55 protein-coding genes and 1 tRNA gene (1 of these 56 running past the window's edge) are annotated in these 56,042 nt (G+C 69.5%); 40 read left to right on the top strand and 16 right to left on the bottom strand.

Going from position 1 to position 56,042, the window contains the following annotated elements; translation table 11 throughout:
* Window positions 1-590: the 3' portion of an NAD(P)H-dependent glycerol-3-phosphate dehydrogenase gene (locus WG923_RS22790; RefSeq protein ID WP_340353303.1), read on the top strand. Its footprint begins 415 nt before the window's first position; the window shows 590 of its 1,005 coding nt (coding positions 416-1,005); the start codon falls outside the window, past its left edge; it ends in the stop codon at window positions 588-590.
* A 102-nt stretch (window positions 591-692) separates the two neighbouring features.
* A complete protein-coding gene (locus WG923_RS22785; RefSeq protein ID WP_340353302.1) occupies window positions 693-1,355 on the top strand; it encodes a hypothetical protein in 663 nt (220 codons plus the stop codon).
* A 183-nt stretch (window positions 1,356-1,538) separates the two neighbouring features.
* On the opposite strand, the gene WG923_RS22780 is transcribed toward WG923_RS22785, so the two are convergent.
* Both WG923_RS22780 and WG923_RS22775 read right to left on the bottom strand, forming a co-directional pair.
* On the bottom strand, window positions 1,539-1,871 hold the full coding sequence (locus WG923_RS22780) for a thioredoxin family protein (RefSeq protein WP_340353301.1): 333 nt from the start codon (window positions 1,869-1,871) through the stop codon (window positions 1,539-1,541).
* 124 nt (window positions 1,872-1,995) lie between these two features.
* Window positions 1,996-2,394: a PaaI family thioesterase gene (locus WG923_RS22775; RefSeq protein ID WP_340353300.1), complete on the bottom strand. Its 399-nt coding sequence runs from the start codon at window positions 2,392-2,394 to the stop codon at window positions 1,996-1,998.
* Between the two features lie 70 nt (window positions 2,395-2,464).
* Here WG923_RS22775 and nadC point away from each other — a divergent pair, with 70 nt between their 5' ends.
* Together nadC and nadA are read left to right on the top strand one after the other, a co-directional pair.
* Entirely contained in the window at window positions 2,465-3,331 is an 867-nt protein-coding gene (nadC, locus tag WG923_RS22770; protein WP_340353299.1) for a carboxylating nicotinate-nucleotide diphosphorylase, read from the top strand.
* A complete protein-coding gene (gene nadA / locus WG923_RS22765) occupies window positions 3,328-4,449 on the top strand; it encodes a quinolinate synthase NadA (protein ID WP_340353298.1) in 1,122 nt (373 codons plus the stop codon). Before nadC ends, nadA begins: the two co-directional genes overlap by 4 nt.
* A 6-nt stretch (window positions 4,450-4,455) precedes the next feature.
* Here the strand turns inward: nadA and WG923_RS22760 are convergent, their stop codons facing one another.
* The 6 genes from WG923_RS22760 to WG923_RS22735 all read right to left on the bottom strand — a co-directional run bounded on the left by WG923_RS22760 (window position 4,456) and on the right by WG923_RS22735 (window position 8,765).
* Complete coding sequence (locus WG923_RS22760) at window positions 4,456-4,749, bottom strand: putative quinol monooxygenase (RefSeq protein WP_340353297.1); 294 nt, start codon at window positions 4,747-4,749, stop codon at window positions 4,456-4,458.
* Window positions 4,750-4,813: 64 nt separating this feature from the next.
* Entirely contained in the window at window positions 4,814-5,236 is a 423-nt protein-coding gene (locus WG923_RS22755) for a hypothetical protein (RefSeq protein ID WP_340353296.1), read from the bottom strand.
* A 1-nt stretch (window position 5,237) separates the two neighbouring features.
* Window positions 5,238-5,957: a hypothetical protein gene (locus tag WG923_RS22750; RefSeq protein ID WP_340353295.1), complete on the bottom strand. Its 720-nt coding sequence runs from the start codon at window positions 5,955-5,957 to the stop codon at window positions 5,238-5,240.
* Window positions 5,958-6,030: 73 nt separating this feature from the next.
* Complete coding sequence (gene nadB / locus WG923_RS22745; RefSeq protein WP_340353294.1) at window positions 6,031-7,629, bottom strand: L-aspartate oxidase; 1,599 nt, start codon at window positions 7,627-7,629, stop codon at window positions 6,031-6,033.
* A gap of 31 nt (window positions 7,630-7,660) precedes the next feature.
* Window positions 7,661-8,524 carry a segregation and condensation protein A gene (locus WG923_RS22740; RefSeq protein WP_340353293.1) on the bottom strand — a complete coding sequence of 288 codons (864 nt, stop codon included), beginning with the start codon at window positions 8,522-8,524 and terminating at the stop codon, window positions 7,661-7,663.
* Window positions 8,525-8,534: 10 nt separating this feature from the next.
* A complete protein-coding gene (locus tag WG923_RS22735; protein WP_340353292.1) occupies window positions 8,535-8,765 on the bottom strand; it encodes a DUF3460 family protein in 231 nt (76 codons plus the stop codon).
* A 136-nt stretch (window positions 8,766-8,901) separates the two neighbouring features.
* On the opposite strand from WG923_RS22735, the gene WG923_RS22730 reads away from it, so the two are divergent.
* The 7 genes from WG923_RS22730 (at window position 8,902) to WG923_RS22700 (ending at window position 17,073) form a co-directional block, all read left to right on the top strand.
* A complete protein-coding gene (locus tag WG923_RS22730; protein WP_340353291.1) occupies window positions 8,902-9,651 on the top strand; it encodes a YoaK family protein in 750 nt (249 codons plus the stop codon).
* Between the two features lie 181 nt (window positions 9,652-9,832).
* Complete coding sequence (hyfB, locus tag WG923_RS22725; RefSeq protein ID WP_340353290.1) at window positions 9,833-11,872, top strand: hydrogenase 4 subunit B; 2,040 nt, start codon at window positions 9,833-9,835, stop codon at window positions 11,870-11,872.
* Entirely contained in the window at window positions 11,869-12,825 is a 957-nt protein-coding gene (locus WG923_RS22720) for a respiratory chain complex I subunit 1 family protein (RefSeq protein WP_340353289.1), read from the top strand. The genes hyfB and WG923_RS22720 overlap by 4 nt, the downstream gene beginning before the upstream one ends.
* Window positions 12,826-12,904: 79 nt before the next feature.
* Window positions 12,905-13,564 carry a formate hydrogenlyase gene (locus WG923_RS22715; protein ID WP_340353288.1) on the top strand — a complete coding sequence of 220 codons (660 nt, stop codon included), beginning with the start codon at window positions 12,905-12,907 and terminating at the stop codon, window positions 13,562-13,564.
* Window positions 13,565-13,575: 11 nt separating this feature from the next.
* Complete coding sequence (locus tag WG923_RS22710) at window positions 13,576-15,024, top strand: hydrogenase 4 subunit F (RefSeq protein ID WP_340353287.1); 1,449 nt, start codon at window positions 13,576-13,578, stop codon at window positions 15,022-15,024.
* Between the two features lies 1 nt (window position 15,025).
* Window positions 15,026-16,558 (top strand): hydrogenase large subunit, encoded by a 1,533-nt coding sequence (locus WG923_RS22705; protein WP_340353286.1) that lies wholly within the window; start codon window positions 15,026-15,028, stop codon window positions 16,556-16,558.
* Window positions 16,558-17,073 carry an NADH-quinone oxidoreductase subunit B family protein gene (locus WG923_RS22700; RefSeq protein WP_340353285.1) on the top strand — a complete coding sequence of 172 codons (516 nt, stop codon included), beginning with the start codon at window positions 16,558-16,560 and terminating at the stop codon, window positions 17,071-17,073. Before WG923_RS22705 ends, WG923_RS22700 begins: the two co-directional genes overlap by 1 nt.
* 3 nt (window positions 17,074-17,076) lie before the next feature.
* On the opposite strand, the gene WG923_RS22695 is transcribed toward WG923_RS22700, so the two are convergent.
* Both WG923_RS22695 and metG read right to left on the bottom strand, forming a co-directional pair.
* Window positions 17,077-17,292 (bottom strand): hypothetical protein, encoded by a 216-nt coding sequence (locus WG923_RS22695; RefSeq protein WP_340353284.1) that lies wholly within the window; start codon window positions 17,290-17,292, stop codon window positions 17,077-17,079.
* Between the two features lie 84 nt (window positions 17,293-17,376).
* A complete protein-coding gene (metG, locus tag WG923_RS22690) occupies window positions 17,377-19,455 on the bottom strand; it encodes a methionine--tRNA ligase (RefSeq protein ID WP_340353283.1) in 2,079 nt (692 codons plus the stop codon).
* A 79-nt stretch (window positions 19,456-19,534) separates the two neighbouring features.
* Here metG and apbC point away from each other — a divergent pair, with 79 nt between their 5' ends.
* The 15 genes from apbC to WG923_RS22615 all read left to right on the top strand — a co-directional run bounded on the left by apbC (window position 19,535) and on the right by WG923_RS22615 (window position 36,025).
* Window positions 19,535-20,623, top strand: a complete 1,089-nt coding sequence (gene apbC, locus WG923_RS22685; protein ID WP_340353282.1) for an iron-sulfur cluster carrier protein ApbC — start codon at window positions 19,535-19,537, stop codon at window positions 20,621-20,623.
* A 46-nt stretch (window positions 20,624-20,669) separates the two neighbouring features.
* A complete protein-coding gene (locus tag WG923_RS22680) occupies window positions 20,670-21,176 on the top strand; it encodes a DUF3305 domain-containing protein (protein ID WP_340353350.1) in 507 nt (168 codons plus the stop codon).
* A 1-nt stretch (window position 21,177) separates the two neighbouring features.
* A complete protein-coding gene (locus WG923_RS22675; RefSeq protein WP_340353281.1) occupies window positions 21,178-21,831 on the top strand; it encodes a DUF3306 domain-containing protein in 654 nt (217 codons plus the stop codon).
* Entirely contained in the window at window positions 21,758-23,845 is a 2,088-nt protein-coding gene (locus WG923_RS22670; RefSeq protein WP_340353280.1) for a 4Fe-4S binding protein, read from the top strand. The genes WG923_RS22675 and WG923_RS22670 overlap by 74 nt, the downstream gene beginning before the upstream one ends.
* Window positions 23,842-24,462 carry a TorD/DmsD family molecular chaperone gene (locus tag WG923_RS22665; protein ID WP_340353279.1) on the top strand — a complete coding sequence of 207 codons (621 nt, stop codon included), beginning with the start codon at window positions 23,842-23,844 and terminating at the stop codon, window positions 24,460-24,462. Before WG923_RS22670 ends, WG923_RS22665 begins: the two co-directional genes overlap by 4 nt.
* Window positions 24,463-24,691: 229 nt before the next feature.
* A complete protein-coding gene (locus tag WG923_RS22660) occupies window positions 24,692-24,904 on the top strand; it encodes a twin-arginine translocation signal domain-containing protein (protein ID WP_340353278.1) in 213 nt (70 codons plus the stop codon).
* Between the two features lie 16 nt (window positions 24,905-24,920).
* Complete coding sequence (locus tag WG923_RS22655; RefSeq protein ID WP_340353277.1) at window positions 24,921-27,887, top strand: formate dehydrogenase subunit alpha; 2,967 nt, start codon at window positions 24,921-24,923, stop codon at window positions 27,885-27,887.
* A gap of 98 nt (window positions 27,888-27,985) precedes the next feature.
* Complete coding sequence (fdh3B, locus tag WG923_RS22650; RefSeq protein ID WP_340353276.1) at window positions 27,986-28,603, top strand: formate dehydrogenase FDH3 subunit beta; 618 nt, start codon at window positions 27,986-27,988, stop codon at window positions 28,601-28,603.
* Window positions 28,600-28,830 carry a hypothetical protein gene (locus WG923_RS22645; RefSeq protein ID WP_340353275.1) on the top strand — a complete coding sequence of 77 codons (231 nt, stop codon included), beginning with the start codon at window positions 28,600-28,602 and terminating at the stop codon, window positions 28,828-28,830. Before fdh3B ends, WG923_RS22645 begins: the two co-directional genes overlap by 4 nt.
* Window positions 28,814-30,079, top strand: a complete 1,266-nt coding sequence (locus WG923_RS22640; protein WP_340353274.1) for a formate dehydrogenase subunit gamma — start codon at window positions 28,814-28,816, stop codon at window positions 30,077-30,079. The genes WG923_RS22645 and WG923_RS22640 overlap by 17 nt, the downstream gene beginning before the upstream one ends.
* Window positions 30,080-30,093: 14 nt before the next feature.
* The gene (locus tag WG923_RS22635) at window positions 30,094-30,672 is read left to right on the top strand and encodes a hypothetical protein (protein WP_340353273.1); all 579 of its coding nucleotides are present in this window, start codon (window positions 30,094-30,096) and stop codon (window positions 30,670-30,672) included.
* 67 nt (window positions 30,673-30,739) lie between these two features.
* Window positions 30,740-31,600: a formate dehydrogenase accessory sulfurtransferase FdhD gene (locus tag WG923_RS22630; RefSeq protein ID WP_340353272.1), complete on the top strand. Its 861-nt coding sequence runs from the start codon at window positions 30,740-30,742 to the stop codon at window positions 31,598-31,600.
* Between the two features lie 31 nt (window positions 31,601-31,631).
* Window positions 31,632-33,047, top strand: a complete 1,416-nt coding sequence (locus WG923_RS22625) for a C13 family peptidase (RefSeq protein WP_340353271.1) — start codon at window positions 31,632-31,634, stop codon at window positions 33,045-33,047.
* 25 nt (window positions 33,048-33,072) lie between these two features.
* Entirely contained in the window at window positions 33,073-35,598 is a 2,526-nt protein-coding gene (locus WG923_RS22620) for an ABC transporter permease (protein WP_340353270.1), read from the top strand.
* Between the two features lie 22 nt (window positions 35,599-35,620).
* Complete coding sequence (locus tag WG923_RS22615) at window positions 35,621-36,025, top strand: group II truncated hemoglobin (protein ID WP_340353269.1); 405 nt, start codon at window positions 35,621-35,623, stop codon at window positions 36,023-36,025.
* Between the two features lie 132 nt (window positions 36,026-36,157).
* On the opposite strand, the gene WG923_RS22610 is transcribed toward WG923_RS22615, so the two are convergent.
* Together WG923_RS22610 and radC are read right to left on the bottom strand one after the other, a co-directional pair.
* Window positions 36,158-36,796, bottom strand: coding sequence for a Smr/MutS family protein (locus tag WG923_RS22610; RefSeq protein WP_340353268.1), 639 nt, complete (start codon window positions 36,794-36,796; stop codon window positions 36,158-36,160).
* A gap of 82 nt (window positions 36,797-36,878) precedes the next feature.
* Window positions 36,879-37,556 carry a RadC family protein gene (gene radC / locus WG923_RS22605; protein ID WP_340353267.1) on the bottom strand — a complete coding sequence of 226 codons (678 nt, stop codon included), beginning with the start codon at window positions 37,554-37,556 and terminating at the stop codon, window positions 36,879-36,881.
* 56 nt (window positions 37,557-37,612) lie between these two features.
* Between radC and WG923_RS22600 the strand changes: the two genes are divergently transcribed.
* From WG923_RS22600 to WG923_RS22590, 3 genes are read left to right on the top strand one after another with little or no spacing between them, the layout of a single operon-like run.
* Window positions 37,613-38,089: an FKBP-type peptidyl-prolyl cis-trans isomerase gene (locus WG923_RS22600; RefSeq protein ID WP_340353266.1), complete on the top strand. Its 477-nt coding sequence runs from the start codon at window positions 37,613-37,615 to the stop codon at window positions 38,087-38,089.
* Between the two features lies 1 nt (window position 38,090).
* Window positions 38,091-39,026: a 4-hydroxy-3-methylbut-2-enyl diphosphate reductase gene (ispH, locus tag WG923_RS22595; protein ID WP_340353265.1), complete on the top strand. Its 936-nt coding sequence runs from the start codon at window positions 38,091-38,093 to the stop codon at window positions 39,024-39,026.
* A gap of 20 nt (window positions 39,027-39,046) precedes the next feature.
* A complete protein-coding gene (locus tag WG923_RS22590; RefSeq protein ID WP_340353264.1) occupies window positions 39,047-39,988 on the top strand; it encodes a threonine/serine dehydratase in 942 nt (313 codons plus the stop codon).
* 132 nt (window positions 39,989-40,120) lie between these two features.
* On the opposite strand, the gene WG923_RS22585 is transcribed toward WG923_RS22590, so the two are convergent.
* Window positions 40,121-40,534 carry a VOC family protein gene (locus WG923_RS22585; protein ID WP_340353263.1) on the bottom strand — a complete coding sequence of 138 codons (414 nt, stop codon included), beginning with the start codon at window positions 40,532-40,534 and terminating at the stop codon, window positions 40,121-40,123.
* 58 nt (window positions 40,535-40,592) lie between these two features.
* Here WG923_RS22585 and serS point away from each other — a divergent pair, with 58 nt between their 5' ends.
* The 4 genes from serS to WG923_RS22565 all read left to right on the top strand — a co-directional run bounded on the left by serS (window position 40,593) and on the right by WG923_RS22565 (window position 44,356).
* Window positions 40,593-41,903, top strand: coding sequence for a serine--tRNA ligase (gene serS, locus WG923_RS22580; RefSeq protein ID WP_340353262.1), 1,311 nt, complete (start codon window positions 40,593-40,595; stop codon window positions 41,901-41,903).
* 141 nt (window positions 41,904-42,044) lie between these two features.
* The gene (locus WG923_RS22575) at window positions 42,045-42,866 is read left to right on the top strand and encodes a beta/gamma crystallin-related protein (RefSeq protein WP_340353261.1); all 822 of its coding nucleotides are present in this window, start codon (window positions 42,045-42,047) and stop codon (window positions 42,864-42,866) included.
* A gap of 67 nt (window positions 42,867-42,933) precedes the next feature.
* Window positions 42,934-43,024, top strand: a tRNA-Ser gene (locus WG923_RS22570).
* Between the two features lie 240 nt (window positions 43,025-43,264).
* Entirely contained in the window at window positions 43,265-44,356 is a 1,092-nt protein-coding gene (locus WG923_RS22565; protein ID WP_340353260.1) for a saccharopine dehydrogenase family protein, read from the top strand.
* 15 nt (window positions 44,357-44,371) lie between these two features.
* Here WG923_RS22565 and WG923_RS22560 read toward each other — a convergent pair whose 3' ends face one another.
* Window positions 44,372-45,730: a class II 3-deoxy-7-phosphoheptulonate synthase gene (locus tag WG923_RS22560; RefSeq protein ID WP_340353259.1), complete on the bottom strand. Its 1,359-nt coding sequence runs from the start codon at window positions 45,728-45,730 to the stop codon at window positions 44,372-44,374.
* Window positions 45,731-45,775: 45 nt separating this feature from the next.
* On the bottom strand, window positions 45,776-46,675 hold the full coding sequence (locus tag WG923_RS22555) for a LysR family transcriptional regulator (RefSeq protein WP_340353258.1): 900 nt from the start codon (window positions 46,673-46,675) through the stop codon (window positions 45,776-45,778).
* 157 nt (window positions 46,676-46,832) lie between these two features.
* Between WG923_RS22555 and WG923_RS22550 the strand changes: the two genes are divergently transcribed.
* Genes WG923_RS22550 through WG923_RS22530 form a run of 5 tightly spaced genes read left to right on the top strand, consistent with a single transcriptional unit; the run spans window position 46,833 to window position 52,242 of the window.
* Window positions 46,833-48,461: a (2,3-dihydroxybenzoyl)adenylate synthase gene (locus tag WG923_RS22550; RefSeq protein WP_340353257.1), complete on the top strand. Its 1,629-nt coding sequence runs from the start codon at window positions 46,833-46,835 to the stop codon at window positions 48,459-48,461.
* 19 nt (window positions 48,462-48,480) lie between these two features.
* Window positions 48,481-50,451: an oxidoreductase gene (locus WG923_RS22545; protein ID WP_340353256.1), complete on the top strand. Its 1,971-nt coding sequence runs from the start codon at window positions 48,481-48,483 to the stop codon at window positions 50,449-50,451.
* A complete protein-coding gene (locus WG923_RS22540) occupies window positions 50,448-50,876 on the top strand; it encodes a hypothetical protein (protein ID WP_340353255.1) in 429 nt (142 codons plus the stop codon). Before WG923_RS22545 ends, WG923_RS22540 begins: the two co-directional genes overlap by 4 nt.
* The gene (locus tag WG923_RS22535; RefSeq protein ID WP_340353254.1) at window positions 50,873-51,088 is read left to right on the top strand and encodes a hypothetical protein; all 216 of its coding nucleotides are present in this window, start codon (window positions 50,873-50,875) and stop codon (window positions 51,086-51,088) included. The genes WG923_RS22540 and WG923_RS22535 overlap by 4 nt, the downstream gene beginning before the upstream one ends.
* A 5-nt stretch (window positions 51,089-51,093) precedes the next feature.
* Window positions 51,094-52,242 carry an FAD-dependent monooxygenase gene (locus WG923_RS22530; protein ID WP_340353253.1) on the top strand — a complete coding sequence of 383 codons (1,149 nt, stop codon included), beginning with the start codon at window positions 51,094-51,096 and terminating at the stop codon, window positions 52,240-52,242.
* A 9-nt stretch (window positions 52,243-52,251) separates the two neighbouring features.
* On the opposite strand, the gene WG923_RS22525 is transcribed toward WG923_RS22530, so the two are convergent.
* A complete protein-coding gene (locus tag WG923_RS22525) occupies window positions 52,252-53,838 on the bottom strand; it encodes a benzoate-CoA ligase family protein (RefSeq protein ID WP_340353252.1) in 1,587 nt (528 codons plus the stop codon).
* 192 nt (window positions 53,839-54,030) lie between these two features.
* On the opposite strand from WG923_RS22525, the gene WG923_RS22520 reads away from it, so the two are divergent.
* Together WG923_RS22520 and WG923_RS22515 are read left to right on the top strand one after the other, a co-directional pair.
* Entirely contained in the window at window positions 54,031-55,014 is a 984-nt protein-coding gene (locus tag WG923_RS22520) for a helix-turn-helix transcriptional regulator (RefSeq protein ID WP_340353251.1), read from the top strand.
* 95 nt (window positions 55,015-55,109) lie between these two features.
* A partial coding sequence (locus tag WG923_RS22515) for an enoyl-CoA hydratase-related protein (protein WP_340353250.1) occupies window positions 55,110-56,042 on the top strand: 933 nt, incomplete at its 3' end.

The following is a 56,042-nucleotide window of genomic DNA, read 5'->3' as shown; positions in this document are numbered from 1 at the left end:
GCTTCGCGCAGGAGGTGGCCAGGGGCCAGCCGACAGCGCTGGTGGCCGCGAGCGACGCGGCCTGCGTGCGCGAGGCGCTGGTCGCCGCCTTCCACAGCCCCAGCATGCGCGTGTACGTCAACGACGACCTGCCCGGCGTCGAGGTCGGCGGGGCGGTCAAGAACGTGCTGGCCATCGCCACCGGCCTGTGCGACGGCCTGGCGCTGGGCCTGAACGCGCGCGCCGCCCTCATCACGCGCGGCCTGGCGGAAATGACGCGCCTGGGCGTGGCCCTCGGCGCGCGCGCCGAGACCTTCATGGGGCTGTCCGGCCTCGGCGACCTGGTGCTCACGGCCACCGGCGACCTCAGCCGCAACCGCCGCGTGGGCCTGTTGCTGGCGCAGGGGCGCACGCTGCAGCAGGCGGTGGACTCGCTCGGCCACGTCGCCGAAGGCGTGTACAGCGCGCGCACCGTGGTGGAGCGGGCGCGCCGCCTGGGCGTGGAAATGCCCATCGCCGAGGGCGTGGTGGACCTGCTCGATGGCCGCGTGTCGCCAGTCGAGGCGGTGGCGGCGCTGATGGGACGCGATCCTGCTGCCGAGCGCGGTTGAGGCGCCGCGTTTTATTCCGTCGGTTACCTAGGGAGCTTCCCGCAACCGCGGGGCGCGCCGCTGCACCAGACTGCGGGTCCCCACCACCACGGAGTTCCCTCCATGCGCCGTACTGCCCTCGTCCTGGTCCTTGCAGGTTCCGCCGCCGTCGTCGCGGCGTGTGCCGGCATGGGGCCCTTCGGGTCAGCCCATGACAACAAGATGAGTTTCTTCGTCACCAGCGCCAATCCCGGCCGCGGGGCGGATTTCGGCGGCCTCGCCGGCGCCGACCGGTATTGCCAGTCGCTGGCGTCGGCCGCCGGCGCCGGGGGCAAGACCTGGCGTGCCTACCTGAGCACCACGGGCGCGGGCGGCGCGAACGCGCGCGACCGCATCGGCCGCGGCCCCTGGATGAATGCCAAGGGCGAGGTGATCGCCAACAGCGTCGACGAGCTGCACGGCGCCAATCGCCTGACCAAGCAGACCGCGCTGACCGAGCGGGGCGAGATGGTGATGGGCCGCGGCGACGCGGTCAACATGCACGACGTGCTGACCGGCTCGACGCCGGATGGCCGCGCGTCCACCGCCAGCGGCGACACCACCTGCGGCAACTGGACCAAGAGCGGGGAAGGCTCCGCGATCGTGGGCCACCATGACCGCATGGGCCTCAACGAGGAGCCGCCGGCGAAGTCCTGGAACTCCTCGCACGGCAGCCGCGGCTGCGGCCTGGAGGCCCTCAAGGGCACCGGCGGAGACGGCCGGCTGTACTGCTTCGCCGCGAACTGAGGGAGCCTGTACTGCCTCGCCGCGAACTGACGGAGGCTGTACTGCCTCGCCGCGAATTGAGGGAGGCCGTACTGCCTCGCGGTGCGCACCGGTAGGCTGGCGGTGAGCCGCGTCAGCGCGCGAACCCCAGCGCTGGGGTTCGGCCTGCCGGCGCTTCCCACCAGCCTGCACGCTCTGGCTTGATCAGGCCTTCACGTCGTCGGTGATCTTCGCCAGCGCGTCGCGCAGTTCGTCGGCCTTCGACGGGCGCACGACGCGCGCCACCTCCTGGCCGTCCTTCAGGAAGATCAGCGTCGGCCACAGCTTGACGCGGTAGCTGCGTCCCAGCGGCCGGCCGGGGCCGTCTTCCACCTTGAGGTGGCGCACCTGGGGCTGCGCGTCCAGCGCCTGCGCGATCAGCGGCTGCGCATTGCGGCACCAGCCGCACCAGTTGGTGCCGAAATCGAGCACCGTGGCGCCGGGATACGCATCCACCTGGGCGCGGGGCGGCTCCGTGGGGGAATAGGTCGAGTCCATGCGGCCATTGTCGGGCCGACGCGCGCGTCGCGCCGTCAGCGCCTCGCGCCAGCCCCTGTCGGAACGCAGGCGCCGAGATTCCGCGGCAGACGAGCGCAGGCCCGTTTCCCCGCCGCGCAGACTCCTAATCCAGCACCAGCTGCGTCTGCGTGACCACCGAGCAGAGCTTGCCCTGCTCGTTGCGGATGCTGGTCTGCCAGACCATGGTGGTGCGGCCGCGGTGCAGCGCCACGCTCTCGCCCGTCACGGTCGTGTTCACGGCCGCGCCGCCGATGAACTTGGTGCTGGAGTCGGTGGTGGTCGTGCGCTTGCCGTGCGGCAGGTTCAGCAGCGTGCCCACGGCGCCCAGCGTGTCCGCGAAGGCCATGTGGGCGCCACCGTGGAGGATGCCGCCGGCGGTGCACAGCTGCGGCTGCACGCGCAGGGTGGCCACCACGCGTTCCGGTGTCGCCTCGGTGAGCGTCACGCCCATCAGGCCGGGGAAGAGCGGTTCGAGCAGCTGCTGGATCGCGGCGAGGTTCATGCGCTGCGACTGTAGCGGCGCAACGTGCCTCGCGCCAGCGGGGGCATGCCGCGGCGGTTATGCTTTGCGCATGAGTGCCGTGTTCGACTTTTCCCTCTCCGCGCTGGCGGAACTGGCGCGCAGCGACGCCGCGCGCGCGCTCGCCGAAGACGTGGGTGCCGGCGACCTGACCGCGGCCCTGGTGCCCGAAGGCCGGCGCGCCCGCGCCCGCGTGCTGGCGCGCGAAAGCGCCGTGATCTGCGGTGCGCCCTGGGCCGAAGCCGCGCTGCGGCAGGTCGACCCCGCCGCGCAGGTGCGCTGGCTGGTGGGCGAGGGGGAGCGCTGCAGCGCCGACCAGGTGGTGCTCGAGATCGAAGGCTCCGCGCGCGGGCTGCTCACCGCGGAGCGCACCGCGCTGAACTTCCTGCAGCTGCTCAGCGCCGTGGCCACCAAGACGGCGACCTATGTCGAGGCGGTGCGCGGCACGCGCGCGCGCATCGTCGACACGCGCAAGACCCTGCCGGGCCTGCGGCTGGCGCAGAAGTACGCCGTGAAGATGGGCGGCGGCGTCAACCACCGCATCGGCCTGTACGACGCGGTGCTGATCAAGGAAAACCACATCGCCGCCGCCGGGGGCATCGTGCCCGTGCTGCAGGCGGCGCACCGCGTCGCCGCGCACGCGAGCTTCATCGAGATCGAGGTGGAGACGCTGGCGCAGCTGCAGGAGGCGCTGGACGCCGGCGCGAAGATGGTCCTGCTGGACAACATGGACCTGCCCACCCTGCGCGAGGCGGTGCGCATCAACGCCGGCCGCGCCGTGCTGGAGATTTCCGGCGGCGTGACGCTCGCGACCCTGCGCGAACTGGCCGAAACGGGCGTCGACCGCATCTCCATCGGGACCCTGACCAAGGACATCAAGGCCACGGACTTCTCCATGCGGCTGAAAGAAATCCAATGAGCGCTGTCGTCATTCCGATCAAGGAAGTCGAGTACGAGCATCCCCTGCCGGGGAACACCTGCGACACCAAGCACGCCTGGGCGCGCGTGCCGCCGGAGCCCACCCCCGCCGAACGCGCCGCGCTGAAGGACAAGGTCAGGCGCCTGCTCAAGGAGCGCAACGCGGTCATGGTGTCGCACTACTACGTGCACCCGGACCTGCAGGACCTGGCGGAGGAAACCGGCGGCATCGTGAGCGACTCGCTGGAGATGGCGCGCTTCGGCCGCGAGCACCCGGCGCAGACGCTGGTCGTCTCGGGCGTGAAGTTCATGGGCGAGACGTCCAAGATCCTGTCGCCGGAAAAGCGCGTGCTGATGCCCGACCTGGACGCCACCTGCTCGCTGGACCTCGGTTGCCCGATCGACGAATTCGACGCCTTCTGCAACCAGCATCCGGACCGCACCGTGGTCGTCTACGCGAACACCAGTGCCGCGGTGAAGGCGCGCTCGGACTGGCTCGTCACTTCCAGCTGCGCGCTCGACATCGCCCGTGCGCTCAAGGACAAGGGCCACAAGATCCTGTGGGCCCCCGACAAGCACCTGGGCGGCTACATCCAGCGCGAGACCGGCGCCGACATGGTGTTCTGGAACGGTTCGTGCATCGTGCACGACGAGTTCAAGGCCTTCGAGCTGGAGGACCTGAAGAAGCAGTACCCGAACGCCAAGGTGCTGGTGCACCCGGAGTCGCCGGCCGACGTGGTGGCGCTGGCCGATGCGGTGGGCTCCACCTCCGCCATCCTGAAGGCGGCGCGCGAGCTGGATGCGCGCGAGTTCATCGTGGCCACCGACAACGGCATGATGCACAAGCTGCGCACGCTCAACCCCGGCAAGGTGTTCATCGAGGCGCCGACGGCGGGCAACAGCGCCACGTGCAAGAGCTGCGCGCACTGCCCCTGGATGGCCATGAACGGGCTGGTGGGCCTGGCCCACGTGCTGGAGACCGGCACCAACGAAGTCTTCGTGGACCCGGCGATCATCGACCGCGCCCGCGTGCCGATCGACCGCATGCTGGCGTTCACGGCGGCACTGAAGGCGGGGCAGCCGGCCGGCGCGCTGGTGCCCAACATCGGCGCGGCCTAGGGGGGCCTAGCTGCAGCTGGTGGTTTCCATCGGCACCGTCTCGATGCGCCGCTCGATCGACGCGATCAGCGGCTTGCCGCGCGCCATCGCCTCCACCACTTCGGGCAGCGACAGCGAGGACTTGTGGGCCTGCACGCTGTCCCAGGTCTCGACGACCCAGAGCGTGTGTTCGTCGTGGATGTCCTTGGCGATGATGTAGTGGATGCAGCCGGGCATCGCCCGGCTCCCCTGCAGCAGGACGTGGATCAAGGCGTCGCGCTGGCCGGACGCCGCCTTCAGCTTGGAAATCAATCCGTACACGTGGCCTCCCTGCCTGCCCCCAGGCTCCAAGCCGCCATGGTAGGCGCAAACGGGGGGGATCGCCTCAGGGCTCGGGGTCGGCGCGCAGCGCCTCGCGCACCGCCAGCAGCAGCAGCAGCAGGCCGACCAACGCCCCGGCGCCGAACGCCAGCCGGCACAGGAGGTCCGAATGCCGGCCGAGCAGGCGGCTGCCGAAGCCCCAGGCGCTCACCATGCAGCGGCGCGGGCCGGTGCCGAAGGCCACCCAGGCGGCGGGCGCGACCAGGCAGGCGATCACGAGCGAGGGCAGCCAGCGCGCCAGCAGGCGCTGGCCCGTGCCCTGCGCCACCAGCGTCGCGCCGGCCAGCACGAAGGCGCCGCCGGCGGCATACACCACCCACGCGGGCGCGCGCAGGCCGCGCGGCGCGAAGAACACGGCGAGCATCACCCCCGCCCCGACCGCGACCGCCAGCGCGCCCGCCAGGACCCGGTGGCGCCGCGCCTGCATTTCAGTTGCCCTCCGGCGCCAGTGGCAGCGTCTGCAGCAACTGCTTCACGGCTTCGGGCAGGGCCAGCACCTCCCGCCGCGTGATCACGCCGATCGCCATGGCGTCCAGCCCGTCGAGCATGGCGCACTTGAAGCTGATGTCCTGCTTGAGGCACTCGATCACGCCCTTGCGCGTGCCGTCCGGGCGGAAGCGGCTCGGGTGGAAGGAGTAGACGATGTCCTGCGCGTTGCGGGTGTAGACGGTGCGTTGCAGCAGGTCGGGCGGGTACTTGTTTCCCGTGAGGCTGCGGATCACCCAGGCCATGCGCGGCGCCAGCTCCGACAGCGGCTGCTGCGTGTCCGTGGTGTGGGCGCCGTGCAGGCCCACCATCGTCAGCGCGAGCGGGCGGCCGTCGGAGAAGGAGCGCTCGGTGCCGCCCAGGAAGATCAGGCCGCAGGCGGATTCGCACTTGCCCGAAACGGCCGTCGGCAGGCCTTCCGAGCGGATCCGGTTGCCCACCTGGTAGCCGTTCCAGAGGTCGCCGCCGGGGCTTTCGTGCAGCAGCACCAGCCGCACCGGATCGCCGGCCAGGTGGTTGCGCAGCTGCACCAGCTCGTTGCCCGTGACCGGGCCGGACAGCACGAGCACGTCGCCGACCCGGTGGAAGTCCATGGCCTTCGCCGCCGGCGCGACGAAGGCGAGGGCGCAGGCGGCGAGGGCGATCAGGCGCTGGTACGGCATGGTGGCGCCGTTATAGCAAGCGCTCGCCTCGCGCACCAGAGGGCTGTGGCAATGTGCCGCAGCCCTGCGGCTTTCAGGCCACCGGCCGCTCGTGGATCGGCGTCAGGATGGTCGGCACCGCCACCGGCGCCAGCTGCGGGTAGTCGCGGCTGAAATGCAGCCCCCGGCTTTCGTGCCGCGACTTCGCCGAGCGCACGATCAGGTCGGCCACCGTGACCAGGTTGCGCAGCTCCAGCAGGTCGCGCGTGACGTGGAAGGCGCCGTAGAACTCGTCGATCTCGCCTTGCAGCAGCTCGATGCGGTGGGCCGCTCGGTCCAGGCGCTTGTTGGTGCGGACGATGCCGACGTAGTCCCACATGAAGCGGCGCAGCTCGTCCCAGTTGTGCGAGATCACCACCGCCTCGTCGGCGTCGGTCACGCGGCTGTCGTCCCACTGCGGCACCGGCGGCACCGGGGGCATGGGCGTGGCGAGGATGTCGTTGGACGCCGAGCGGGCGAACACCATGCACTCCACCAGCGAGTTGCTGGCCAGGCGGTTGGCGCCGTGCAGGCCGGTGTAGGCCGTCTCGCCGATCGCGTGCAGGCCGGCGAGGTCGGTGCGGCCGGAAAGATCGGTGTGCACGCCGCCGCAGGTGTAGTGCGCGGCGGGCACGACCGGGATCGGCTGCTTCGTGATGTCGATGCCCAGCTCCAGGCAGCGGGCGTAGATGTTCGGGAAGTGCTCCTTCACGAACTCCGGCGGCTGGTGGGAGATGTCCAGCAGCACGCAGTCGAGGCCGTGCTTCTTCATCTCGAAGTCGATCGCGCGCGCCACGACGTCGCGCGGCGCGAGTTCCAGCCGCGGATCGTGGTTCGGCATGAAGCGCGTGCCGTCCGGCAGCATCAGGCGGCCGCCCTCGCCGCGCACGGCCTCGGAGATCAGGAAGTTCTTGACGTGCGGGTGGTACAGGCAGGTCGGGTGGAACTGGATGAACTCCATGTTCGTCACCCGGCAGCCGGCGCGCCAGGCCGCCGCGATGCCGTCGCCGGTGGCCGTGTCCGGATTGGTGGTGTACAGGTACACCTTGCCCGCGCCGCCCGTGGCCAGGATGGTGTGCGGCGCGCGGAAGGTCACCACTTCGTCGGTGCGTTCGTCCAGCGCATACAGGCCCAGGCAGCGGTTCGGCTGCTGGCCCAGCTTGGCGGCGTAGATCAGGTCCACCAGCATGTGCTGTTCCAGCACCGTGATGTTCGGGGTGCGCCGCACGCGCTCGATCAGCGTGCGCTGCACCGCGGCGCCGGTGGCGTCGGTGACGTGCACGATGCGCCGCGCGCTGTGGCCGCCCTCGCGGGTGAGGTGCAGGTGGCCGTCTTCCTCGGAGAACGGCACGCCCAGCGAGCGCAGCCAGTCCACGCTCTCGGGCGCGTGCTCCACCACGAAGCGGGTGGCGGCGGGGTCGGACAGGCCGGCGCCGGCCACCAGCGTGTCGTCCACGTGGCTGTCGAAGCTGTCGTTGCGGTCCATCACGGCCGCGATGCCGCCCTGCGCCCAGCCGCTGGAGCCGTCGGTCATCGCCCGCTTGGTGAGGATCGCCACGCGGTGCGTGGGCGCCAGGTGCAGGGCCGCGGAGAGGCCGGCCAGGCCGCTGCCCACGATGAGGACGTCGAAATCGCGAGGAATGGCTTGGCTCACGGTGTCTCCCGGAGAGTCGTTGTCTTTGTACTCAGGCAGGCTGGTAGGCCAGGCGCACGTAGATCGGCGCGTAGGCTTCGGCCTGCGTCAGCTCGATCAGCGTTTCCTTGGCCAGTTCCAGCGTGGCGATGAAGGTCACGATCAGCACCGGCACGCCGCGCGCCGGGTCGAACAGCTGCTCGAACTCCACGAACTTGCGGCCCTGCAGCTTGCGCAGCACGAGGCTCATGTGCTCGCGCACCGACAGTTCCTCGCGCGTGATCTTGTGGTGCTGCACCAGCTTGGCGCGCCGCAGGATGTCGCGCCAGGCTTCCTGCAGGTCGTCGATGTGCACGTCGGGAAAGCGCGGCTGCAGCGACTGCTCGATGTACACCTGCGCGCGCAGCACGTCGCGCCCCAGCTGCGGCAGCTCGTTGAGGCGGAAGGCGGCGGCCTTCATCTGCTCGTATTCCAGCAGCCGGCGCACGAGTTCGGCGCGCGGGTCCTCGGCCTCCTCGCCTTCGGCCGTCTTCTTGGGCGGCAGCAGCATGCGCGACTTGATCTCGATCAGCATGGCCGCCATCAGCAGGTATTCGGCCGCGAGTTCGAGGTTGCGCGTGCGGATCTCGTCGACGTACGTCAGGTACTGGCGGGTCACCGCCGCCATCGGGATGTCGAGGATGTTGAAGTTCTGCTTGCGGATCAGGTACAGCAGCAGGTCCAGCGGCCCCTCGAAGGCCTCCAGGAAGATCTCCAGCGCGTCCGGCGGGATGTACAGGTCCTGCGGCAGCGCGAACAGCGGCTCGCCGTACAGGCGCGCGAGCGCGACCTGGTCGACCACCTCCGGCAGGCCGGACGCGTCGGCGGCGGGGGGCTGGCCCGCGCGGTCCGGCAGGGTGGTGTCGCGGCTGTCCATCGGGGCGCCGTCAGCGGCGCTGGCGCGGGTCGTCGCCGTAGGCGTAGGGCTTGGCCGGCACGCGCGCCTTCTTCCACTCGGCGACCATGTCGCGGTCGATGTGCTTGTCCCACCAGATCGACCGGCCGGCGCGCTGCTGCGCCTCCAGGTCGGGCTTGTCGGTCTTGAGCTGCTCGATGAACTGGGTGACGTCGGAGCTGTAGTCCGGGCGGCGGAAGATGCGGAGGAAAAGGCTGGCCATGGGGGGATTTTAGGCCTTTGCCCGGCCGTGCCTTCCGAGCTGCGCTAAGCTCGCCCCCTGCAGCAGCCGATCCGCCAGGGCCGAAGGGCCCTTGCCGCGCCCGGCGTCCTTGCGCACCGAAGCTTTCCTTCCAGAGATGTTCGCCTTCATCCGGGGCTGGGCAGACGTCGACCGCACCACGCAGGCGAACGTCCGGCTCGGTGCCTTCCTCGCCTTCGTGGCCGGCGCGACCAATGCCGGCGGCTTCCTCGCGGTGGGCCAGTACACGTCGCACATGACGGGCCTGCTGTCGTCGATCGCCGACAACCTGATCCTGGGCAACGTGACGCTGGTGGTGGCGGCCGCCGGCGCGGTGCTGGCCTTCATGGGCGGCGCCATGACGACGGCGGTGCTGGTGAACTGGGGCCTGCGACGGCGCCTGTACAGCGCCTACGGGCTGCCGTTGCTGCTGGAGTCGGCGGCCCTGCTGGTGTTCGGTGTCTCGGGCGCCTCCATCGCGGTGTTCGCGCCGCTGTTCGTGCCCATGACCGTGGTGCTCCTGTGCTTCATCATGGGGCTGCAGAACGCGGTGATCACCAAGATCTCGCGCGCCGAGATCCGCACCACCCACGTCACCGGCCTGGTCACCGACATCGGCATCGAGCTCGGAAAACTGATCTACATCAACCCCGCCGACGAAGCGGACCCGGTGCTGGCGAACCGGCAGAAGCTGCGCATCCACTCGCTGCTGGTGGCCTGCTTCCTGGTGGGCGGCTGCGCCGGCGCGCTCGGCTTCAAGTTCGTCGGCTTCGGCACCACCGTGCCGCTCGCCGTCGGACTGTGCCTGCTGGCGGTGCGCCCCTTCTGGCGCGACGTGCGCCAGCGCCTCGTTGCCGCAGGACACTAGCTTCACGTTGCCTGCATCCCACACCGCGCTCGCTTCTGTAAGGGACGGGTGCAAGAATGCCCCGGATGCCATGGGGACTCCTGCTCGCTGAAAACGCGGTGGCTTCGGCGTTCCCGGCACGCGCCGGGCGGGGCGAAGCGGCCCGCGGCCGCGTGCAGCGTGCTCGGGCAGGGACGAAGGCATGAGCGATTTCCCCGGATGGCTCCAGGCGGGCCGGCTGATGCGGCTGGACTGGATGCTGCTGCTCGTCGCCGCCTGGCTGCTGATCGGGCTGGCGGGCGTGCTCGCGCTGCGCCGTTTCACCTTCGTCGCCCGCGTCCTGTTCCCCCTCGGCGGAGCACTGGGCCTCGCGCTGCTGGTGCTGGCGCTGCCCTCGGTGTTCGCGGCCCCGCAGACGGCGGTGCTGCCGGTCGGCCTGCCCACGCTGCCCTTCCACCTGCGCCTCGACGCCCTCGCTGCCTTCTTCCTGATGGTGATCGGCGCCGTGTCGGCGGGCGTGTCGGTGTTCGCGGCCGGCTACTTCCGGCGGGCTGAGGGCACGCCGCCCGGGCTCCTGTGCCTGGAGTACCACCTGTTCCTGGCCGCCATGACGCTGGTGGTGCTGGCCGACGACGCCTACTGCTTCATGGTGATGTGGGAGACGATGGCGCTGTCCTCGTACTTCCTCGTCACGGCCAACCACCGCGTGGCGGAGGTGCGCCGGGCCGGCTACCTGTACATCGTGATGGCGCACATCGGCGCGGTGGCCATCCTCCTGTGCTTCGGCGTGCTGCAGGCCAACACCGGCGACTACACGTTCGCGAACATGCGCGCGCAGAACCTGTCGCCGTTCTGGGCGTCGGTCGCCTTCCTGCTGGCGCTGCTCGGGTTCGGCGCCAAGGCCGGCCTGCTGCCGGTGCACGTCTGGCTGCCGGAGGCGCATCCGGCGGCGCCGTCGCCGGTGTCCGCCCTCATGAGCGCCGTCATGCTCAAGACCGCGGTGTACGGCGTGATGCGCGTGGCCTTCGACCTGCTGCATACGCATTTCTGGTGGTGGGGCGGGCTGCTGCTGGCGCTGGGCCTGGCCACGGCGCTGTTCGGCGTGGTCTTCGCCGCGGTGCAGGTGGACATGAAGCGGCTGCTCGCCTATTCCTCCATCGAGAACATCGGCATGGTGTTCGCGGGCATGGGCCTGGCGCTGATCTTCTCCGCCTACGGGATGAAGGCGCTGGCCGCGCTGGCGCTCACGGCGACGCTGTACCACGTGGCGAGCCACGCGGTCTTCAAGAGCCTGCTGTTCCTGAGCACCGGTTGCGTGCTGCACGCCACCGCCGAACGCAGCCTCGGCAAGCTGGGGGGCCTGATCCGCTACATGCCCTTCGTGGCCTGGGTCACGCTGGTGGGCGTGCTGACCAGCGCCGGCCTGCCGCCCCTGGGCGGCTTCGTCTCCGAGTGGCTGCTGCTGCAAAGCTTCCTGTTCACGCCGGGCCTGCCCGATTCGATGCTGAACATGCTGATCCCGGTGGTGGCGGCGCTGATCGCCCTGGTGGCCGCCCTGGCCGGCTACACCATGGTGAAGTTCTTCGGCGTGATCTTCCTCGGCCAGCCGCGCGAGGAGAAGCTGGCGCAGGCGCACGACGCCGGCGCGTGGGAGCGCGTGGGCATGCTGTGGCTGGCGCTGGGCTGCATCGCGCTGGGGCTGCTGCCGGTGCAGTTCATCCAGTTCATCGACCCCGTCACGCAGCAGCTCGTGGGCGCGGGGCTGGGGCAGCGGCTCGCCTCCGGCGGCGGCTGGCTGCTGGCGCCGATCAGCGTGGAGCGCGCCAGCTACGGGCCGGTGATCTTCCTGATCGGCGTGGCGGCCAGTTTCGCGCTCGCTTTCCTGCTGGTGCGCAAGCTCTATCACGGCCGCATCCGCCGCGCGCCCGCTTGGGACTGCGGGTATCCGTGGCAGACGGCGCGCATGCAGGACACGGCCGAAGGCTTCGGCCAGCCGATCCGGCAGATCTTCGAACCCTTCTTCGTGATGCGGCGCGAACTGCCGACGCCGTTCGACGCGCAACCGCGCTACCGGGTGGTGGTGGAGGACCACTTCTGGGGCTGGATCTACCTGCCGCTGGTGGCGCTGGCCACGCGGCTCGCCCGGCTGGCCAGCCTGCTGCAGCAGGGGCGCATCTCGGTCTACCTTCTCTACAGCTTCGTGACGCTGGTGCTCATGCTGCTGCTGGTGGTGCGGCGATGAATTTCTCTGGCATCCTCGCGCAGGCCCTGGAGATCCTGGTGGCGCTCGCGCTCGCGCCGCTGCTGACAGGCTGGGTGAACCAGTGGCGCTCGCGCCTGCAGAACAAGTCCGCGCCCGGCTTGCTGCAGCCTTATCGCCTGCTGCACAAGCTGTTCCACAAGGACTCGGTGGTGGCCGAGCACGCGTCGCCGCTGTTCCGCGGCGTGCCCTACGTCGTGTTCGGCTGCATGGCGCTGGCCGCCTCCATCGTGCCGACGCTCTCGACCGACCTGCCGCTCGCGCCCGCCGCCGACGCCATCGCCCTGGTCGGCCTGTTCGCGCTGGCGCGCGTGTTCATCTCGCTGGCGGCGATGGACGTGGGCACCTCGTTCGGCTCGCTCGGTGCGCGGCGGGAGATGCTGATCGGCTTCCTGGCCGAGCCGGCGCTGCTGATGGTGCTGTTCTCGGCCTCGCTGATCTCGCGCTCGACGTCCCTGACGACTGTGGTGGAGACGCTCGCGCACCGCGAGCTGGCGATCTATCCGGCGCTGGCCTTCGCGCTGGTGGCCTTCATCATGGTGGCGCTGGCCGAGAACGCCCGCGTGCCGGTCGACAACCCGGCGACGCACCTGGAACTGACCATGATCCACGAGGCGCTGATCCTGGAGTATTCCGGCCGCCACCTGGCGCTGATCGAGTGGGCCGCGAGCCTGAAGCTGTTCGCCTATTCCTGCATCGGCATCGCCCTGTTCATGCCCTGGGGCATCGCGGAGGCGCAGGCGCCGCTGGCGCTGCTGCTGTCGCTGCCGGTGCTGGTGCTCAAGCTCGCCGCCGGCGGCATCGGCCTGGCGCTGCTGGAGACGCTGGCCGCCAAGATGCGGATCTTCCGCGTGCCGGAGTTCCTGGCCTCGGCCTTCCTGCTGGCGGTGCTCGGCATCCTGGTGCACCTGCTGCTCGCGGCGAATCCGGCATGAGCTTCGCCGTGCCGCCCCAAGACGCGAAGGCCCCCTCGGGGGGCGGCGCAGTACACGAAGTGACAAGCGTGGGGGCACCATGACCGAAATCCTTTCGCAGGCGATCAATCTGCTGGGAGCGCTGCTGCTGATGCTGGCGTTCGCGATGATCTCGCAGCGCCGCATCCTGTCGCTGATCAACCTGTTCACGCTGCAGGGCCTGGCGCTGGTGGTTTCCACCGTGGTGGTCGGCTACGCGACCGAGCAGCACCACCTGTACCTGTCGGCCGCGCTCACCTTCGTGCTCAAGGTGGTGCTGATCCCGATCCTGCTGCACCGCATCGTCGACCGGCTGAAGATCCGCTGGGACGTGGAGACGCTGATCAACATCCCCACCACGATGCTGATCGGCATCCTGGTGGTGATCTTCGCGTTCAACCTGGCCACGCCGATCGCGATGGTCTCCACCTCGCTGGCGCGCGGCACGCTGGGCATCGCGCTGGCCTGCGTGCTGCTGTCCTTCCTGATGATGATCACGCGGGCCAAGGCGGTGCCGCAGGTGATCGGCTTCCTGGCGATGGAGAATGGCCTGTTCTTCGCCGCCACTTCGGCCACGCACGGGATGCCGATGGTGGTGGAGCTGGGCATCGCGCTGGACGTGCTGATCGGCGTGCTGATCCTGGGCGTGTTCATGTTCCAGATCCGCGAGCAGTTCGACAGCCTGGACATCCGCCACCTCGAGAAACTGAAGGACCAGTAGTGGACGTCGACGTGCTCTTCCTGCTCCTGGCCATCCCGCTCGCGGGCGGGGTGGTGCTGGCCTTCGTGGGCCACCGCGACGAGGCGCCGGAGATCAACGTGGCCTTCAGCTTCGGCGCCTTCCTGGCCGCCTGCGGCCTGACGGCGCGCGTGATCTCCGAAGGGCCGCTGTTCGCGTGGGGCGAGGAGTTCTTCATCGACCCGCTCAACGTGTTCCTGGTCACGCTGACGGCCTTCGTCGGCCTGACCACGGCGATCTTCTCGCGTCCCTACATGCGGGTCGAGCGCGACCACGGCAAGATGACGCCCAACCGGCTGCGCCTGTACCACAGCATGTACCAGCTGTTCGGGTTCACCATGCTGCTGGCGCTGACCACCAACAGCATGGGCATGCTGTGGGTGGCGATGGAAGCGGCCACGCTCACCACCGTGCTGCTGGTGAGCGTGTACCGCACCGCCGCCAGCCTGGAGGCCGCGTGGAAGTACTTCATCCTGTGCGGCGTGGGCATCGCTCAGGCGCTGTTCGGCACGGTGCTGCTGTACATGGCGGCCGAGAAGGTGCTGGGCTCCGAAGGCGGGGCGCTGCTGTGGACGCACCTGGACGGCGTGAAGTCCCTGCTCGACGCCAACGTGATGACGCTCGCCTTCGCCTTCCTGCTGGTGGGTTACGGCACCAAGGTGGGCCTCGTGCCGCTGCACAACTGGCTGCCCGACGCGCACGCCGAGGGGCCCACGCCCGTCTCGGCGGTGCTCTCGGGGCTGCTGCTGAACGTGGCCCTCTACGCGGTGCTGCGCTGCAAGATGCTGGCGGACGGCGCCCTGCAAAGCCACCTGGCCGGGAACCTGATGATGGGGTTCGGCCTGGTGTCGGTGGTCGCCTCGGCCTTCCTGCTGCTGCGGCAGAAGGACGTCAAGCGCATGTTCGCCTACTCGTCGATCGAGCACATGGGCCTGATCACCTTCGCCTTCGGCATGGGCGGGCCGGTCGCCAGTTTCGCCGGCCTGCTGCACATGACGGTGCACTCGCTGGTGAAGTCGGCGATCTTCTTCGCCGTCGGCCACGCGGCGCAGAAGGCGGGCACGCAGGTGATGGAGGACATCCGCGGGCTGATCAAGGTGAGTCCCACGGTGGGCTGGGGGCTGATGCTCGGCTCGCTGGCGATCCTGGGCATGCCGCCGTTCGGCGTGTTCGCGAGCGAATTCCTGATCGTGACGACGGCGATGCGCGAGCATCCCTGGGCCACGCCCTTCCTGCTGGTGGCGCTGGGCGTCGCCTTCGCCACCGTGTTCAGCCGCGTGCAGCCGATGGTGTTCGGCGAGACCACGGTGCAGCGCCTGCCGCACCCGCCGGCGCTGGTGCCGGTGTTCCTGCACCTGGGGCTGGGCCTCATGCTGGGCCTCTACATCCCGCCGTACCTGGATGCGTGGTACCGGCAGGCGGCGCGCATGCTGGGGCCGTGACATGGGCATCACGCGCCTGAACCTCCCCTTCGCGCGGCTGCCGGCGCCGCTGCCGGTCTGGCGCATCCGCGTCGAGCGCGACCAGTGGCTGGCCGCGGCGGGCAGCGTCGCGCAGTCGGGCGGGCGGCTCGTGGCCCTGTGGGGCGCGGACCGCGGCGAGGCGCTCGCCGTCTGCGCCGCGTACGCCGCCGAAACGGGCCTGTACTGGGTCGACCTCGCCCTGGAGCCGCAGGCGCCGCACTATCCCGACATCGCGCACCTGTTTCCCTGCGCGAGTCGCATGCAGCGCGCGACCTTCGACCTGCTGGGGATCGCGGCCGAGGGCGCGCAGGATCGCCGGCCCTGGCTGAACCACGGCGCCTGGCCGGCGGAGTACCACCCACTGCGCAAGGATGCCGGCGCGGTCGCGCCGCAGCCGCTGCAGGACTACCCCTTCGTGCGCGTGGAAGGCGACGGCGTGCACGAGATCCCGGTGGGCCCGGTGCACGCCGGCATCATCGAGCCGGGCCACTTCCGCTTCTCGGTCGTGGGCGAGAAGGTGCTGCGGCTGGAGGAGCGCCTGGGCTACACCCACAAGGGCATCGAGCGGCGCTTCCTCGACCTGCCGGCCCTCGAAGGGCACCGGCTCGCCGGGCGCGTGTCGGGGGATTCCACGGTCGCCTTCGCCTGGGCCTACTGCATGGCGCTGGAGTCGGCGCTCGGCTGCGTGGTGCCCTCGCGCGCCGCCTGGCTGCGCGCGCTGCTGCTGGAGCGCGAGCGAGTCTCCAACCACCTCAACGACCTCGGTTTCCTCGGCAACGATGCGGCGCTCGGCTTCGGCCTGGCGCAGTTCTCGCGCCTGCGCGAGGACTGGCTGCGGCTGTCGAACGAAGCGTTCGGCCACCGGATGATGATGGACCGCGTGGTGCCCGGTGGCGTGGCCGTCGACCTCGACGACGCATTGCGCGAGCGGCTGCGGCGCCAGTGCGACGCGATCGAGGCGCAAGTGCGCACGCTGGAAGGCATCTACGAATCGCACGCCGGCCTGCAGGACCGCTTCGCCACCACGGGCATCGTCAGCCACGACCTCGCCCTCCAGCTCGGCCTGACGGGCCTCGCGGCACGCGCCAGCGGCCAGGCCATGGACCTGCGCTGCGACCAGCCCTGGGTGCCCTACGAGGGCCTGCAGGTGCAGCGCGCGGGCCATCGCAACGGCGACGTCGCCGCACGCGTGGCGGTGCGCTTCCAGGAAACGCTCGAATCGCTGCGCCTCCTGCGCCTGCTGTGCGACAGCCTGCCGGACGGGCCGGTGCGCGTGCCGCTTGCGGCGCCCACGGGCGAGGGCGTCGGCGCCGGCTGGGTGGAGGGCTGGCGCGGCGAGGTGCTGGTGGCGCTGGAGCTGGGCCCCGGCGGCGCGGTGCGGCGCTGCCACTGCCACGATCCCTCGTGGCAGAACTGGCCGGTGCTGGAACACGCGGTGATCGGCAACATCGTTCCCGACTTCCCGCTGATCAACAAGTCCTTCAACCTCAGTTATTCGGGACACGACCTCTGATGTGGAAGATCCTGCGCCAGATCGCCCGGGCCGGCATCCCGTCGGAGCCGGCGCCGTTCGCCACGGAGGCCGGCGAGGACGGGGCCATCGTCCGCATCCGCGAGGAACTCCTCGACATCCTGGGCCAGGCGCTCGCGATCCGGCAGGTGGATGCCGGCTCCTGCAACGCCTGCGAGATGGAGATCAATGCGCTGACCAACCCCTACTACAACCTGGAGGGGCTGGGCATCAAGTTCGTGGCGAGCCCGCGCCATGCGGACATGCTGCTGGTGACCGGGCCGGTGACGCGCAACATGGAAACGGCGCTGCGGCGGACCTGGGAAGCGACGCCTGAGCCGCGGCTGGTGGTCGCCCTGGGCGACTGCGCCTGCAACGGGGGGATCTTCGGGCAGAGCTACGCGAGCTGCGGTGCGGTCGCGAACGTGGTGCCCGTGGATGTGACGGTGCCCGGTTGCCCGCCGCCGCCGCTGGAGATCATGCGAGGCATCCTGGCCGCCGTGCGGCGGCGCCGGTAAGGCCTACTTGTCCTCGTCGCCGCCACCGGGCAGCACGGCGCCGGCGGCCGCACCGACCACCTTGCCGGCGACCTTGGCGGTGCCCACCGCGGCATCCACCGCCAGCGAGCCGGCCGTGACCGCCAGCCCGGCGGCCGCGCCGGCGACGGTGATGACGGTGCAGCCGGACAGGACGGCGGCGGCCAGGCCCGCGAGGGCAGCGCGGAGAAGGTACTGCATGCGCACGAGCTTACCCGAGCAGCCTCGGCCGTCGCCTTGCTTTACATGGGCAGCGCGCTGCCGCCGCAACGCGTGCGCGCCGAATTACCGCACCCGCATCCCCGGCTGCGCGCCGGGCCAGGGGTTGAGCACGTAGATCCCGCCGGCCTTGTCCTCGGCGTGGCTCGCGGCCAGCACCATGCCCTCGCTCACGCCGAACTTCATCTTGCGCGGCGCGAGGTTGGCGACCATCACCGTCAGCTTGCCCACCAGCTCCTCAGGCTGGTAGGCCGAGGCGATGCCCGCGAACACGTTGCGGGTCTTGCCCTCGCCGATGTCGAGCGTCAGGCGCAGCAGCTTCTTCGCGCCCTCCACCGACTCGCAATTCACGATCTTCGCGATGCGCAGATCGACCTTGGTGAAGTCGTCGATCGTGATCTCGGGCGCAATTTCTTCCCCGCCCGGCTGTTCACTCCCTCCCCCTCCGGGGGAGGGCAGAGGTGGGGGCACTCCGGTGCCCGCTTCCGCCGGCGGCTCGAACAACGCATCCACCTGCTTCATGTCCACCCGTTGCATCAGATGCTTGTATTCCCCGACCTGGTGCCCCGCCCCCATGGGCTTCACCGCATTGCCCCACTCCAGCGACCCGCACCCCAGGAACTTCTCCGCCTCCCCCGCCAGCTCCGGCAGCACCGGCTTCAGGCAGGCCGTCATCACCTTGAACGCCTCCAGGCATTCCGAGCAGACCTTCGCCGCTTCCTCGCCCTTGCCTTCCTTCACCAGCTTCCACGGCGCCGCCGTGTCGAAGCGCGTGTTGACCTGGTCGGCGAAGGCCATCACCTCGCGCAGCGCCTTGCCGTATTCGCGGTTCTCGTACAGCTGCCTGACCGAGTCCACCAGCTCGCCCGCGCCCAGCGCCGCGAGGTCGCTGCCCACCAGCTTGCCGCCCGGCACGAACTTCACGGCGCGGCTGGCGATGTTGACGTACTTGCCGATCAGGTCGGCGTTCACGCGGGCCACGAAATCGTCCGGGTTGAAGTCCACGTCCTCCACCCGGCCATTGAGCTTGGCCGCGATGTAGTAGCGCAGCCACTCGGGGTTCATGCCCAGCGACAGGTACTTCAGCGGGTCGATGCCGGTGCCGCGGCTCTTGGACATCTTCTCGCCGCTCACGGTGATGAAGCCGTGCACGTTCACCTGGTCGGGCGTCTTGCGGTCGCTGAACTTCAGCATCGCCGGCCAGAACAGGGTGTGGAAGTACACGATGTCCTTGCCGATGAAGTGCACCTGCTCCACGGCCGGGTCGGAGATGTACTGCTCGAAGGTCGCGTCCGTGCGCGAGGCCGCGTGCCAGTGGTTCTTCGCCTGGCCGCGGTCGAAGTGGTTCTTCAGGCTGGCGAGGTAGCCGATCGGCGCGTCGAGCCAGACGTAGAAGTACTTGCCCGGCGCGTCGGGGATCTCGATGCCGAAGTAGGGCGCGTCGCGGCTGATGTCCCAGTCGGCCATGCCGGCCTCGAACCACTCGCCGGCTTTCTTCGCCACCTCGGGCTGCAGCTTGCCGTCCTGCGTCCAGGCCTTGAGGAACGCCACGACCTCGGGCTTGGAGAGCTGGAAGAAGTAGTGCTCGGAGCTGCGCAGCTCGGGCCGCGCGCCGGTGAGGGTGGAGTAGGGCTCGATCAGCTGCGTGGGCGTGTAGACGCTGCTGCAGACCTCGCAGGAGTCGCCGTACTGGTCCTTCGCATGGCACACCGGGCACTCGCCCTTGATGTAGCGGTCCGGCAGGAACATGCCCTTGACCGGGTCGTAGAACTGCTCGATCGTGCGCGTGGTGATCAGGCCGTTGGCCTTCAGGCGCTGGTAGATGCCCTGGGCCAGCTCGGTGTTTTCGGTGCTTTCCGTCGAATGCCAGTTGTCGAAGCGGATGTGGAAGCCGTCGAGGTACTGCTTGCGGCCCGCGGCGATCTCCGCCACGAAGCCCTGCGGCGTCTTGCCCGCCTTCTCGGCGGCGATCATGATCGGCGCGCCGTGCGCGTCGTCGGCCCCGACGAACTGCACCATGTTGCCCTGCATGCGCTGGTGCCGCACCCAGATGTCGGCCTGGATGTACTCCATGATGTGGCCGATGTGGAACTTGCCGTTCGCGTAGGGCAGGGCGGTCGTGACGAAGAGCTTGCGCTGGGGCATGAGGGTTTTCCTGGGGAACCGGGAATTCTATTCGGCGGCGGTCCCGTACACTGCCGGCATTACCGGAACACCAACCTCTATGGCCACCCAGGAACAGCTGCTCGCGGCCCTCGCGGGCGTCAAGGACCCGAACACGGGCAAGGATTTCGTCAGTACCAAGGCGTTGAAGAACGTGCACATCGAAGGCGGCGACGTCTCCTTCGAGGTCGAACTGGGCTACCCGGCCAGGAGCCAGGTGCCCGAACTTCGCCGCGCGCTGGTCGCGGCGGCGAAGTCGGCGCCGGGCGTGAGCAACGTCTCGGTGAACATCACGACCAAGGTCATCGCGCACTCGGTGCAGCGCGGCGTGCAGCTGATGCCCAACGTCAAGAACATCATCGCCATCGCCTCCGGCAAGGGCGGCGTGGGCAAGAGCACCACCGCGGCCAACCTCGCGCTGGCGCTCGCCGCCGAGGGCGCGACGGTGGGCGTGCTGGACGCCGACATCTACGGCCCCAGCCAGCCGATGATGCTGGGCATCTCGCGCCGCCCCGAAAGCGACGACGGCCAGACCATGGAGCCGCTGGAGAACCACGGCATCCAGGTGATGTCGATCGGCTTCCTCGTCAACCAGGACGAGGCGATGATCTGGCGCGGCCCGATGGCCACCCAGGCGCTGGAGCAGCTGCTGCGCCAGACCAACTGGAAGGACCTGGACTACCTGATCGTCGACATGCCCCCGGGCACCGGCGACATCCAGCTCACGCTGTCGCAGCGGGTGCCCATGACCGGCGCGGTGATCGTCACCACGCCGCAGGACATCGCTCTCATCGACGCCCGCAAGGCCGTGACCATGTTCGAGAAGGTCGGCGTGCCGATCCTGGGCGTGGTGGAGAACATGGCCGTGCACGTGTGCAGCAACTGCGGCCACGCCGAGCACATCTTCGGCGAGGGCGGCGGCAAGCGCTACGCGCAGGAAAAGGGCATCGACTACCTCGGCGCGCTGCCGCTGGCGATGCAGATCCGCGAGCAGGCCGACAGCGGCAAGCCGACCGTGGTGGCGGATCCGGACAGCGAGGCCGCCGGCATCTACCGCAGCGTGGCGCGCCAGGTGGCGATCAAGATCGCCTCGCGGGCCAAGGACTTCTCCTCGAAGTTCCCGACCATCACGGTCTCGAAGAACACCTGAGGTCCCGGCCGTGATCCAGCGCCCCGCCGCCGACGTCGCCGTGATCATGCGCAAGGTGCGCACGGCCAGCCGCTGGCAGGAATGGCGGTGGGAGCTGGAGGACGTGGTGGAGAACGAGGAGGCCTTCGGCACCGAGCCGCGCCTGCTGCACCGCGACGCGAACGGCGAGCGCTGGCTGCACCCGGCCTTGCGCGTGGAGCTGTTCCGGGACGACGCCGAGGGCTATTACCTGAACCTGTCCTCGCCGGCGCCCTGCTTCTTCGTGCTGTGGCGCATGGAGGAGGAGGCGAGCGTGGCCGACGAGCCCATCCCGCGGCCGCTGATCGTGAGCCTGAGCTACCACGACGCGGGCCGCTGGCTCGATGCGCAGGAGACGGTGGAGCAGGTGCCAGCGCCGCCCGACGTGATCGAGTGGGTGCGTGTCTTCGCCGAGGAGCACTACGTTCCGGAGCCCAAGAAGCGCAAGCGCCCCGAGAGCTTCCGCCGCCTGGAAGACCGCTTCGGCCAGCCGGCGTCGGTGAGCACGCTCAAGAAGTACGGCGGGGAGGACTGAGGTGGCGGACGGGTTCCTGGGGCGGTGGTCGAAGCGCAAGGAGGCGGTGCGCAAGGGGGAGGAGATTCCTCCTGAACCCGAACGCCGCGCGGAGGCGAAGACCGGAGTGCCCCCACCCCAACCCTCCCCCGGAGGGGGAGGGAGTGAAGGCAAGATACTCCCTCCCCCTCCGGGGGAGGGCGGGGGTGGGGGCACTCCGGAGCTCGACCCCGCACCGACGCTGGAACAAGCCCAGTCCCTCACCAAGGACTCCGACTTCACCCGCTTCACCAAACCCGACGTCGCCCCCGAAGTCCGCACCGCCGCCTTCAAGAAGCTCTTCGCCGACCCGCACTTCAACGTGATGGACGGGCTCGATGTCTACATCGACGACTACGGCAAGCCCGACCCCATCCCGCCCGAGATGCTGCGCAACCTCGCCAGCGCGAAGTTCCTGAAGCTCTTCGACGACGAGGAAGAAAAGAAGGAAGAAGCCGAAGCACCCGCCGCGGAACCGAGGGAAGTCGCGGATCAACCCCCCGCCGAAATCGTGGCACAGTCGGGCACACCGACGGAGCCAGCATTACCGCCGGCGAAAGACCATGCCGACCCTGATCTGCGACTGCAACAAGACGATGCCCCTGGACCCGAAGGCCCTGGGGCGCGCGCTCGATGAAGACCTGACGCTGCATTCCACGCTGTGCCGCCGCGAGGCGGGCGCGTTCCAGCAGGCCGTGAAGTCCGGCGCCGACGTCGTGGTGGCCTGCACCCAGGAAAGGCGCCTGTTCGGCGAACTGGGCCAGCAGACCGAAGGCGCCGTCTCCCCGATCCGCTTCGTCAACATCCGCGAAACCGGCGGCTGGAGCCGCGATGCGAAGGGCGCGATGCCCAAGATCGCGGCGCTGCTCGCCGCGGCCAGGCTGCCCGAGCCGGAGCCGGTCGCCACCGTCACCTACAAGAGCGAAGGCCGCCTGCTCGTGATCGGCCCGCTGGAGGACGCCGAGCGCTTCGCCTCGGTCGTGGGCGACGCGCTGGACGTCACCATCTTCTCGCGCGGCGGCAGCGGCGCGCAGGAGCGGCGCTTCCCCGTGGTCAGCGGCCGCGTCGAGAAGCTCACCGGCTGGCTGGGCGCGTTCCGGCTCGCGTGGTCGCAGGACAACCCGATCGACCTGGACCTGTGCACCCGCTGCAATGCCTGCGTCGCCGCCTGCCCGGAGCAGGCGATCGGCCTCGACTACCAGGTGGACCTCGACGCCTGCAAGAGCCACCGCGCCTGCGTGAAGGCCTGCGACGTGGCCGGCGCCATCGACTTCGCGCGCGCGCCGGTCGCCCACGAGGATGCGTACGACCTCGTGCTGGACCTGCGGCGCCAGCCCTCCTTCCTGCAGCACGCGCCGCCGCAAGGCTACTTCCACCTGCCCCCCGGCGAGGCGAACGGCCCGAAGGCGCTCGGCGTGGTGCTCAAGCTGCGCGAGCTGGTGGGTGAGTTCGAGAAGCCGAAGTTCATCGCGTACAAGCAGAAGCTGTGCGCCCACAGCCGCAACGAGCAGGTCGGCTGCAACGCCTGCATCGACATCTGCTCCGCCGAGGCCATCTCCAGCGAGAAGTCGCGCCAGCAGGTCAAGGTCAACGCCAGCCTGTGCGTGGGTTGCGGTGCCTGCACCACGGTGTGCCCCACCGGCGCCCTCACGTACGCCTATCCGCGCGCCGGCGAACAGGGCACGAAGATCCGCACGCTGCTGGCCACCTACGAGCGCGCCGGCGGCGCCGCCCCGGTGCTGCTGCTGCACAGCCAGGAACGCGGCCAGGCGCTGGTGGAGGAGCTCGGTCGCGCGGCCCGCGTGGGCGCCGCCGCGGGCGTGCCCGCGAACGTCATCCCGCTGGCGGTGTGGCATGTCGCCAGCACCGGCATCGACCTGTGGCTGACGGCGGTCGCCCAGGGCGCCGCGCATGTCGCGCTGCTCGCCACCAACGAGGAGGCGCCGCAGTACCTCGAAGCGCTCGAACAGCAGATGCAGGTCGCCCAGGCGATCCTCGAGGGTCTCGGCTACCAGGGCCGGCACTTCAGCCTGCTGCGCGGGCGCAGCGCGACGGATCTCGACCAGGAACTGCAGCTGGTGGCCCAGCGCCGCGGCGCGACGCCTCCCGCGCGCGCCCGCTTCGCCGTCTCCGGCGAGAAGCGCACCACGCTCGACCTCGCGCTGGACCACCTCGTCGAACACGCGGCGGCGAAGCCGGAGTCGATCGCGCTGCCCGCGGGCGCGCCCTTCGGCAGCATCGTCGTCGACAAGGACAAGTGCACGCTGTGCCTCAGCTGCGTGGGCGCCTGCCCTTCGAGCGCCCTGCAGGACAACCAGCAGGCGCCGCAGCTGCGCATGGTCGAGGGCAATTGCGTGCAGTGCGGACTGTGCGCGAAGACCTGCCCGGAAAAGGCCATCACGCTGCAGCCGCGGCTGCTGCTCTCGCCCGAGCGCAAGCAGTCGCGCGTGCTCAACGAGGCCCAGCCCTATGGCTGCATCCGCTGCGGCAAGCCGTTCGGCACGCTGCGCGGCATCGAAGCCATGATCGGCAAGCTGGCAGGCCACTCCATGTTCCAGGGCGAGGCCCTGCAACGCCTGAAGATGTGCGGCGACTGCCGCGTCATCGACATCTATTCTTCCACCGACGAAGCCCGCATCGGCGACCAATGACCAGCGAGCCCCTGCCCACCACCAGCGCGCTGGACGAGGAAACCGCGCGCGCCGAGATCTACGGCCTGCTTTCGCAGCTGTACTACGCGCCGCCGACAGCGCAGCTGCTGCAGGCGCTGCGCCTGGCGCCGACCGAGGCGCCGGCGCAGGGCGCCTTCCTCGAGGAGCCCTGGCGCGCGCTGGTGGGCGCCGCGCGCTCGTGCGAGGAGGCGGCGATCGCGCAGGAATACGACGCGCTGTTCGGCGGCGTGGGCAAGCCGGACGTCTACCTGTTCGGCTCGCACTACATCAGCGGCTTCCTCAACGACAAGCCGCTCGTGCGCCTGCGCGACATGCTGGCGCAACTGGGTCTCGGGCGCGATGAAGCCATCCTGGAAACCGAGGACCACATCGCCTACGAGCTCGAGGTGATGCGCTACCTGATCGCCGGCGACGACGTGGCGGTGGCCAACCTCACGAAGCAGCGCGAGTTCTTCACCGAACACCTGCATCCCTGGGTGAACGATTTGTGCAGTGCGATCACGGCGCATCCCAGGGCGCATTTCTATGCAGCGCTCGCGGAATTCACGCGCGCTTTCATGAACGTCGAAGCGCAAGGCTTCGACATGCTGGCGTAGCCCTCTCGTCTTAAGCAGTTTCCCTGCTGGCGATGTTTATTCCATCCACTCGTCGGCACGGCACCGTGCCGCGCGTGTCGTGCGCGCGTTGATTCCTGTCGGGCTCCTGTCATTGCGCGCGTGCTTCGCGTTTTCCCTGAGCGTACGAATCGTTTTGCAATTGCCGTGAACATGTCGCTCCACTACAGTTATGTGGAGAAGTTCATAAGAGAGCTTGAAGGAGACATCCATGTCCGACTCGCAGGCCAACAAACCGTCCCGCCGGGGATTCATGCTGGGAGCCGCCGTCGCCGGCGCTGCCACCGCGGCGGTGGTCACCATCCCCAGGTCCCCCGTTGCGGAGGCTCCCGTCGCCGAGGCGGAGCCACCCAAGCCAGAGGCCGGCGGCGGTTATCGCGTGACCGAACACGTCAAGCGTTACTACAAGAGCACGCTCGTCTAAATCGCTGGAGAGTTCCATGTTGCTGACCAAGAAGACGGGTGGCACCCAGGCTGCCCCGCGCTCGCCGTTCGTGCACAGCCTGCAGCGCGGGCTCGCCGCGGCGCTTCCGACGATGGACCGCCGCGCGTTCCTGCGCCGCTCCGGACTCGGCGTCGGCGTGGGCATCGCTGCCTCCTCGCTGACGCTGGTGAAGAAGGCCAAGGCCGCGGATGGCAAGGGCCCCGCGGTCGGTGACGGCCGGGTCGAGGTCAAGCGCACCGTCTGCACGCACTGCTCGGTGGGCTGCGCGATCGACGCGGTGGTGGAGAACGGCCTGTGGGTCCGCCAGGAGCCGGTCTTCGACTCGCCGATCAACCTGGGCGCGCACTGCGCCAAGGGTTCCGCCATCCGCGAGCACGGCCACGGCGAATTCCGCCTGCGCTACCCGATGAAGCTGGTCAACGGCAAGTACCAGCGCATCTCCTGGGACCAGGCGCTCGACGAGATCGCGGCCAAGGTGCAGGACCTGCGCAAGGCCAGCGGCCCCGAGTCGATCTTCTGGATCGGCTCGTCCAAGCACTCGAACGAGCAGTCCTACCTGATGCGCAAGTTCGTGAGCCTGTGGGGCAGCAACAACTGCGACCACCAGGCGCGCATCTGCCACTCGACCACGGTCGCCGGCGTCGCCAACACCTGGGGCTACGGCGCGATGACGAACTCGTACAACGACATGCAGAACAGCAAGGCTGCGTTGTACATCGGCTCCAACGCCGCCGAAGCGCACCCGGTCTCCATGCTGCACATGCTGCATGCCAAGGAGAGCGGCACCAAGATGATCGTCGTCGACCCGCGATTCACCCGCACGGCCGCCAAGTCCGACCAGTACATCCGCATCCGCTCCGGCTCCGACATCCCGTTCCTGTTCGGCGTGCTGTACCACGTGTTCAAGAACGGCTGGGAAGACAAGAAATACCTCAACGACCGCGTCTACGGCATGGACAAGGTGCGCGAGGACGTGCTGGCCAAGTGGACCCCCGACAAGGTGCAGGAAGCCTGCGGCGTGCCCGAAGCCGAGGTGTTCAAGGCGGCGCAGACGATGGCGATGAACCGGCCCTCCACCATCGTGTGGTGCATGGGCCAGACGCAGCACTCGATCGGCAACGCCATGGTGCGCGCCTCCTGCATCCTGCAGCTGGCGCTGGGCAACGTCGGCGTGTCCGGCGGCGGCGCCAACATCTTCCGCGGCCACGACAACGTGCAGGGCGCCACCGACGTCGGTCCCAACCCCGACTCGCTGCCCGGCTACTACGGCATCGCCGAAGGCTCCTGGAAGCACTTCGCCAACGTCTGGGGCGTCGATTTCGACTGGATCAAGAACCGCTTCCAGAACGCGACGATGATGACCAAGCCCGGCATGACCGTGTCGCGCTGGATCGACGGCGTGCTGGAGAAGAACGAGAACCTCGACCAGGATCCGAACCTGCGCGGCGTCTTCTACTGGGGCCATGCGCCCAACTCGCAGTCGCGCGGCCTGGAGATGAAGCGCGCGATGGACAAGCTGGACCTGCTGGTCGTCGTCGACCCGTATCCGTCCGCCACCGCCGCCATGGCGGCCATGCCCGGCGACCCGAAGGACCAGAACGTCAACCGCGCGGTCTACCTGTTGCCGGCGGCGACGCAGTTCGAGACCAGCGGCTCGGTGACGGCCTCCAACCGTTCGCTGCAGTGGCGCGAGAAGGTGATCGAGCCGCTGTGGGAAAGCCGCACGGACCACATGATCATGTACCAGCTGGCGCTCAAGCTCGGCTTCGGCCAGGAACTGGTCAAGAACTTCAAGATGCAGAAGGTCAAGGGCATGGACGAGCCCGTGCCCGAGGACATCCTGCGCGAGATGAACCGGTCGGTCTGGACCATCGGCTACACCGGCCAGAGTCCCGAGCGCCTGAAGGCGCACATGAGGAACATGGCCGCCTTCGACGTCAAGTCGCTCAAGTGCAAGGGCACGGTCAAGGACAAGGAAACCGGCTACGACCTCACGGGCGACTACTACGGCCTGCCGTGGCCCTGCTACGGCACGCCCGAACTCAAGCATCCGGGTTCGCCGAACCTGTACGACACGACCAAGCACGTGATGGATGGCGGCGGCTGCTTCCGCGCCAACTTCGGCGTCGAGAAGGACGGCGTGAACCTGCTGGCCGAGGACGGCTCCGCCCCGGTGGGCTGCGAGATCCAGACCGGCTATCCCGAGATCGACCACGTGTTCGTCAAGAAGCTGGGCTGGTGGGACGAGCTCACGCCGACCGAGCGCGCGGCGGCCGAGGGCAAGAACTGGAAGACCGACCCGTCCGGCGGCCTGATCCGCGTGGCGATGAAGAACCACGGCGTCCACCCCTTCGGCAACGCGAAGGCGCGCGCGCTGGTCTGGAACTTCCCGGACCCGATCCCGCAGCACCGCGAGGCGATCTACAGCACGCGGCCCGACCTGGTCGCCAAGTACCCGTCGCACGACGACAAGAAGGCCTTCTGGCGCCTGCCCACGCTGTACAAGACGCTGCAGCAGAAGAACATGCAGGACAAGCTCTATGAGAAGTTCCCGCTGATCCTGACATCGGGCCGCCTGACGGAATACGAAGGCGGCGGCGAGGAAACCCGGTCCAACCCCTGGCTGGCCGAGCTGCAGCAGGAAGCCTTCGTCGAGATCAACCCGCAGACGGCCACCGCCAAGGGCATCAAGCAGGGCGATCGCGTCTGGCTGCGCACGCCCACCGGCGCGCAGCTGAACGTGCAGGCGCTGGTGACGGAGCGCGTCGGGCCGGACACCGTCTGGATGCCGTTCCACTTCTCGGGCCGCTGGCAGGGCAACGACATGCTGGCGTACTACCCGAACGGGGCCGCACCGGTGGTCCGCGGCGAGGCGGTGAACACCGCCACGACCTACGGCTACGACAGCGTCACCATGATGCAAGAGACCAAGACGACCATCTGCAACATCGAGCGGGCGTAAACATGGCCCCCACGCTTTTCACTACGTGTAATTCGCTGCCCCCCGAGGGGGCGGAGCTTGCTTGGGGCGGCCCTGCGCTGCGCTCATAGGAGACCACGATGGCAAGAATGAAATTCATCTGTGACTCCGAGCGTTGCATCGAATGCAACAGCTGCGTCACGGCCTGCAAGAACGAGCACGAGGTGCCCTGGGGCGTGAACCGCCGCCGCGTGGTCACCTTGAACGACGGCGTGCCGGGCGAGCGCTCGATCTCGGTGGCGTGCATGCACTGCTCCGACGCGCCCTGCATGGCGGTGTGCCCGGTCAACTGCTTCTACCGCTCCGAGGAAGGCGTGGTGCTGCACGACAAGGACACCTGCATCGGCTGCGGCTACTGCAGCTACGCCTGCCCGTTCGGCGCGCCGCAGTTCCCCGCCGCCGGCACCTTTGGCGTGCGCGGCAAGATGGACAAGTGCACCTTCTGCGCCGGCGGCCCCGAGGCCAACGGCTCGCAGGCGGAGTTCGAGAAGTACGGCCGCAACCGGCTGGCCGAAGGCAAGCTGCCCGCCTGCGCCGAGATGTGCTCGACCAAGGCGCTGCTGGCCGGCGACGGCGACGTGGTGGCGGACATCTTCCGCAACCGCGTGCTCAAGCGCGGCAAGGGTGCCGAAGTGTGGGGCTGGGGCACCGCCTACGGCTCCAAGCAGGCCGGCCAACCGGGAGGTGCCAAGTCGTGATCAGAACCGTCCTTGCCGTGTCGCTCGCGGCGCTGGCCTTCGCCGGCTGCGCCGAGCGCGAACAGACCGCCGGCGGCATCAAGAGCGATGCCGCGCCTTTCAACGGCACCAACAAGCAGCCGCCCTTCACGGCAGCCGGCTGGAAGCCGGGCGACCGCGCCAACTGGGAACAGCAGCTGAAGGTCCGCACCGTCAATGGGCAGAACGACTATGTCAAGGTTCCTTGAGGTCCTCGCCGCGGGCGCCTTGACGCTGGCGCTGGCCGGCGGGGCGCTGGCGCAGTCCCAGGGCTCCACCCCGGCCGGCGGCGGTTTCACCGCCGCGCCGTCCGCGGGTGCGGCGGCCACGGGCAAGGTCGTGCCGGACGACATCCCGCCGGGCCAGGGCGCGGGTGTCCCCGGCATCCAGGGCCAGAACATCTTCGACGTGAAGCCCGAGGTCAAGCGCGACGCTTCCTCCGATCCGGGCTACATGCAGCAGAACAACGGCCAGCGCAACGCGGTGCAGCCGGGCAACAACGCGCCGATGTGGCGCGGCGTGCAGCAGGGCCGCGAGGGCTACAGCAGCCTGCCCAGGTCGCAGGCGCCGGAAGCCGGCGTCCTGATCCAGGAGCAGGTGCAGTACCCCGGTTCGCGCATGACCACCGCCGGCCAGGCCTGGCGCGAGACGCGCAACAACTGGATCATCCCGTACGGCGGCTCGCTGCTGCTGATCGTGCTGGTGGCGCTGGGGATCTTCTACTTCGCCAAGGGCCCGCTGGGACATTCCACGGTCGACAGCGGACCGCTGCGCATCGAGCGTTTCACGCCCTTCGAGCGGGCGGCCCACTGGCTCAACGCGATCGCCTTCGTGGTGCTGGGCCTCTCGGGCATCGTGATGGCCTTCGGCAAGTTCTTCCTGCTGCCGGTGATGGGGTTGACGCTGTTCGGCTACTTCACCTACCTGCTGAAGAACCTGCACAACTTCTTCGGCCCGCTGTTCGCCGTCTCGCTGGCGGTCATCATCGTGACCTTCATCCGCGACAACTTCCCGCAGAAGGGCGACCTGCGCTGGCTGCTGCGGATGGGCGGGCTGATGAGCGGCAACGAGCTGCCCTCGCACCGCTTCAACGCGATGGAGAAGGTGGTGTTCTGGCTGGGCACGCTGCTGCTGGGCATCATCGTGGTCGGTTCCGGCCTGGTGATGGACAAGCTGATCCCGAGCCTGGCCTACGACCGCCAGACCATGCAGGTGACCAACATGATCCACGCCTCGGCCGCCGCGCTGATGCTGGTGGTGCTGTTCGTGCACATCTACGTGGGCACCGTGGGCTTCAAGGGCGCCTACACGGCGATGCGCCACGGCTACGTCAACGACGCCTGGGCGCAGGAACACCACGCCTACTGGTACGAGGACATCAAGGCCGGCAAGGTCCCGGTGCAGCGCAGCAAGCCGCTGGTCGTCGTCGACGACACGCAGGGCGTGCGCACAGTCTGAGGAGCGAGAAGAACATGATCCGTCTGACGATGACCGCCATCGCCCTGGCCATGGCCGGGGCCGCCGTGGCCAAGCTGCCGGCGCCACAGCTCGACGAGGCCGCCAAGGCGAAGGCCGCGGAAGCGGCGGCCAGGACGGCCTGGCAGGGCAAGGTCGCCAACTACAAGCTGTGCCAGGTGCAGGACCGCATCGCGGCGAAGTACAAGTCCAGCCATCCGGTCGCCAAGGCGCCTGCGGCGGCGGCCCCCGGCACGCCCGCGGCCACGCCGGTCGCTGCGGCGCCGACGGCCCCTGCGCCGACGCCCACGGCAGCGGCCGCCCCTGCCGCCAAGGCGACGGCGCCGACGACGGCCAGCGCTTCCCAGGGCGGCAGCACCCCCGTCGGTACCGTGGCCGCGCCCAACGCGGTCACCACGCCACCCTGTGTCGACCCGGGTCCCTTCACCGCCGTTGCCGCTTTGCCGGCAGAGCAGAAGCCGCTGGAGGCCTCCGGCGCCCACTCGCCTGCGGCCACCGCGGCCAGCCCGCCGAGCGTGCGGGCGGAATCGGGCAGCATGACCTCCGGCAAGACCGGCGGCACGCCCAAGAAGTAGGGGCTCCCGCCTCGCGCCAAGGCCAGCCCATCGGGCTGGCCTTTGCATTTGCGGTAGCCTTGCCGGCATGACCCGCCCCGTGCTCACCGATGCCCGCGCGCCGCTCACCCGCAGCGTGCGGACCGTCAACGAATTCGGCGAGTCGGAGGAGATCTCGATCCCGGCCGAACGCGACCTGACCCTGTACGTCGACAAGCGCGAGCTGGTCACGCTGATGACGCTCGGCGCGCACCCCGAATGGCTGGTGCTGGGTTACCTGCGCAACCAGCGCCTGGTCGACTCGCCCGCCGCGATCGAATCGGTGACGGTGGACTGGGAGGTCAACGCCGCCGCCGTCAAGACCCGCGACGGCATCGAGCGCATCGAGGAACGCACCGCCCACCGCGTCGTCACCACCGGCTGCGGGCAGGGCAGCGTGTTCGGCCACATGATGGAGGAGATCGACAGCGCACCGCTGCCGCAGGCGCGCCTCACCCAGGCGCAGCTGTACGGCATCGTGAACGCGATCCGGCTGCAGGAAAGCACGTACAAGTCCGCCGGCTCGGTGCACGGCTGCGCGCTGTTCCGCGGCGAGGAGATGCTGCTGTTCGTGGAGGACGTCGGCCGCCACAACGCCATCGACACCATCGCCGGCTGGATGTGGCTGCGCGAGCAGGAGGCGGCGATCGCGCCCACGCCCGAGGAGCCCCTGGTGTTCTACACCACCGGGCGGCTGACCAGCGAGATGGTGATCAAGTCGGCGCAGATGCGGGTGGCGATCGTCGTCTCGCGCAGCGGCATCACGCAGATGGGATACGAGATCGCCGAGCGCATCGGGCTGTGCGCGATCGGGCGCGCCACCAACCGGCGCTTCCTCTGCTACACGGCCCCCGGGCGCCTCGTGCTGCAGCCGGAGCTCGCCGGCGCCCGCCTGCGCGCGGCGCCGTGAGCCTGCGCCGGCCGTTTGGCATGATGGACCCATGAACGACAACGCTGGCGGAAGCTCCGGCCTGCGCCACTGGCTGCGCGAAGGCGTGCGCGCAGCGTTCCTGCGCAGCCCGCGCCTCGGCGGCGCGCACGTGCGCCCGCGCGAGCTGCTGCTGCTGGCGCTGCTCTCGGTCGGTGTGGAGATCGCCCTCGGCCGGATGGAAATCGACGGTCCGGCCGACTTCAACCTGCGGGCCTGGCTCGCGCCCTTCTGGTCGGTCACGGCCATCCTCGCGCTGCTCTGGCCGCTGCTGGCCGGCCGCGCGGAAGAGGGCGAGCTGCCGCGCCCCGGCGCGGCCAGCTGGCTGGCGCTGTGGCTGGTGGCGGCGCTGGTGCCGGGCACGGTCTCGCAGTTGCTGGGCATCGCCCATGCGCATGGAATGCTGCCGCAGGTGCTGGACGCATCGGCCTTGTTCGCGTGGGGCAGCTATGCGTTGCTCTGGGCCTGGTCGATGGCGATCGTGGTGGTGCTGGGGCGCAGCTTCGGCCTGCGCCGCCGGCGGCTGGCGGCCCTGGTTGCCGGCCTGTTCCTGATCTTCGCGATCACCGCCGCGCAGTTTCCCGAGCGGCCGTGGGAGGCGCCGCAGTCCGTGGCCGTCGACGAGTCGCCCAAGCTGGTGCTGACGCAGGAAAGCTTCGAGCTGCAGCAGACCGTGTTCGAACGCGCCGTCGAATCGCTGGCTCCCGAGCGGCCGGGCGTGACCGACGTCTACGGGCTCGTGTTCGCGCCCTTCGCCGCCGAGGACGTGTTCCTGAAGGAAAGCGCCTTGGTGGCCGACGTGCTCGCGCAGCGCTTCGACGCCAGGGGCCGCGTGCTGCAGCTCGTGAACCACGTCGACACGGTGGAGTCCCTGCCCTGGGCCACCCCGCTGAACCTCAAGCGCGCCATCGACGCGCTGGCCCGGCGCATGGACCGCGAGCACGACCTCCTTGTGATCTACCTGACCTCGCATGGCGCGCGCGACTTCCAGCTGGCCGCCGCGCACCCGCCGCTGAGCGTCGACGCGATCAGCCCTGGCGAGCTGCGCGTGGCGCTCGACGAGGCGGGCATCCGCAACCGCGTGATCGTGATTTCCGCCTGTTATTCGGGCGGCTGGGTGGGCCCGCTGGCGGGCCACACCACGCTCGTCATGACGGCGGCGGACGGCGACCACACCTCCTATGGCTGCGGGCGGGCCTCGGACCTCACCTATTTCGGCCGCGCGGTGTTCGACGAGCAGCTGCGGCGCACCTACTCCTTCGAGCAGGCCTTCGCCGCCGCCGTGCCGCTGATCCGGCAGCGCGAGGAAGAGGCCGGCAAGCCCGATGGCTTCTCCAACCCGCAGATCAGCGTGGGCGAGGGCATCAAGCCGTTGCTGCAGGCGCTGGAGTCGCGCCTGGCCGCGACCGCGCCGACACCGCGTCCGTGACGCGACAACCTCCAGGACTTACCTAGTGGCATTCCATTCCGCCTGGTCGCTCGGCTGGCGCACCCTGTGGCGCGACCTGCGCGGCGGCGAGCTGCGCCTGCTGATCGTGGCCGTGACCCTCGCGGTGGCGGCGCTCACCGCCGTGGGCTTCTTCGCCGACCGCCTGAAGACGGGGCTCGAGCGCGATGCGCGCCAGCTCCTGGGCGGCGACGCGGTGGTGGTGAGCGATCAGCCCACGCCCGCGCAGTTCGACCGGCAGGCGCGCAGCCTGGGCCTGCGCAGCGTCACGACGCTGGTGTTCCCCTCGATGGCGCGCGCGCCGGATGCGCAGGGCGGTGGCAGCCGCCTCGTCGCGCTGAAGGCGGTGCCGACCGGTTATCCGCTGCGGGGCCGGCTGCAGGTCGCGCAGGACGCCGAAGGCCCCGGCAGCCCCACCTCCGAGGTGCCCAGGCGCGGCGAAGCGTGGGTCGATCCGGCGCTGCTGGAGGCCCTGGGCCTCGCCGTCGGGGACCCGCTGCTGCTGGGCGACTCGCAGCTGCGCATCACGCGCGTGATCACGCTGGAGCCGGACCGCGGGGCGGGCTTCCTGAGCTTCGCACCGCGCGTGATGATCCACGTCGACGACCTGCCCGCCACGCGCCTGGTGCAGCCGGCCAGCCGTGTCGGCTGGCGCTTCGCCGTCGCGGGTGAGGACCCGCGCGCGGTGGCGCGCTTTTCCGACTGGGCGGTGGCGGAAGCGCGTCGCCCCGAAGTGCGCGGCGTGCGCGTCGAATCGCTCGAAGGCGGACGGCCCGAGATGCGCCAGACGCTCGATCGCGCGGAGAAATTCCTGAACCTCGTGGCGCTGCTGGCCGCGCTCCTGAGCGCGGTGGCGGTGGCGCTGGCCGCGCGCGGCTTCGCCAGCCGGCACCTGGACGACTGCGCGATGCTGCGCGTGCTGGGCCAGAGCCAGCGCACCATCGCCGGCAGCTATGCCTTCGAATTCACCCTCGTGGGCGTGTTCGCCAGCCTGCTGGGCGTGGCGATCGGCTTCGCGGTGCACTTCGTGTTCGTCGCGATGCTGGGCGGCCTGGTGGAAGGCCGGCTGCCGGCCCCCGGCATATGGCCGGTGCTGTTCGGGCTCGGCATGGGGCTCACGCTGCTGTTCGCCTTCGGGCTGCCGCCGGTGCTGCAACTGGCGCAGGTGCCGGCGCTGCGCGTGATCCGCCGCGACGTCGGCAACCTGAAGCCCGCATCGCTGCTGGTGCTGGGCATCGGCGTGGCCGGCTTCGCCGCGCTGCTGTTGGCCGCGAGCAGCGACGTGAAGCTGGGGGGCATCGCCGTGGGTGGTTTTGCGGGCGCGGTGCTGGTGTTCGCGGGCCTGAGCTGGGTGGCGGTGAAACTGCTCAAGCGCGTGGTCAGCGAGGCGACGGCCCCGCGCTGGCTCGTGCTGGCCACGCGGCAGATCGGCGCGCGTCCGGCCTATGCGGTCGTGCAGAGCAGCGCGCTGGCCGTGGGCCTGCTCGCCCTGGTGCTGCTGGTGCTGCTGCGCACCGACCTGATCGCGAGCTGGCGCCAGGCCACGCCGGCGGACGCGCCGAACCGCTTCGTGATCAACGTGATGCCCGAGCAGGGCGAGGCCTTCCTCGCGCGCCTGCGCGGCGCGGGCGTGCAGCGGCTGGACTGGTACCCCATGTTCCGCGGCCGGCTGGTGGCCGTGAACGGCAGCGCGATCTCGCCGGATCGCTACCCCGAGGATCGCGCGCGCAGGCTCCTCGATCGCGAGTTCAACCTGTCGTTCGCCGCGCAGCAGCCGGCGCACAACCAGCTGGTCGCGGGCCGGTGGGTGCCGGAGGAGCAGGGCACGGTGAGCGTGGAAGAGGGGCTGGCCACCACGCTGGGCCTGCGGCTCGGGGACACGCTGCGCTTCGACATCGCGGGCACCATGAGCGAGGCGCGCATCACCTCGCTGCGCAAGGTGGACTGGTCCTCCATGCGCGCGAACTTCTTCGTCATGTACCCCGTGAGCGCGCTGCCCGGCGTGCCGGTCACCTACATGGGCGCCTTCCGCGCGCCTGAACGCAAGGGCTTCGACAACGCGCTGGTGCGCGAATTCCCCAACATCACCGACGTGGACATGACGGCCACGCTGAACCAGGTGCAGGACGTCCTCGACAAGGTGATCCGCGCGGTGGAGTTCCTGTTCGGGTTCACGCTGGCGGCGGGCGTGGTGGTGCTGTTCGCCGCCGTCACGGCCACGCGCGAGGAGCGGGCGCGCGAGTTCGCGATCATGCGGGCGGTGGGCGCGCGCGGCTCGCTGCTGAGGCAGGTGCAGCGCGCGGAGCTGGTGGGGATCGGCCTGCTGGCGGGCTTCCTCGCCAGCGTGGTCGCCTCCATCGTCGGCTGGGCGCTGGCGAAGTACGCGTTCGACTTCACGTGGACGGCTTCGCCCTTCGTGCCGCTGGTCGGCGCGGCCGCGGGCGCGGTGCTGGCGCTGGCGGCGGGCTGGTGGGGTTTGCGCGGCGTGCTGAGCCGCCCCGTCGTGGAAACCTTGCGCAAGGCGGCCGAATAGCGTTCTTGGGACAATCGCCGCGATGGAGACCCAAGACAAGCCGCCGCACGACACCCCCTTCGCGTGGATCGGCGGCGAGGAGAAGGTGCAGGCCCTCGTCGACCGCTTCTACGACCTGATGGACCTGGAGCCGAAGTACGCCGAATTGCGTGCCGCGCACGGCACCGAGCTGGAGCGGGCGCGGCAGAACCTGTTCTGGTACCTGTGCGGCTGGCTCGGCGGCCCGCCGCACTACACGGACCGCTTCGGCCATCCGCGCCTGCGGATGCGGCACATGCCGTTCAAGATCGGGGTGGTGGAGCGCGATCAGTGGCTGGCGTGCATGGACGAAGCGATGGGCGACGTGGGGGTCGACGAGGCGCTGCGGGCGCGACTGCGGCAGGCCTTCTTCCAGACGGCAGACTGGATGCGGAACACGCCGGGCTGACAGCCGGGGACGTAGGCTGGCGGTGAGCCTTGCGAACCCCAGCGATCAGCGAGCGCTTCGAAGCTGGGTTCCGGCGCAGCGAAGCTGGGGTTCCGGCGCTTCGCGCCTCCACCACCAGCCTACATTGCGCGCCTACGCCCCCGGTTTCAACAACACCACCACCGCCCCCGCCCCACCCTCGTCCCCCCGCGCCTGCACGAACGCCAGCACCTCGTTCTTCTGCACCAGCCAGCTGTGCACCTTGCCTTTGAGCACGGGCGTCTTGCCCGGTGAGCCCAGGCCCTTGCCGTGCACCACGCGCACGCAGCGCAGCCCCTGGCGCATGGCCTCGCGCAGGAAGCCCGCCAGCGCCTCGCGGGCGTCCTCGGTGCGGAACCCGTGCAGGTCGATCTCGGACTGGATGCTCCACTCGCCGCGACGCAGCTTGCGGGCGACGTCGATGCCGATGCCGGGGCGGCGGAAGCTCAGGGCGTCGTCCACCTCCAGCAGCGTGGAGGCGTCGAATTCGTCGCTGATCGCCTCCTTCAGCACCCGCTGGTCATCGAGCTGGCGCTGCGCCGGAATCGGCGCGACGGGCTCCGGCGGGTGATGCACGCGGCCATGCGTGCGCAACTTCTGCACCGGGCCGGCGGCGCGCTGGAACAGGCTCTTGTCCGCATCGGTGCGCTTCTGCGCTTCGGCCCGCACGGCGGCCTCCTCCCGCGCGATGCGCTCCCGCTCCGCGATCTTCTGCTTGATTCCGTGCAGGTCCTGCAACGACTTCGATTTCAAAATGGAGCCCCCACGCTGGTCACTTCGTGTACTGCGCTGCCCCCCGAGGGGGCCTTCGCGTCCTGGGGCGGCCCGGCGACGCTCATATCAATCCCTTCTCCGCCATCGACAACGCCTGCCCCGGCGCGACGATGACGTGGTCCAGCACCCGCACGTCCACCAGCGCCAGCGCCGCCTTCAGCGTCTGCGTGAGCGCCTCGTCCGCGCGCGAGGGCTGCACCGTCCCGCTCGGATGGTTGTGCGCCAGCACGATCGCCGCGGCGTGGTGCTGCAGCGATTTCAGCACGACTTCGCGCGGGTACACGCTGGTCTGAGTCAGCGTGCCGCGGAAGAGTTCTTCCATCGCGATCAGGCGATTCTGCGCGTCGAGGAACAAGGCGGCGAACACTTCGTGGGCCCGCCGCGCCAGGTGCAGCTGCAGGTAATTCTTCACGGCGTCCGGCGAACCGAACACCTCGCGGGCGCGCAGTTGCTCGGAAACGGCGCGGCGCGCCAGTTCCAGCACGGCGATCAGCTCCGAGCGCTTGGCCGGGCCGCCCAGGCCATGGACCTTGCGCAATTCCTCGCTGCCGGCGTGCAGCAGGCCGGCGAGGCCGCCGAAGCGCAGCAGCACGTCTTCCGCCATGTGCAGCACGCCGCGGCCGGCGGTGCCGGTGCGCAGCAGCAGGGCCAGCAGCTCGGTATCGCTCAGCGCGGCCGCCCCGCGGGCCAGCAGCTTTTCGCGCGGGCGGGCGTCCGCCGGGAGGTCTTTGAGCGCCATCTTCGTGCCCCTGGTCCCGACTTCCTAGAATGGAGGGCCAGTTTATCGGGACTTCCATGGCCTCCTCCACGCCCCGGGTGCATCCGGGCTCCTTCCTCACGCTGCACTACCGGCTCGCGGGCCCCTCGGGCGACATCATCAACACCTTCGACGGCAAGCCCTCGACGCTGACACTGGGCAACAGCGAGCTTTCCCCCGCCATCGAGCAGCGCCTGCTGGACCTGGAAGAGGGGACCCGCACGCAGTTCGAGATCCCCGCCGGCGAGGCCTTCGGCGAGCGCAACCCGGAAATGGTGCGCTGGATTCCACGCAAACTGCTGGTGCAAGTAGGCGACCCGCATGCCAAATATTCCGTGGGCGACGTGGTGAAATTTCCCACCCCGGACGGCGCCGGCCGGTATGCGGGCGCGGTGAAAGAGCTCGGCGCCGACGCGGACGGCGATGGCCACCCCGACGAGGTCCTGCTGGATTTCAACCATCCGCTGGCGGGTGAGCCGGTCACCTTCGAAGTGCAGCTGATCGGGGTGATCTGACGTGGCCGCCCCCCAGGAAATCCTGCTGGCCGAACCGCGCGGCTTCTGCGCCGGCGTCGACCGCGCCATCGAGATCGTCGAACGGGCGCTGGCCCGCTTCGGCGCGCCGATCTACGTGCGCCACGAGATCGTGCACAACACCTTCGTCGTCAACGACCTGAAGTCCAAGGGCGCGATCTTCATCGAGGACCTCGACGAAGTCCCGCCGGGCGCCACGCTGGTCTTCTCCGCCCACGGCGTGAGCAAGGCGGTGCAGGCCGAGGCGGCGGCGCGCGGCTTCCACGTCTTCGACGCCACCTGCCCGCTCGTGAGCAAGGTCCACATCGAGGTGGCCAAGCTCGCCAAGGAGGGCTACGAGTTCATCATGATCGGCCACAAGGGCCATCCCGAGGTGGAAGGCACCATGGGCCAGCTCGATCACGGCATCCACCTGGTGGAGGGCGTGGCCGACGTGGCGAAGGTGCAGCCGGCGCAGGCCGAGCGCCTGGCCGTGGTCACGCAGACCACGCTGTCGGTGGACGACGCGGCGGAGATCATGGCGGCCGTGAAGGAGCGCTTCCCCACCATCCGGCAGCCCAAGCAGCAGGACATCTGCTACGCCACGCAGAACCGGCAGGACGCCGTGAAGATGCTCTCGCGGAGCGTGGACGTGGTGATCGTGGTGGGCAGCCCGACCAGCTCCAACAGCAACCGCCTGGCGGAGCTGGCGCGCAAGCTGGGCGTGCCCAGCTACATGGTGGACCATCCGAGCGAGCTGAAGGCCGAGTGGCTGCAGGGCAAGACGCGGGTGGGCCTCACGGCCGGCGCCTCGGCGCCGGAGGTGCTGGTGGAGCAGGTCATCGCGCGCATCAAGGAGATGGGCGCGGTGGCGGTGCGCAAGATGGACGGCATCGTCGAGACCGTGAAGTTCCCGCTGCCCAAGGGCCTGAAGCAGTAAACGCCGCTACAGTGCCGCCCATGGACCGGCACGTCATCGCAGCGGCCGCCGCGCGTTTTCGCGCCGACGGCCGCAATTTCATCCGCCGCACGCCCCTGTGGCAGCTTCCCGGGGCCGCGCTCGGCGTCGACTGCGCCGAGGTCTGGCTCAAGCTCGAACAGCTGCAGGTCTCCGGCAGTTTCAAGGCGCGCGGCATGTACAACCGCCTGCTCGCCAACCCCATTCCGGCCGCCGGCGTGATCGTCGCATCGGGCGGCAACGCCGGCATCGCCACGGCCGCGGCGGCGCGAGCCCTCGGCGTGAAGTGCGAGGTGTTCGTGCCCACCGTCAGCAGCGCGGCCAAGCAGCAGAAGTTGCGCGAGCTGGGCGCGCAGGTCGTCGTCACGGGCGCCGTGTATGCGGAAGCGCTGGAGGCCTGCCTGGCGCGGCAGCGCGAGACGGGCGCCCTGCTCACGCATGCCTACGACCAGCCGGAGGTGGTGGCGGGCGCGGGCACGATCGCGATGGAGATCGAGGAGCAGGGCGGCCGCACGCCGGACGCCGTGCTGGTGAGCGTGGGCGGCGGCGGCCTCATCGCCGGCATCGCCGCCTGGTTCGCGCAGCGCAGCCGCGTGATCGCGCTGGAGCCCGAGCTCGCGCCCACGCTGTACCGCGCCCGGGCCGCTGGAGAACCCGAGGACGTGGCCGTGAGCGGCATCGCGGCCGATTCGCTGGGCGCGCGGCGTGTCGGCGCGATCGCGTGGGACATCGCGGCGCGGCATGTGGCCGATGCGCTGTTGCTGCGGGATGAAGCGATCCGGGCGGCGCAGCTTGCACTGTGGAAGGAGTTCAAGCTGGCGGTGGAACCGGCGGCGGCGCTGGGTTTGGCGGCGTTGCAGACGCGGGCGCATGTGCCGCGCAGGGGGGAGACGGTGGCGCTGATTCTCTGCGGCGCGAACCTGGATCCGGGGACGCTCTCCTGATGTGCGCGCTGGGGCCGGTAGGCTGGCGCTGACGCGCGCCAGCGCCGGAAGCCCAGCGCTTCGCTGCGCTCGCGCCTCGCTGGGCTTCGCGCGCTGACGCGGCTCAGCGCCAGCCTACGTGCAATGCCCAAGTCAAGGCGCGCAACTCACCATCCACCCCACCCCGAACCGATCCTGCAGCATCCCCATCGCCGCCCCCCAGAACTTCGGCGCGAGCGGCATGCGCACCTGCCCGCCTGCGGCCAGCGCGTCGAAGATGCGCTCCGCCCGCTGCTTGTCCTCCCCGAGGTCCAGCGACAGCGTGATGCCGCTGAACGCGGGCTTCGCGGCGCCCGGCAGGCCGTCGCTCGCGAGGATGCGCGTGCCGTCCGCTTCCAGTTCGGCGTGCAGCACCTTGTCCTTCCATTCCGGCGGCAGCTTGGGGGTGTCGAGCGGCGAGCCCGCGTAGCGGTTCAGCGCGACGATGCGCCCGCCGAGGCAGCGGCCATAGAAGGACAGCGCTTCCTCGCAGCGGCCGCCGAAGGACAGGTAGGGTTCGATCCGCATGGTGGCTTCTCCCGGGAGTTCGTCCGATGGTACGCAGGCAGCCGAATAAAATGCCCCGATGCTCGACGTCAACCTGCTCCGCAAAGACCTGAACACGGTGATCGCGCGCCTGCAAGCGCGCAAGTCCCCGCAGCCCTTCCTCGATGTCGAAGCCTTCCAGAAGCTCGAGGCCGAGCGCAAGACCATCCAGACGCGCACCGAGGAGCTGCAGGCCCGGCGCAACCAGCTGTCCAAGCAGATCGGCCAGCTCAAGTCCAAGGGCCAGTCCGCCGATGCCGTGATGGCCGAGGTGGCGCAGCTCAAGGTGGAGCTGGACCAGTCCGCGGCCCGGCTGGACCAGATCCAGCCCGAGATGCAGGCGCTGCTGCTGGCCGTGCCCAACCTGCCGCACGAGAGCGTGCCGGTGGGCGCCGACGAGGCCGGCAACGTCGAAGTGCGCCGCTGGGGCACCCCGCGCCAGTTCGATTTCAAGGTCAAGGACCACGTCGACCTCGGCGAGCCGCTGGGCCTGGACTTCGCCACGGGCGTGAAGCTCGCCGGCGCGCGCTTCACCGTGATGAAGGGGCAGATCGCCCGCCTGCATCGTGCGCTCGCGCAGTTCATGCTCGATACGCAGACGCAGGAGCACGGCTACACCGAGTGCTACACGCCCTACATCGCCAACGAGGCGACGCTGCGCGGCACGGGCCAGCTGCCCAAGTTCGAGGCCGACCTGTTCGCGGTGAGCAAGGGCGGCCAGGATGGCCTGGGCGACGAGGAGCAGCAGGCGCTGTACCTGATCCCGACCAGCGAGGTGACGCTGACGAACTTCGTGCGCGACGAGATCCTCGCCGAGGCGCAGCTGCCCGTGAAGCTCACGGCGCACACGCCGTGCTTCCGCTCCGAAGCGGGCAGCGCCGGGCGCGACACCCGCGGCATGATCCGGCAGCACCAGTTCGACAAGGTGGAGATGGTGCAGGTGGTGCACCCCGAGAAGAGCTACGAAGCGCTCGAGGAGATGACCGGCAACGCCGAGGCTATCCTGCAGAAGCTGGACCTGCCGTACCGCGTGGTGCTGCTGTGCTCGGGCGACATGGGCTTCGGCGCCGCCAAGACGTACGACCTCGAGGTCTGGCTGCCGGCGCAGGACACCTACCGCGAGATCAGCTCGGTCTCGAACTGCGAGGCCTTCCAGGCGCGCCGGCTGCAGGCCCGGTTCAGGAACGCGCAGGGCAAGAACGAGCTGGTGCACACCCTCAACGGATCGGGCCTGGCGGTGGGGCGCACGCTGGTCGCCGTCCTTGAGAACTACCAGAACGCGGATGGCAGCGTGACGGTGCCGCAGGCGCTGCGCCCGTACCTGGGCGGCCTGGAACGTCTTGTTGCCTGACTTTGCGCGCGCAACACCGCGCAAGGCCGTCAGCCGACAAGGCTCAACGGCAGGCGCCTACACGTCGGTAGGCGGCCCTTGAACACCATGCAGGCTCGCGGGCGCATCGACCCGCGCAGCTGTATGACAAGGAGCCCGCACATGGCCAAGTTCTTCTTCAAGGCGGCATTCGCCGCTTCCGCCCTGGTCCTCGCCTCGCAGGCGATGGCCCAGATCGTCCTCTACGAGCGCGAAGGGTTCCGCGGCCACTCCGTGGTGGTCAATGGCGAGGTGCGCAACGTCGAGCGGCGCGCGCTGGGCGACACCGCTGCCTCGGTGGTGGTCGAGCGTGGCCGCTGGGAAGTGTGCGAGCAGCCGCGCTTCCAGGGCCGCTGCGCGGTGCTGCGCCGGGGCAACTACCCCGACCTGCGCGGCACCGGGCTGCAGTGGAACATCGCGTCGATCCGGCCGGCCCGCGAAGGCCGCCGCTACGAGTTCGAACCGCAGGCCGCCGCCGGCGGCGACTATGCCTATCGCCGGCGCGCCAGCGAGCGCGTCCAGGAGGTGCCGATCCGCGACGTGCGCGCGATCATGGGCGCGGCCAACCAGCGCTGCTGGGTGGAGCGGCAGGCCGTCCCCGCCGCCAACGTGAACGCCAATGCCAACGCCAACGTGGGTGGTGCGGTGCTCGGCGCGGTCGTGGGCGGCATCCTGGGCCACCAGGTCGGCGCCGGCAGCGGCCGGGATGCGGCGACGGGCGTCGGCGCCGTGGCGGGCGCCGTGGTGGGGAGCAACGTGGCGGGGCGCAACGCCGCGCCGGGTTATGCGACCCAGGATGTCCAGCGTTGCGAGACCGTGCAGGGCGCGCCCGCGTACTACGAGGTGACCTACAACTACCGCGGCACGCCGCACACCGTGCAGATGAGCGCACCGCCCGCGGGCAACACGATCATCGTCAACGAGCGCGGCGAACCGCGGATGTAGGCACGGCGGGGCGGTTCGCGCGCTGGTGCTAAAATCGCCGGCTTCGCACCACGCGAACCGAAATCCAGGAGCGGTGGCAGAGTGGTCGAATGCGCCGGACTCGAAATCCGGTATACGGTTTCACCGTATCGAGGGTTCGAATCCCTCCTGCTCCGCCAGGACGCAAGTCCAGAGAGGTCCACAGAGTCCTCTCCAACAGCAAGAAGCCTTGAGCAATCAAGGCTTTTTGCTTTTCCGCGTCCGGGAACCGCGGCCCGCTCGCCGCGGCGAGGTTCAGGAGATGATCGGGACCTCCGGAGCCGAAATCGGGGGCGCTTGCGGAGGCGAAGAGGAAACCGGCGGCGGCGGTTCGACGTCGGATGCACCGACGGCCCGCCCTTGACCAAGAGAGTACACCCATGAAGGTCGCACTGCTGGGCGCCGGCCACATCGGCCAGCGCATCGCCCGCCTGCTGCACGCGAGCGGCGACTACCAGGTCACCGTCTTCGACCAGAACGCCCGCGCGCTGGCGGAGCTGGCAGCCGAGGGCATGGACACGCAAGCGGTGGGCGAATCGATCGAGGCGATCGCGCTGTCCCTGGCAGGCCAGCAGATCGTGGTCAACGCGCTGCCCTACCACCTCGCGATTTCCGCGGCGCGCATGGCGCTGCAGGCCGGCTGCCATTACTTCGACCTGACCGAAGACGTCGCCGCGACCAAGGAGATCAAGCACATGGCCGCGGACGCGCGCACGGTGTTCATGCCGCAGTGCGGCCTGGCGCCAGGCTTCATCGGGATCGTGGCCCACCATCTGACCCAGTCCTTCGACACCCTGCAGGAAGTGAAGATGCGCGTCGGTGCCTTGCCCGAGTTCCCCACCAACGCACTGAAGTACAACCTCACGTGGAGCGTGGACGGCCTGATCAACGAGTACTGCCATCCCTGCGAGGCGATTCGCGACGGCAAGGCCATCGAGGTCCTGCCGCTCGAGGGGCTGGAGCATTTCTCGGTGGACGGCATCGAGTACGAGGCGTTCAACACCTCCGGCGGGCTCGGCACGCTGTGCGAAACGCTGGAAGGGCGCGTGCGCAACCTCGACTACAAGACGGTGCGCTACCCCGGCCACCGCAACCTCATGCAGTTCCTGCTGCGCGAGCTGCAGCTGCATTCGGACCAGGAGACGCTCAAGGACATGCTGCGCCGCTCGATGCCGGCCACGATGCAGGACGTGGTGCTCGTGTTCGTCACCGTCTCGGGCATGAAGAAGGGATCGTTCCTGCAGGAGGTGTTCGCGCGCAAGATCTTCGCCGAGCGCTCCGGCGATCGCCAGCTCTCCGCGATCCAGATCACGACCGCCGCCGGCATCTGCGCGGCGGTGGACCTGTTGCGCGAGGGGAAACTGCCCACCTCAGGCTTCATCCCGCAGGAGCGCGTGCGCCTGCCGGATTTCCTGGCGAACCGGTTCGGCAAGGCCTATGAGAAGGCGCGCCAGGTCCACACGATTTCCTGAAGCCGGCGCGGCACGCTAGCGCGGCGCCCGCCGCGCCGCCTTCAGCACGTCCGCGATCAGGAAGGCGAGTTCCAGGCTCTGCGAGCCGTTCAGCCGCGGGTCGCAGGCGCTGCGATACCGCTCGCCCAGGGTCGCATCGCTGACGGCCTGGGCGCCGCCGCGGCACTCGGTCACGTCCTGGCCGGTCATCTCGAAATGCAGGCCCCCCGGATAGGTGCCCTCCTGCGCGTGCGCGGCGAAGAAGCCGCGCACCTCCTGCAGGATGCGCTCGAAGTCGCGCGTCTTGTAGCCGTTGGACGAGGTCACGGTGTTGCCGTGCATCGGGTCGCAGCACCACACCGGCGCGCGGCCCGCATCGCGCACGGCGCGCAACAGGGGCGGCAGCGCCTGCGCCACCTTGTCGCTGCCCATGCGCGCGATCAGCACGATGCGTCCGGGCTCCTGCAGCGGATCGAGGATCTCGAGCAGCCGCAGCACGTCGTCGGGCCGGGCGGTGGGGCCGAGCTTCACGCCCACGGGGTTGCGCACACCCCGCAGGTATTCGACGTGCGCGCCTTCCACGGCGCGCGTGCGCTCGCCCAGCCACAGCAGGTGTGCCGAGCCGCCGTACCAGCGCTGTTCGCGCGCGTCCAGGCGCGTCAGCGCCTGCTCGTAGTGCAGGTGCAAGGCCTCGTGCGAGGTGTAGAACTCCACCGCATGGAGCTGGGGCGCGCGGGCGGCGTCGAAGCCGCAGGCCTGCATGAAGGCGAGCGACTGCGTGATGCGGTCGGCGAGTTCCTCGAAACGCTCGCCCTGCGGGCTCGAGCGCACGAAGTCGGCCGTCCAGCGATGCACCTCGTGCAGGTCGGCGAAGCCGCCTTGCGCGAGCGCGCGCAGCAGGTTCAGCGTGGCTGCCGAGTGCGAATAGGCCGTCAGCAGGCGGGCCGGGTCCGGCTGGCGGGCGGCGGCGCTGAATTCGCTGCCGTTGACGATGTCGCCGCGGTAGGAAGGCAGCGTGATGCCGCCGGCCGTCTCCGTGTCGGAGGAGCGCGGCTTGGCGAACTGGCCGGCGATGCGTCCCACCTTCACCACCGGGCAGGCCGCCGCGTAGGTGAGCACCACCGCCATCTGGAGGATCACGCGGAACGTGGATTCGACCGGCTGCTCGCCGAGTTCGTCGAAGCTCTCCGCGCAATCGCCGCCCTGCAGCAGGAAGGCCTCGCCGCGCCCCACGGCCGCCAGGCGCTGGCGCAGCTGCGAGATCTCGCCGGGGAAGATGAGGGAGGGCAGGGCGGCCAGCCGGCGTTCGGCGGCCGCGAGCGACTGCGCGTCGGGATACGCGGGAAGCTGCAGGGCGGGCCGATCGCGCCACGAGGAGGGTTGCCAGGGATCCATGGACGGCATCGTAATGCCGCGGGCGGGCGAAGCCATTGACGGGCTTCAGCCCGAAAAGCGTTCGAACACCAGCCCCCGCAACCACTGGTTGCCCGGCTCCCGGTGGTTCCTCGCGTGCCAGAACACGTTGATCGCCACCTGCGGCAGCTCCACCGGATGCGGCACCGCCACCAGGTCGAAGGGCTCGAGCATCCGTTCGGCAAAGCGCTGGGGCACCGTCGACACCAGGTCCGTGGCCTGCAGGATGTGCCCCACGGCCACGAAGTGCGGCACCGTCAGTGCGATGCGGCGGGCGACGCTCTTGCGCTTCATGATCTCGTCCACCTTCCCGTGCCCCGTGCCGGCGGACACGACGACGAGGTGCTCGGCGTCGCTGAACTCCGCCAGCGAGATCTTCTTCTTGTCGAGCCTGTGCCCCTTGCGCATCAGGCAGACATAGCGCTGCGCGAACAGGCGCCGCTGGAAGAAGCCGCCCTTCAATCCGGGGATGAGGCCGATGGCCAGGTCCACCTTGCCCGCTTCCATGTCGTCGCGCAGGTTGCCTGTGCTCCTGTGCGTGGTGATGCCCACCCCCGGCGCCTGCTGGCGCAGCAGGTCCATCAGCGCCGGCAGGAAGTAGATCTCGCCGATGTCCGTCATGCTGATGGCGAAGGTGCGGTCGCTGTGCCCCGGGTCGAACGCGGCGCGCTGGTTCAGCGCCGCATGGATCAGCCCGAGCGCCTGCGTCACCGAGTCCGCCATCTGCTCGGCGAAAGGGGTCGGCACCATGCCGCCGGGCGTGCGCAGGAACAGCTCGTCGCCGAGCAGCTTGCGCAGGCGCGCGAGCGCGTTGCTCACCGCGGGCTGCGAGAGGTCCAGCGCCTGCGCGGCGCGCGAGACATTCCGCTCGGCGAGCAGGTGCTTGAACACCACCAGCAGGTTCAGGTCGATCTTCTCGAGGTCCACGGGGTTTCCTTGAGATTCCCAAGGTGAATATTGTCTATTCAGCGCATTCCATTGGCGAATGCGCCGGGGAGGCGCACCATGCCGCGGCTGCCTTGCCGTGGATCAAGGAAATCGGCGGCGCGATGCGCTCTATTGGCAGACCGGAAGGAGAGGAGACATGCTCGAAGGCTGCGTCCCGTGGCCGGACGAGGCCGCGCGCGCGTACCGCGCGGCGGGCGTCTGGGAAGGCCTCACCGTCACGCAGATGGTGGAGCGCACTGCCGCCCGCCACCCCGGCAAGAGTGCGGTCGTCCACGGCACGACCCGCATCACCTACGGCGAACTGCTGGCGCGCGTGCGTTCCTGTGCCACCGGGCTGCTGCGCCTCGGGCTCGCCCCGCGCGACCGGGTGCTCCTGCAACTGCCGAACGGCATCGAGTTCGTCGTCACCTACCTGGCCCTGAACGCGATCGGCGTGATCCCCGTGATGGCGCTGGCGGCGCACCGGCGGGCCGAGGTCCGTCACTTCCTGGGCGCATCGGGCGCTCGGGCGTGGTTCATCGCGGAGAGCGCCGGCAGCTTCGACTTCCGCCAGCTTGCGCTGGAGCTTGCCCCGGAGGCTGCGCTGCTGCGCCACGTGATCGTCACGGGCGAGCCCGCGCGCGGACAACTGGCGTGGAAGATGCTGAACACCGAACCCGACGAAGCGGCGTTGCAGGCGGCCACGCCTGGTGCGGACGAGGTCTCCACCATGCTGCTGTCCGGTGGCACGACCTCGCTGTCGAAGCTGATCCCGCGCACCCACGACGACTACGTGCTCAACGCCCGCCTGTGCTCCCAAGCCGCGGGCTTCGACGAGGCGACGGTGTTCCTGGCCATCCTTCCGCTGGGCCACAACTACAACCTCGCCTCGCCGGGAATGCTCGGCGCCTTCTACCGCGGCGGCACGCTGGTCATCGCGAAGAGCGCCGACGTCCAGGAGGTGTTTTCCACCATCCAGCGCGAGCGCGTCACGGTGGTCGCCGCCGTCGTTCCCCTGATCACGCGCTGGCTGGCCGAAGACGTCGGCCGGCGGTTCGACCTTTCTTCGCTGAAAGTGATCCAGAACGGCGGCTCCCGCCTCGCGCCCGAGCTGCGCGCGCGCGTGCGCAAGGAGCTGGGCTGCATTGCGCAGGAGATCTACGGCACCGCCGAAGGCCTGATCAACATGACGCGGCTCGACGACCCCGAGGACCTGCTGCTGGAAAGCTCAGGCGCGCCGGTCAGCGAGCTCGACGAGATCCGTGTTCTCGACGACGCCGGCCGCGAGCTGCCCGATGGCGAATCCGGCGAACTGGTCACGCGCGGCCCCTACACGATCCGCGGCTACTACAACGCCCCCGACATCAACGCGAAGGCCTTCACCGAAGACGGCTTCTACCGCATGGGCGACATCGTGCGCAAGCGCGGGCGCCATGTCTACACCGAGGGCCGCCGCAAGGACCTGATCAACCGCGGCGGCGAGAAGATCAGCTGCGAAGAGGTGGAGAACCTGGTGTTCGGGCTGCCGCAGGTGCGGCAGGTGAGCCTGGTGGCCATGCCCGATGCGGTGTTCGGCGAGAAGGCCTGCGCCTGCGTGGTGCTGCACCCGGGGATGCAACTCACCTTCGAGGAACTGGTGGCGCACCTGAAGCGCCAGGGCATCGCCACCTTCAAGCTGCCGGAACGGCTGGAAGTGATGCCGGCATTCCCGGTCAGCCCGGTGGGGAAGATCCTGAAGCGCGAGCTGCGCGAGCTGGTCCTCCAGCGCATGGCCGCGAACCCATGAAGACGAAAGAGGAGACGAGATGAAACCCGGTGAAGCCAAGCTGCCGCACCTCTTCGAGCCGGCCCGCCTGGGCCGTTTCGAAACGCGCAACCGCATCAAGTACGGCGCCTGCTGCGTGTCCAACTACAACACGCGCGACGGCTTCATCACCGAGCGCGAGATCGCCCGCATGCGGGTGATCGCCCGCACCGGCTGCGGCATCATCACCAACCAGGGCGCCTACCCCGATCCGCTGGGCGAAGGCAAGGCGTACTTCCGGCAGGTCGCGATCTTCGACGACAGGTTCCTGCCGCAGTTCGAGCGCATCGCGCAGGACATCAAGGCCAACGGCGCCGTCGCCATCCAGCAGATCCTGCATGCGGGGCGCTACGGCGGCATCGACCTGGGCTACTGCATCCAGCCCTCGGACGTGCCGCAGACCCTGCCGCACTTCCGCCCGCCCAAGGTGATGACCAAGGAGGAGATCCGCGAATGCATCCGGCAGCACGCCGAGGCCGCCGACCGCGCCATCCGCGCCGGCTTCGACGGCACGGAGATCACCAGCTTCATGGGCTACCTGCTGGCCAACTTCAATTCGCGCTTCACCAACCAGCGCAGCGACGAATACGGCGGCTCGATCGCGAACCGCGGGCGCTTCATGCGCGAGCTGATCGACGGCATCAAGCAGGCCACGCCGGACAACCCGCTGATCGTGCGCCTCAACGGCGCCGAGCTGATGGACCAGTGGGGCGGCAACACCGAGGACGAATGCTTCGAGCTGATGCAGCAGGCGGTGGACGCGGGCGTGGACATGATCAGCGTCACGGTCGGCTGGCAGGAGGCGCCCGAGTCTTCCATCGGCCGCGACATCCCGCCGGGGTACTGGAACTATCTCGCTGAGCGCGCGAAGAAGATGTTCCCGGGCACGCTCATCACCTTCGGCAACCGGCTGCCGGATCCGCGCATGGCCGACGAGTGCCTGCGCGACGGCATGTTCGATTTCTGGGAGGTCTGCCGGCCGCTGCTCGCCGACCCCGAGCTCATTCACAAGGCGGCGGAGGACCGGCTCGACGAGGTGCGCCGCTGCATCGGCTCGCTCAACTGCCTGTCGCGCCTGTTCCGCGACCTGCCTTACACCTGCACGATGAACCCGGCACTGGGCCACGAGGTGGAACCGGAATACCAGGTCACGCCGGCCACCGTGAAGAAGAAGATCATGGTGATCGGCGCCGGCCCGGCAGGGATGGAGTGCGCGATCTCGGCGCGCAAGCGAGGGCACGACGTCACCGTGTTCGAGAAGGCGGATCGCATCGGCGGCAACCTGTACGCCTATGCGTCCAACGACCTGGCGCGGCCCGACGACCTGCTCTCGGTGATCCGGCACTACGAAGTGGTGGCGAAGAAGCTGGGCATCGAGGTGCGCCTGAACACCGAGGTGCACGCGAAGTTCATGCGCAGCGTGCTGCACCAGTACGACGTGTGCGTGGTGGCGGCAGGCGCGAAGATCGACCGCCGGCGCTTCGCCCATGTCGAGGGTGCCGAGCGCATGCTCGACGCTCTCGACGTCGCGCACGGGCGGGTGCAGGCAGGCAAGCGCGTGGTGGTGATCGGCGGGGGCAAGATCGGCCTCACGCTCGCGGAGTCGCTGCGCAAGCACCAGCAGGCCGAAGTCACGGTCGTCGAGGCCGAGAAGCGCATCGCCGGCGACGTCAAGCCTTCCTTCAAGTGGCGGCATGCCTCGTGGGTCGAGGAACTGGGCATTCCCTGCCGCACGTCCAGCCATCTGGTGAAGGTCGATGCCGAAGGCGCCACGATCGTCGATGCCAAGGGTGAGCGCGTGCTGATCCCCGCCGACAGCGTGATCCTCGCGGCCGAAATGGCGCCGGCGCATGCGCTGTTCGGCGAATTCGAGTGGATGGTGGACGAGCTGCACGGCGTGGGCGATGCCGTCATCCCGCGCGGCCTGGAGCAGGCGATCCAGGAAGGTTTCCGTCTGGGCGTGCGGCTGTGAGCGAGCTCGCCTCTCCGGTGGCCGTGGATGCGCTGCCGCCGCTCGCCTTCTGGCAGGCCGCGGCGGCGGGCCGGGAAGACCTGTTCGGTCCCCTGGACCCTGGCGCACGGCTGGCGCTGGTGGCGCGCAAGGACCCGCAGTCCATGCTGCTGTGGCAGGTGGAGCAAGGCGGTACCGCGGCCCGCATCGAGCCCTTCGCCGGCTTTGCCAGCAGCCGCGCCGACATCGCGCTGTCCGCCGACGACGAGGCGCTGGCGGCGATCGCCGCGGCTTCGGCCGCCAGCCTGTTCGAGGTGCTGCGTTCCGGCATCCGTTCGGGCCACATCGTCTGCTACATCCTGCGGCGCCGCTGCCACCTGGAGGAGCGGGGTTTCGAGGAGGTGCTGACGGAACTCGGATTCGCCTTCATGGGAGCCTGCCGGTGATCTTCCGCAACCCCGCCGGTGCGCCCGAACTGGCGTGCGACGCCTGCGGCTGCCGCTGGTTCGACCGGATGAAGGGCAGCTGCTACGAATGCGGCACGCCCATGAGCGAGGAAGGGCAGGCGGAGTTCCGCCGGGCGCTCGCGGAGTTCGCCGCCGCGCGGCGGCAGGCGCTGCCGCCCGCGCCCGCGCCCGCTGAGGCAAGCCAGGAGTAGCCAGCATGCGGATCAGGATCGTCGGCGCCGGTCCGGCGGGACTCTACTTCGCCGCGCTGATGAAGCGGCACGACCCTTCGCACGAGATCACCATCCACGAGCGCAACCCGCGCGACGCCACCTGGGGCTTCGGCGTCGTGTTCTCGGACCGCGCGCTGGAATTCCTGCGTGCCGACGACGAGGCGTTGTACCGGTACCTCACGCCGCACCTGGAGACCTGGCCGGAGATCACGATCGTGCACAACGACACGCGCATCCCGATCGCAGGCAATGGTTTCTCGTCGATCGGGCGGCTGGAGCTGCTGACGCTGCTGTACGCCTACGTCGAGAAGCTCGGGGTGAAGATCCTCTTCGGCAGCGAGGTGAACAGCCTGGACGCCCTCGGCGAAGCCGACCTGATCGTCGGCGCCAACGGTGCGTTCTCCTGGATCCGCACGCAGAACGAAGCGAAGTTCGGCACCACGACCGACTGGCGCCCCAACCGGTTCATCTGGTACGGCACGACGAAGGCGTTCGACAGCCTCACCCTGACCTTCCGCGCAACCGACGTGGGCGTGTTCTGTGCCCACCACTACCGCTACAAGCCAGACAGGAGCACCTTCCTGGTGGAGGTGGAAGAGGGCACGTGGAAGCGCGCAGGCTTCGACGCGATGGCGCCCGGGGACACGATCCGGTATTGCGAGCGGGTCTTCGCCAAGGACCTGGAGGGCCACACGATCCTCTCCAACAACTCGTACTGGCGCAATTTCCCGGCCGTGTGGAACGAGCGCTGGAGCTTCGACAACGTGGTGCTGGTCGGCGATGCGCTGCGCACCGCGCATTTCTCGATCGGCTCCGGAACGCGCCTCGCGATGGAAGACGCGCTCGCCCTGTTCAAGGCCTTCCGGGAGTGCGGCACGTCGGACCTGAAGGCGGCGCTTGCCCGCTACCAGGAAACGCGGCTGCCGCCGATGAAGAAGATCTGGGACGCGGCGAACGTGAGCATCCGCTGGTACGAGCGGATGGACGCGCTGGTGGGCACCCTCACGCCAGTGGAGTTCGCGTACAGCTACATGACGCGCACCGGCCGCGTCGACCACGCGGAGGTGCGGCGCCGCGACCCGCAGCTCGCCGCAGCCTACGAGAAGCTGCACCCGGAGGTGGCGGCCCCCTGAAGCGCCGCCTCAGGCCGCCGCGGCGGCGCGCTCCCGCTCGCGCAACCGGAAGCGCTGGATCTTCCCGGTGGCGGTCTTGGGCAGGTCCTCGATGAATTCGACGAAGCGCGGGTACTTGTACGGCGCCAGCCGATCCTTCACGAAGGCCTTGAGTTCCTCCTCGGTGGCGCTGGCGCCGGTCTTCAGCACGACGAAGGCCTTGGTCTTGACCAGCCCCTCGGCGTCTTCCTTGCCGATCACCGCCGCCTCCAGCACCGCGGGGTGCTGCACCAGCGTCGCCTCGACCTCGAACGGGCTCACGTAGATGCCGCTGACCTTGAGCATGTCGTCGCTGCGGCCGCCGTAGGTGTAGCTGCCGTCCGCGTTGCGCACGTACTTGTCGCCGCTCTTCGTCCAGCCGCCGCGGAAGGTCTCGCGCGTCTTCTCGCGGTTGCCCCAGTACATCATGGCGGCGCTCGGGCCCTGCACGTACAGGTCGCCCGGCTCGCCGTCCGGCACCGGCTCGCCGTCGTCGCCGCGCAGCTCGATCTCGTAGCCGGCCACGGGCCAGCCGGTGGTGCCGTAGCGCACGCGGTCGGGCCGGTTGGAGATGTAGACGTGCAGCATCTCGGTGGAGCCGATGCCGTCGACGATGTCCACGCCGAAGTGCGCCTTGAAGCGCTCGCCCAGTTCGGCGGGCAAGGCCTCGCCGGCCGAGGACACGAGGCGCAGCGCCACCTGCCCGCGCGCGGGCAGGTTCGGCGAGGCGAGCAGGCCGGCGAAACCGGTCGGCGCGCCGTAGTAGACGGTGGGACGCAGGCCGCCGACGCCACCGGTGAGGCGGTGGAAGGTCGCGTCCGGTGTCGCCCGCTCCGCCATCAGCAGCGTGGTCGCGCCGACGGACATCGGGAAGGTCAGCGCATTGCCCAGGCCGTAGGCGAAGAACAGCTTGGCGGCGGAAAAGCAGGTGTCGTCGCTGCGCAGTTGCAGCGTGCCCTTGCCGTACAGCTCGCAGGTCCAGTAGGGGTTGGCCTGCGAATGCACCGTGCCCTTGGGCCGGCCGGTGGAACCGGACGAATAGAGCCAGAAGGCCGGATCGTCGGCGCCGGTGCGGGCCGGCCGCGCGAGGGGCGTCGCTGCCTGGACGAAGGCCTCGAATTCCACTTCGGCGGGGTGCAGCGGCGCGACGGGGCGCGACACGATGACTTTCAGCACTTCGTGGTCGCTGCGCGTCAGCGCGGCGTTCACCGCGGGCAGCAGCGCGCCGGAGACCAGCACGGCCTGGGCGCGCGAGTGCTCCAGCATGTAGGCGTAGTCGTCGGCGGTGAGCAGCGTGTTGACGGCCACCGGCACGATGCCGGCGTAGATCGCGCCGAGGAAGGCGACCGGCCAGTCGGTGCAGTCCTGCATCAGCAGCAGCACGCGCTCCTCGCGCCGGATGCCGAGCGCGCGCAGGCCGGCGGCAAGCCGCCTCACGCGTTCGTCGAGCGCGCCGTACGTGAGCACGCCCTGGTCGTCGACGAACGCCGCCTTGGCCTGGCGGGCGAGGTTGGCGGCGAGCAGGTGCTGGGCGAAGTTGAAGACTTCCGGGGGCGGCGGGACGGTGGTCGGGGGCATGGGCACCTCAGCGAAGGTGGGACAGGACGGCGGCGGCGGCCTGGACGGCCGAGAGCCGGTGACAGAAGTTCAAGGCGCGCAGCGGACCCCGCGTGGTCGCGGGCGAAGGCGAAACGTGTCGCGTGCTGGCTTGCCATGGCGGTCTGGATGCACTATCGTGCCTGCATGCACTTTAGAAGGCCTCGAGAACAAGTGTCAAGCACGATATTGCACATGCACGGGTTAACACCTAACCGAGAGCCGCGCGACCCTGCCGCGCTCGAAACGGACACGGCCGGCGCCGAAGGCCGTGCCGACGCAGGCGGCAAGCACCCGTTCCTGGTGCAGGTCGGCGAACGGGTGCGCGCGCTGCGCAGCCGCGGCGGCATGACGCGCAGGGAACTCGCCGCCGCCGCCGGCGTTTCGGAACGCCATCTCGGCAGCCTCGAGCTGGGCGTGGGCAACGCCTCCGTCCTGATCCTGCTGCAGGTGGCGCAGGCGCTCAAATGCAGGCCGTCGGAGCTGCTGAGCGTGGAGCCCACCTCGCCGGAGCTGCTGATGATCCGCGAGCTGCTGGCCCACCAGGACGAGACGACCTTGCGGCGCGTGCGCGAGGCGATCGTGCCCATCGTCGACGGCGCCAGCGCGTCGGCCGGGCCGCGCCCGTCGCGGGTGGCCCTGATCGGCCTGCGGGGCGCGGGCAAGAGCACGCTGGGCCAGATGCTGGCGGAGGACCTGGGTTTCCCCTTCGTGGAGCTGAGCCGCCAGATCGAGAGCTTCGCCGGCTGCACGATCAGCGAGATCCAGTCGCTCTATGGGCAGAACGCGTACCGCCGCTACGAACGCCGAGCGGTGGAGGAGACGATCCAGATCTATCCCGAGGCCGTCATCGCCGTACCGGGCGGGCTGGTGGCCGAACCCGCCACCTTCAACCTGCTGCTGTCCCACTGCACCACCGTGTGGCTCAAGGCGCACCCCGAGGACCACATGAACCGCGTGGCCGCCCAGGGCGACCTGCGGCCGATGGCGGGAAACAAGGAGGCGATGGACGACCTCAAGGAGATCCTGGCGCACCGTACGCCCTTCTACGCCAAGGCGGAAATGCACGTGGACACCAGCATCGGCGCGCTCGACGAGACTTACCTGGCCTTGCGCGGGATGGTCCGCAAGGCACTCCCGATCGAGGGAAAACCCTAGGCAGAAAAGTGCTTGATTGTTCTCCGTGACATGCACTATGATGCCGTTCATTGACGCAGCGCAAACGCAGCATAGTGCATCAACCGGAGAGCCCCTTGAACCAGTCCGCCACGACCCCCTCGCCCGCCACGCCGGTCGATTACCAGACCCACCCCAGCCAGTACCGTCACTGGAAGCTGAGCTTCGAAGGTTCGATCGCGAAGCTCGTGGCCGACTTCGACGAGAACGCGGGGCTGCGCCCGGGGTACAAGCTCAAGCTCAATAGCTACGATCTGGGCGTCGACATCGAGCTGAACGACGCGATCAACCGCATCCGCTTCGAGCACCCCGAGGTCCGCACCGTGATCGTCACCAGCGCGAAGGACAAGGTGTTCTGCTCCGGCGCCAACATCTTCATGCTGGGCGTGTCCAGCCACGCCTGGAAGGTGAACTTCTGCAAGTTCACCAACGAGACGCGCAACGGCCTGGAAGACTCCTCGAAGTACAGCGGCCTGAAGTTCCTGGCCGCCGTGAACGGCGCCTGCGCCGGCGGCGGCTACGAGCTGGCCCTGGCCTGCGACGAGATCATCCTGGTCGACGACCGCAACAGCGCGGTGAGCCTGCCGGAAGTGCCGCTGCTGGGCGTGCTGCCCGGCACCGGCGGCCTCACGCGCGTGACCGACAAGCGCCACGTGCGCCATGACCTGGCCGACATCTTCTGCACCACCGCCGAAGGCGTGCGCGGCCAGAAGGCCGTCGACTGGCGGCTGGTGGACGAAGCCGTCAAGCCGCAGCAGTTCGCCGCCCGCGTGCAGGAGCGCGCGTTGGAACTCGCCGCCGCGAGCGACCGCCCCGCCGGCGCGAAGGGCGTGACGCTCACCCCCCTGCAGCGCACCATCGAAGCCGACGCGCTGCGCTATTCGCACGTCACGGTGGAGATCGACCGCTCCCGCCGCGTCGCGACCTTCACCGTCAAGGCGCCCGCCACGCCGGTCGAAGGCGACATCGCCGCGATCGAGGCGAAGGGCGCCGGCTGGTACCCGCTGCAG

The sequence above is a fragment of the Ramlibacter sp. AN1133 genome (assembly GCF_037890035.1).
GTDB lineage: Bacteria > Pseudomonadota > Gammaproteobacteria > Burkholderiales > Burkholderiaceae_C > Ramlibacter.
Note: the sequence above shows the minus strand (reverse complement) of the source record. Positions and strands in the feature narration are given on the sequence as shown.

Coding starts and splice junctions, on each gene's coding strand:
- WG923_RS22785 (WP_340353302.1), top strand. CDS start 693: ATGCGCCGTACTGCCCTCGTCCTGGTCCTTGCAGGTTCCGCCGCCGTC.
- WG923_RS22780 (WP_340353301.1), bottom strand. CDS start 1,871: ATGGACTCGACCTATTCCCCCACGGAGCCGCCCCGCGCCCAGGTGGAT.
- WG923_RS22775 (WP_340353300.1), bottom strand. CDS start 2,394: ATGAACCTCGCCGCGATCCAGCAGCTGCTCGAACCGCTCTTCCCCGGC.
- nadC (WP_340353299.1), top strand. CDS start 2,465: ATGAGTGCCGTGTTCGACTTTTCCCTCTCCGCGCTGGCGGAACTGGCG.
- nadA (WP_340353298.1), top strand. CDS start 3,328: ATGAGCGCTGTCGTCATTCCGATCAAGGAAGTCGAGTACGAGCATCCC.
- WG923_RS22755 (WP_340353296.1), bottom strand. CDS start 5,236: ATGCAGGCGCGGCGCCACCGGGTCCTGGCGGGCGCGCTGGCGGTCGCG.
- WG923_RS22750 (WP_340353295.1), bottom strand. CDS start 5,957: ATGCCGTACCAGCGCCTGATCGCCCTCGCCGCCTGCGCCCTCGCCTTC.
- WG923_RS22740 (WP_340353293.1), bottom strand. CDS start 8,524: ATGGACAGCCGCGACACCACCCTGCCGGACCGCGCGGGCCAGCCCCCC.
- WG923_RS22735 (WP_340353292.1), bottom strand. CDS start 8,765: ATGGCCAGCCTTTTCCTCCGCATCTTCCGCCGCCCGGACTACAGCTCC.
- WG923_RS22730 (WP_340353291.1), top strand. CDS start 8,902: ATGTTCGCCTTCATCCGGGGCTGGGCAGACGTCGACCGCACCACGCAG.
- hyfB (WP_340353290.1), top strand. CDS start 9,833: ATGAGCGATTTCCCCGGATGGCTCCAGGCGGGCCGGCTGATGCGGCTG.
- WG923_RS22720 (WP_340353289.1), top strand. CDS start 11,869: ATGAATTTCTCTGGCATCCTCGCGCAGGCCCTGGAGATCCTGGTGGCG.
- WG923_RS22715 (WP_340353288.1), top strand. CDS start 12,905: ATGACCGAAATCCTTTCGCAGGCGATCAATCTGCTGGGAGCGCTGCTG.
- WG923_RS22705 (WP_340353286.1), top strand. CDS start 15,026: ATGGGCATCACGCGCCTGAACCTCCCCTTCGCGCGGCTGCCGGCGCCG.
- WG923_RS22700 (WP_340353285.1), top strand. CDS start 16,558: ATGTGGAAGATCCTGCGCCAGATCGCCCGGGCCGGCATCCCGTCGGAG.
- WG923_RS22695 (WP_340353284.1), bottom strand. CDS start 17,292: ATGCAGTACCTTCTCCGCGCTGCCCTCGCGGGCCTGGCCGCCGCCGTC.
- metG (WP_340353283.1), bottom strand. CDS start 19,455: ATGCCCCAGCGCAAGCTCTTCGTCACGACCGCCCTGCCCTACGCGAAC.
- apbC (WP_340353282.1), top strand. CDS start 19,535: ATGGCCACCCAGGAACAGCTGCTCGCGGCCCTCGCGGGCGTCAAGGAC.
- WG923_RS22680 (WP_340353350.1), top strand. CDS start 20,670: ATGCGCAAGGTGCGCACGGCCAGCCGCTGGCAGGAATGGCGGTGGGAG.
- WG923_RS22670 (WP_340353280.1), top strand. CDS start 21,758: ATGCCGACCCTGATCTGCGACTGCAACAAGACGATGCCCCTGGACCCG.
- WG923_RS22665 (WP_340353279.1), top strand. CDS start 23,842: ATGACCAGCGAGCCCCTGCCCACCACCAGCGCGCTGGACGAGGAAACC.
- WG923_RS22660 (WP_340353278.1), top strand. CDS start 24,692: ATGTCCGACTCGCAGGCCAACAAACCGTCCCGCCGGGGATTCATGCTG.
- WG923_RS22655 (WP_340353277.1), top strand. CDS start 24,921: ATGTTGCTGACCAAGAAGACGGGTGGCACCCAGGCTGCCCCGCGCTCG.
- fdh3B (WP_340353276.1), top strand. CDS start 27,986: ATGGCAAGAATGAAATTCATCTGTGACTCCGAGCGTTGCATCGAATGC.
- WG923_RS22640 (WP_340353274.1), top strand. CDS start 28,814: ATGTCAAGGTTCCTTGAGGTCCTCGCCGCGGGCGCCTTGACGCTGGCG.
- WG923_RS22635 (WP_340353273.1), top strand. CDS start 30,094: ATGATCCGTCTGACGATGACCGCCATCGCCCTGGCCATGGCCGGGGCC.
- WG923_RS22630 (WP_340353272.1), top strand. CDS start 30,740: ATGACCCGCCCCGTGCTCACCGATGCCCGCGCGCCGCTCACCCGCAGC.
- WG923_RS22625 (WP_340353271.1), top strand. CDS start 31,632: ATGAACGACAACGCTGGCGGAAGCTCCGGCCTGCGCCACTGGCTGCGC.
- WG923_RS22615 (WP_340353269.1), top strand. CDS start 35,621: ATGGAGACCCAAGACAAGCCGCCGCACGACACCCCCTTCGCGTGGATC.
- radC (WP_340353267.1), bottom strand. CDS start 37,556: ATGGCGCTCAAAGACCTCCCGGCGGACGCCCGCCCGCGCGAAAAGCTG.
- WG923_RS22600 (WP_340353266.1), top strand. CDS start 37,613: ATGGCCTCCTCCACGCCCCGGGTGCATCCGGGCTCCTTCCTCACGCTG.
- WG923_RS22590 (WP_340353264.1), top strand. CDS start 39,047: ATGGACCGGCACGTCATCGCAGCGGCCGCCGCGCGTTTTCGCGCCGAC.
- WG923_RS22585 (WP_340353263.1), bottom strand. CDS start 40,534: ATGCGGATCGAACCCTACCTGTCCTTCGGCGGCCGCTGCGAGGAAGCG.
- serS (WP_340353262.1), top strand. CDS start 40,593: ATGCTCGACGTCAACCTGCTCCGCAAAGACCTGAACACGGTGATCGCG.
- WG923_RS22575 (WP_340353261.1), top strand. CDS start 42,045: ATGGCCAAGTTCTTCTTCAAGGCGGCATTCGCCGCTTCCGCCCTGGTC.
- WG923_RS22565 (WP_340353260.1), top strand. CDS start 43,265: ATGAAGGTCGCACTGCTGGGCGCCGGCCACATCGGCCAGCGCATCGCC.
- WG923_RS22560 (WP_340353259.1), bottom strand. CDS start 45,730: ATGGATCCCTGGCAACCCTCCTCGTGGCGCGATCGGCCCGCCCTGCAG.
- WG923_RS22550 (WP_340353257.1), top strand. CDS start 46,833: ATGCTCGAAGGCTGCGTCCCGTGGCCGGACGAGGCCGCGCGCGCGTAC.
- WG923_RS22545 (WP_340353256.1), top strand. CDS start 48,481: ATGAAACCCGGTGAAGCCAAGCTGCCGCACCTCTTCGAGCCGGCCCGC.
- WG923_RS22530 (WP_340353253.1), top strand. CDS start 51,094: ATGCGGATCAGGATCGTCGGCGCCGGTCCGGCGGGACTCTACTTCGCC.
- WG923_RS22525 (WP_340353252.1), bottom strand. CDS start 53,838: ATGCCCCCGACCACCGTCCCGCCGCCCCCGGAAGTCTTCAACTTCGCC.